A 57,671-nucleotide genomic window follows, 5' to 3' on the forward strand; every position below is an offset into this window, starting at 1 on the left:
AGGCGTAGTCGAAGGACAACAGGTAGAAATTCCTGTACCACCGTAATCCGCTATGAGCGATGGGGTGACGCAGTAGGGTAGTGACGCGGACTGATGGATGTCCGTCTAAGCAGTGAGGCTGATGTGTAGGCAAATCCGCACATCGTGAAGGCTGGGCTGTGATGGGGAGCGAAAATTATAGTAGCGAAGGTCATGATCTCAGACTGCCAAGAAAAGCCTCTAGCCAGGAGAAGGTGCCCGTACCGCAAACCGACACAGGTAGGCGAGAAGAGAATTCTAAGGCGCGCGGAAGAACTCTCGTTAAGGAACTCGGCAAAATGACCCCGTAACTTCGGGAGAAGGGGTGCCTCGGTAGGGTGAATAGCCCGAGGGGGCCGCAGTGAAAAGGCCCAAGCGACTGTTTAGCAAAAACACAGGTCTGTGCGAAGCCGCAAGGCGAAGTATACGGGCTGACGCCTGCCCGGTGCTGGAAGGTTAAGGGGAGTGGTAAGCCTTCGGGCGAAGCTATGAACCGAAGCCCCAGTAAACGGCGGCCGTAACTATAACGGTCCTAAGGTAGCGAAATTCCTTGTCAGGTAAATTCTGACCCGCACGAATGGCGTAACGACTTGGGCGCTGTCTCAACGAGAGATCCGGTGAAATTTTAATACCTGTGAAGATGCAGGTTACCCGCGACAAGACGGAAAGACCCCATGGAGCTTTACTGCAGCTTGATATTGAATTTGGGTACGATCTGTACAGGATAGGTGGGAGCCGTTGAACCTTGAGCGCCAGCTTGAGGGGAGGCATCCTTGGGATACCACCCTGATCGTATCTAGGTTCTAACTTGGTACCGTAATCCGGTACGAGGACAGTGTCAGGTGGGCAGTTTGACTGGGGCGGTCGCCTCCTAAAGAGTAACGGAGGCGCCCCAAGGTTCCCTCAGAATGGTTGGAAATCATTCGAAGAGTGCAAAGGCAGAAGGGAGCTTGACTGCGAGACCTACAAGTCGAGCAGGGACGAAAGTCGGGCTTAGTGATCCGGTGGTACCGCATGGAAGGGCCATCGCTCAACGGATAAAAGCTACCCTGGGGATAACAGGCTTATCTCCCCCAAGAGTCCACATCGACGGGGAGGTTTGGCACCTCGATGTCGGCTCATCGCATCCTGGGGCTGAAGTAGGTCCCAAGGGTTGGGCTGTTCGCCCATTAAAGCGGTACGCGAGCTGGGTTCAGAACGTCGTGAGACAGTTCGGTCCCTATCTGTCGTGGGCGTAGGAAATTTGAGAGGAGCTGTCCTTAGTACGAGAGGACCGGGATGGACGTACCGCTGGTGTACCAGTTGTTCCGCCAGGAGCACCGCTGGGTAGCTATGTACGGAAGGGATAAGCGCTGAAAGCATCTAAGCGTGAAGCCCCCCTCAAGATGAGATTTCCCAGTATGTAAGACCCCTTGAAGACGACGAGGTAGATAGGTTGGGGGTGGAAGTGCAGTAATGCATGGAGCTGACCAATACTAATCGGTCGAGGGCTTATCCTAAAGATAAGACGCAATGAGTTTCGGATCCAGTTTTCAGGGTGTAACCTTGAAAGTATGTAGAAGTACATACGACAAGCGTATGGCGATTCATTCACACAATCTGTGATGAACCGAATAACCTTACGGAAGAATTTACGGTGTAAATTCATGTTTGGTGGCGATAGCGGAGGGGTTCCACACGTACCCATCCCGAACACGACCGTTAAGCCCTCCAGCGCCGATGGTACTTGGACCGCAGGGTCCTGGGAGAGTAGGACGCCGCCAAGCAAGAAAAAAAGGCACATCCCATTAAGGGGTGTGTCTTTCTTTTTGGAATTAAGCCGATCTTAGAAATGCGATTTCATTTACGCACTTTTTTATGAAAAAAACAGTAAGATATTCATGTGCCACTACTCCTGTGCTTACTTAACCATTTACTTCTACTTTTACAGTAAGTGTAGAAGTGTAAACCAGCAATTACATGCGTGCTTTATAAGAAAAACGACCAAGAGAAGTACCTTCCTTGGTCGTTTTTCTATACTTGTTATTTCCTTGTGTTATCAACCATTCTCTGAAGCACACTCTCAAAGATATGAAGATCGTCCTGAGAGATCCCAGCAATGGTGTCTTGCTTAAACTTCTCAGCAATCGGCAGAAGCTTAAGGCAAACCTGCGTACCAAGATCGGATAATTGAATTTGTTTCATTCGTTTGTCTGCATCATCAATACTGCGAAGTAAATATCCTTCGGCTTCTAGTTTTTGTAGCAGCCGCACTACACTTGGCTCCTTAATCGACAATTCTTCTGCGAGTTCCCGTTGAGTCATGGATTTGTGTGTATTGATATAATACATCGCAATCCATTGACTCCTAGTAATGTTATAAGGTCGAAATTCTTTCTCCAAGGCTTCCGAAAAGATTTTTCCACTACGATTGGTAATAAAAGCAAGACAATCCTCTAAGTTAAACATGGCCACACCAACCCATTCAACTGAACTATATTTCTTATACATCAACTTAAGTATAACAGACCTTTGTACTTTTCATCATATCAGATACTAACAACTAAAAAAATTACTTAGCTAACTATTGATTTTCGAAACTAAGAGTGCTACAATTTCCCTGAAGAAAGTTATTTATTTCACAAAGTAAACGGGAGGTTATATTTATGTTAACTACATTTAAAGCTACTGCAAAAAAATTACCTGAAGGGTTGCAAGTGGAAGCTCAATCCAGAGGGTTCAAAATTGTGATGGATGAGCCTGAAGATTTTGGTGGAACCGACAAAGCGATGAATCCGGTTGAAGCACTTCTGTGTGCGCTTGGTGCATGTCAGTCGATCGTTGTTGCTGCTTTTGCCGAAGGCTTTGGTTTCTCATATGAAGAATTCCATGTAGAGCTGGAAGGAGATTTGGACCCGGATGGGTTCATGGGGTTAGCGGATGTTCGATGTGGATTTCAGGAAATACGTTTTGCCATGCACTTTAAAACAACAGAGAGCCAAGAAAAAGCAGAAGCTTTTGCAGCGTTTGTCGAAAAGACCTGTCCGGTTGGGGATTGTTTGGCTAATGGGGTTAAATTGGTACAAGCAGGCGTAGTCAGACATTAAATTTTTCGCTAAAAGGGCTCAAGGAATTCTCTTTTGGTCGTGAAGGAGTTTGAGAATTATGGAAGTTAAAATGTCAATGATCCCTGGAGGAAAAAAAGGGAAAGCTAGCAAAAATCACGTCCAGCTCGGACAGAACGTTTCCTTTGGGGATGTACTTCTTGAGGTTGAGACAGGCAAAGGTGTTCGAGAAATTACAGCAAATGTCGAAGGAAGTATTAGTAAAATCCACTTTGAAGAAGGCGACGAAGTATCCTCTAATCAGGCCTTATTTACAATTGAAGCTGCTACCGAAGAGGGGACGTCTACAGTAGAATCACAGGCTATCAAGGTGGAACAACCTACAGTGGATAAGAACGTGGATTTGCTAATTATTGGAGCCGGACCTGGAGGGTATGTGGCAGCGATTTATGCCGCTAAAAAAGGAATAAAGGTGGCCTTGGTGGAAAAAGAGGAATTGGGTGGCACCTGTCTTAATGTAGGTTGTATTCCAACTAAATCCCTGGTGAAGTCTTCTGAGATTTGTCACCACATCAAGGAATCGTCTTTGTTTGGTATTCATGCGGGAACAGATCTTCAAGTCGATATGAAACAAGTCATTCGTCGTAAAGATGAGATCAAAGGAAAGTTGATTTCGGGTATTGATTATTTAATGGAAAAAAATAATATTGAAATCATTCGCGGTCAAGCTGCCTTTTTATCTGCCACACAAGTAAGCGTCAAAGGACAACGACATTACCAGGTTACAGCAAAAGATATCATTATTGCGACAGGCTCCAAAATTACCAAAGTGAATATTCCCGGCATCAATCTTCCTTTTGTAATGAATAGCAGCGATGCCCTTGCCTCTACTGAACTACCAAAAAGTATTACGATTATTGGCGGTGGTGTGATTGGTATGGAGTTTGCCTTCATTTATCGTAATTTCGGCGTAGAGGTTCACGTGGTAGAATTTATGGATCGTTTGTTGACCATGGTTGACAGTGATATTTCAGAAGAAATTAAACATTCGGCAGAAAATGCTGGGATTCATATCCATACCCAATCCAAGGTATCTAAAATCCAACAAGCGGACGATGGACAGGCTATTGTCACCTATGAAAACAAACAAGGTGAGCATTTGTTAGTTAGCGAGAAAGTGCTTGTTGCAATCGGACGTGAGCCCAATTTGGACGGACTGGATATTGAACAAGCGGGTATCCAGCGCAATGAGCGTGGGAAAGGCATTGCTGTTAACGAATATATGCGTACAAACGTCGAACATATCTATGCGATTGGTGATGTGACGGATATTATGCAGCTTGCCCATGTCGCCTCCCATCAGGGGATCACGGCTATTGATGCCATCATGGGTGGATCGGAAGGTATGCACTATGCTGCCATTCCCAATGTCATCTTCACTTCACCCGAAATCGCAAGTGTTGGTATATTAGAGGATCAATGCAAGCAAGAGGAAATGGATTTCAGTGTAAGCAAAGTTTCGTTCTCCAGCAATGGGAAAGCATTAACGATGAATGAATCGGAAGGCTTTATTAAATTGATAAAGGATAATGTGTCACAAAAAATTGTGGGTGGATCGATCATTGGTCCAGATGCATCATCTTTAATCAGTAGCCTGACATTGGCGATTGCCAATGAGCTGGCGGAGCAGCAAATCATGCAAACCGTTTTTGCTCATCCAACGACAGGAGAAGTGATTCACGAAGCCGCGTTTGGCCTTAGCATTGGAGCGCTTCATCAAGCGTAATATCAAAAATAAAAGGAATACTTCTAGTCTGAGTAAGCGGACAAGGAAGCATTCCTTTTTTATTATTGGATGTTCATGTAAGGTACATATACGAAACTGGTCATCATAATGTTTTTGGGGAGAAAGCGAAGAGGATTGACGAAGGAAGAGAGCTGTACAGATCCATTATTGTAGGAACTGGCCCTGGGGGATGGAGAAAAAGCTTGTAATGATGAAGCACTAAAAACTGGAGGCCGCTGCCCTCAGCTTATCACACTGCCCAGGTATTTTTGACAAAAAAGTGCTGGATGCGATCAGAATAATATATTATAATACTACTTATTAAAAGATTTATAAAAAGTCTCGCTAAGGAGCTCATCGATGACAGGAGAACCCTCCATGAATCCTGGGATAGTTCGTAATATTTTATTTTTGTTATTCGCTTTACCGGGTGTAGCTTTTGCTTCCTGGGTGTCCCGCACGCCTGTCATACGGGATATTTTGCATGTCTCGACTGCCGAAATGGGGATTATTATTTTTGGATTAGCCGCGGGTTCCTTATTGGGATTACTTAGTGCGGGCAATGTTATTTCTCGTATAGGTGGACGGTCGGTCATTCTGGGAAGTGCGCTTTTGATTGTGATTGGTTTTGTCATTGTAGGGTTGGGAACTGCATTTTCGCTCACGAGCATCGTGTTTGTTGGTTTGGTCATCTTTGGTGGTGGCTATGGCACAGCAGAAGTAGCTCTTAACGTCGAAGGTTCTGCGGTAGAAAATCAGTTGAATAAAACGCTCTTGCCCGCCTTTCACGGTTCGTTTAGTTTGGGGACCCTTGTAGGGGCTGTCATCGGTTCTGGAGCAGCTGCACTACACATACCTGTTGTGATTCATTTTGGAGCTATGGCTGCCATGATTGCCACGGTAATTTTGTATTTGTATCGTTATTTGCCCCACGATACAGGTAAAGAAAAGGTTATTTCTACGTACAAGGTTGGATCTAATATCAAGGTTCAGCTTGCTGTCTGGAAAGAAAGGCGAATCCTACTGATTGGTATCATCGTGCTCGGGATGGCGTTTGCAGAAGGGGCCGCGAATGACTGGCTGCCGCTAACGATGGTAGATGGTTATGGCGTGGACTCCTTAACAGGCTCCTATATGTATGGGCTATTTGTGGCAGCGATGACCATTGGACGTTTCACGGGTGGATTTATACTGAATAAATACGGCCGCGTCCCTGTGTTGAAAGGAAGTGCTGTCCTGGCTGCTGTGGGTATTACTCTAGTGATCTGGGGGCAGCATGATCTCTTAGCCGGATTGGGTATCTTGCTGTGGGGGCTTGGAGCTTCACTTGGTTTTCCTGTAGGATTGTCAGCTGCAGGAGATGACCCTCATGGTGCAGCTATCCGGGTAGGAGCCGTAGCCACAATTGGTTATATTGCCTTTCTAGTGGGTCCTCCGGGATTAGGGCTTTTAGGTGAACAGGTGGGTCTCCTGCATGCCTTAATTGTAGTGCTTATTGGCGTTATGGTGGCTGGTTTGATATCGGGTGCTGCCCAGCCTGTGGGGATGAAAGAAAAGAAATGAATTAAAATATAAAGGAGATTGTTACATGTCTATGAAAACGGAAAAACAAAAGATGCTGGATGGGGAGCTGTATGTAGCTGCTGATCCTCAATTAACAAGTGAAAGAGAGTATGCGAGAAGATGTGTACGTCTCTTTAATCAGACGACGGAGGCGGATAGCGATTATCGTGAAAAGTTACTTAAGGAGCTTTTCGGATCAACGGGTGAAAATATAAACATGGAACCCAACATACGCTGTGACTATGGATACAACATCCATGTTGGGGAAAATTTCTATGCCAACTTCGACTGTACTATTTTGGATGTTTGTGAGGTGCGTATTGGAGATAATTGTTTTTTGGCCCCAGGAGTGCATATTTACACAGCGACTCATCCCATTGATCCATTTGAAAGAATCGCTGGGGCAGAGTATGGAAAGCCTGTAACGATTGGTAACAATGTATGGATCGGCGGTAGAGCTGTTATTAATCCCGGTATTACGATAGGCGATAATGTCGTAGTGGCATCAGGAGCAATAGTAACCAAGGATGTTCCAGATAATGTAGTTGTAGCTGGAAATCCAGCACGAATAATTAAGCAAATTGAAATCTCATAAACACTATACAGGTCTAATCATTTAATATTTGTACCGATGATCCTATTAAAAGAGCTCTTTATTTTAATAGGATCATTTAATTTAAGGGCTTTTACATGTATGCTCTTTAAGAATTGAACTATACAGAGTAATAAATGATCATATTCATCCGTACCAGTGTTTCTCCCGAATTATAGTATATATGTGGACGGTCTGCTTTAAAGCGGATCGAATCTCCAGCTTTCACCGTGTACATTTCTTCGCTAACTTTTACCACCATTTCACCCTCAAATACGGTAATAAATTCTTCAGTACCCTCACGGTGTGGGGCAGAACTCAGTTCCCCGCCTGGTTCAATCTCTACGGTATAGACCTCAAAATTTCTATTTCCTTCATAGGGGAAAAACGGATACAAGCGATAGTGATTGCTTTCTTCAAGCACTTGTACTTTGCTTTTAGGAACGACTATGGCATCGGCAGGCGGCTCGCTAATCAGGGCAGTGAATGATATTTTCAGACCGTTCGCAATTTTCCATACCGTTGTAATCGAAGGATTAGATTCTCCGCGTTCAATCTGGCCGAGCATCGTTTTACTGATCCCCGTCAGGTCAGCTAATTTATCTAAACTCAATTTTCTTTCATTTCTTAGATGTTTTAGATTTTTACTTAAAATCAAATTAATATTCTCCATCATTTCTTCGTCCCCTCTTGTGCTGTATAAAGAACATGATGTACAATCATGAAGTACAAATGTGCGTTTCAACGTACATTTTATTCAATTATAACACACTGGAGTTGATTGTTGCATGCCGTTTATTCCATTTTTATCTTATGTACTTGTTACTAGCTTTACGCCAGGCCCCAACAATATTATGTCATTGGACAGTGCCAGGCGGTTAGGTTTGAAGAGAGCTTTTCCATTCTTACTGGGAATAACAGCAGGCTGTTTCGCTATTATGCTGTTAGCCTGCTATTTTAATCTAGCTTTATATCATTTCTTGCCTCGGGTTAAAATCTGGATGAATGTTCTTGGTAGTCTGTACATGCTTTACCTGGCAGTAAAAATAGCAAAGAGCAAATCTACTTCGGAGGATAATGACCACAATGAAGGATATTCCTTCAAATCGGGACTGCTGCTGCAATTTATCAATTTAAAAATCATTTTGTATGGTATTACGGTCATTTCAACGTTTGTAATGCCGTATGATGTGTCATATATGACAATGATAACGATCTCGTTAATCCTGACCTGTATTGGTTTTGTAGCTGTCATGTGCTGGGCGATTTTCGGCGCCATGTTTCAACGCTTTTTGAATAAGTACGAGCGCTCCTTCAATATCATAATGGCCTTATTGCTCCTTTATAGCGCACTATCTATATGGATTTAAATAAATACCGTATTCACGATTTAAAAGATGGGTTCCTGACTTATAAGCAGGAGCCTTTTTCGTGTGAAATAGAGTTTATTGAAAGAGTCATGAAATACAATCGGACAGAATGGATGAGTTTTCTGGTCATTTAGCTGTAAAACGGGTATTACCTTAATACATAAAGTATATTGACAACTTGTATATACATGATTTAATCTTGTATATACAAGAAGTTGAAAGCGTTATATTAAATTCTTTTACGCTACTTCATTTCGTAAGAAAGGAATGAGCATGAATGGAAGCAATGAACAAGGCTTTAATTCCTCAAGATCAAGACTGGTGGCGCAAATCGGTCGTCTATCAGGTTTATCCCAAAAGCTTTAACGATACGACGGGCAAAGGAACCGGTGATATAAGAGGTCTGACACAAAAGCTGGATTATCTGCAAGGACTGGGTGTTGATATTATCTGGTTGCAGCCTGTATATGTCTCGCCACAGCGCGATAACGGGTATGATGTAGCCGATTATTGCCGGATTAATCCTGAATATGGAACAATGCAGGATTTTGAAGAATTGAGCCAGGAAATTCGGGCGCGTGGGATGCACTTGATGATCGACATCGTGGTTAACCATTCTTCCACAGAACATGTCTGGTTTCAGCAGGCGCGGCTTTCTAAGGATAATGAGTACAGGGATTATTATATCTGGCGTGACCCAGCACCCGATGGAGGACCTCCGAACAACTGGATTTCCAAGTTTGGTGGACCAGCTTGGCAGTATGACGAGGCGACAAACCAATACTTCTTGACACTGTTTGATAAGACGCAGGCGGATTTAAACTGGGAAAATCCCAAAGTTCGCCAAGAAGTTGTTAATGTGCTGGAGTTTTGGGCTGAGAAGGGAGTTAGTGGCTTCCGACTTGATGTCATTAATTTGATCTCCAAGGATCGGCAATTCTCGGATGATGATGGAAGCACGGCTCCTGGGGACGGGCGTAAGTATTATACGGATGGTCCGCATGTGCATGAATACCTTCATGAATTACATGAGAAAGTATTCTCAACATATAACAGCGTCACTGTAGGGGAGATGTCCTCCACCTCACTGGATCATTGTATCCGTTATTCCAATCCAGAGAGAAGAGAATTATCTATGACCTTTAATTTTCATCATTTGAAGGTGGATTATCCTAATGGGCAAAAGTGGGAACTCATGCCTTATGATTTTGAAATGCTGAAAAGGCTATTTTCGGATTGGCAGATTGGCATGCAACAGGGTGGCGGCTGGAGTGCATTGTTTTTTAACAATCATGATCAGCCAAGAGCGATCTCTCGCTTTTTGGATGATGGTGAATACCATGTGGAAAGCGCCAAGCTACTCGCCACCACGCTACATGGACTTCAGGGAACACCATATATATTTCAAGGTGAAGAGATTGGAATGCCCAATCCGCAGTGGTCAGATATTGAAGAGTTTCGGGATGTTGAATCGCTGAATATGTATCGTATCTTGCAGGAGCAAGGCAAAAGCGCAGAGGAAGCGTTGGATATCATTCGAGAGCGGTCCCGTGATAATTCGAGGACACCGATGCAGTGGGATAATACTCGCAATGCAGGTTTCACTACAGGCACGCCTTGGATTAAGGTAGATGAACGATATCCACATATCAACGTTCAGTCCCAGTTAGAGGACCCGGACTCGATCTATAATCATTATCGTAAGCTGATTCATCTGCGTAAGACGGTACAGGTCATCACCGATGGGGATTATCAACGCTTGGATGAAGCCCACCCTCAGGTCTATGCCTATCAACGCAGCAATGAACAGGAGACTTTGGTCGTCATCTCTAATTTTAGCGGGCAGGATGTACAGTTCCGTATACCGGATTCATTTTATTCATCATTAGATAATCAAGCAGGGGTTGCGGCTGAGCTTTTAATCGGTAATACCCAGCACGCTCCGCAGCTAAATCAGGTGGTCTCTTTGACTCCGTATGCTTCCTATATGTGGATTGTTCGTTAACCTGAGTGAATAGTATGGAAACATCTAGTAGTACCCCGGTAGTACATTTATTTTTAAGCCGGGGTGCTGCTTTAAAAATGAGCAAACGTCGAGGGAGTGGACTAGATGGCGATTGAAAGAGCACAGGTGGAAGACATTGTAAAAGCCGTTGGTGGTAAAGACAACATAGAGGCCTCTACGCATTGCGTAACTCGTCTGCGATTTGCCCTTTATGATGATAAGCTGGTCGATAAAGAAGCACTCGAACAAAATGATCTGGTCAAAGGCCAATTTTCTTCACAAGGACAGTATCAGGTCGTGATTGGTCCAGGTCTGGTGGATAAGGTATATGACGAAATGATCTCCATTACAGGAGGCAGTCGGGCTTCTAAGGACGATGTTAAAAACGCCGCTAGTAAAAAACAAAACCCGATTCAGCGTGCCATCAAGACGCTGGCAGATATCTTTATTCCGATTTTGCCCGCGATCGTGACTGCAGGTTTATTACTTGGGATCAATAATATTTTGACAGGCAATGGAATCTTTTTCGAAGGAATGTCTCTGGTTCAGGTCTACCCTCAATGGACCGACTTTGCAGCAATCATTAATACCATTGCCAGCACTGCTTTTACATTTCTACCTGCTTTGATTGGATGGTCGGCTGTTGTCCGGTTTGGCGGTAGTCCTTTACTCGGGATTGTACTGGGTTTGATTCTGGTTCATCCAGATCTACTGAGTGCATACAGCTATGCAGATGCCGTGACCAAAGGGACCGTTCCGGTGTGGGATTTGTTTGGCTGGCACGTGAACAAGATTGGTTATCAGGGACAGGTTCTACCCGTTTTGGTATCCGCTTACGTGCTCGTACAAATTGAGAAATTCCTCAATAAGAAGATAGCGGATTCATTTAAGCTGTTGCTCGTAGCTCCGATTACATTGTTAATTACAGGATTTCTTGCTTTTACAGTGATCGGTCCGGTTACTTTTATGATTGGTAATGCAATTACGTCTGGTCTTGTATACGTTTTCGATTTGGCTCCTGCGCTGGGTGGCTTGATTTATGGAGGCTTTTACTCCTTGCTGGTCATTACGGGAATGCACCATACTTTCCTGGCGGTGGACGTGCAATTAATTGGTACGCAGGGTGGCACGTTCCTATGGCCGATGCTGGCACTGTCCAATATCGCTCAGGGGGCCGGAGCACTGGCCATGATGCTGGTATTGAAGGAGCAAAAGGGAAAAGGATTGGCTCTTACCTCTTCTGTGTCTGCGTTTCTGGGTGTGACCGAGCCTGCCATATTCGGGGTGAATATCCGGTATAAATATCCGTTTGTATTCGGAATGATCGGTTCCGGTATCGCAGGTATACTGCTCACCGTAAATCATGTGTTGGCTTCTTCCATTGGTGTAGGAGGGATTCCAGGCTTCCTATCCATTTTCCCAAACAACTGGGGCGTATTCTTCATCGGGATGGCAATTGTATTGATTGTACCGTTCGCTTTAACCTTCATGTATGGGAAACTGCTAAGTAAACGCCGTCAGACTCCTGCTACACCAGCTAACGACTCCGTACAGAAAGATTCGGGCCGTCAAAATTCTGCACTGGATGTGCTTGAAGTAAAGACCCCGGTATTGGGGCATGTGGTGCCATTGGAGCAGGTTCCTGATCAGGCTTTTGCCGAACGGCAGATGGGGCAAGGTATTGCCGTGGAACCGAGGGATGGTCGGATTCTTGCCCCTTTCAGTGGAAAAGTCATTCACATCATGGTGAAAAGCAAGCATGCCTTGATTTTGGAGCATCCGACAGGTGTACAGATACTGGTACATGTAGGAATCAACACGGTGTCATTGAAGGGAGAAGGATTCACCATGCATGTGGAGACAGGTCAAACTGTGGAGCAGGGCCAGCTACTGATGGAATTTGACCGTGAGCTGATTCAGAAATCGGGATATCCCATCATTACACCGGTTATTGTCCCCGATGGGCAGAATATGATTGAATCAGTTGAGGAATTGCCGGGTGAGGCGAATGATTTGCAATATATCTTAATGAGAATTCATTTGAATTCTTCATCAAACAAAACGGATTAAGTCAGATTCATCCTGCTAGCCTATTTTAGTAACCTGGTCAGTGAAAGAATGCTACAATAAACGTGGTGATGAAAATTGACTAAGAATATATTTTTGCAAATTTATCAAGAGTACTCGGGACGAATCCAGACAGGCGAATTGGCTCCTGGTTCGAAAATGCCCTCTGAAAATGAATTGGCCCGGGAGTATGACACTTCTCGTGAGACCGTGCGTAAGGCACTTCACTTGCTTGCACAAAATGGGTATATCCATAAAATAAAGGCTAAAGGATCTTTTGTTCTGGATATAGGACGGATGGATTTTCCCATAGGGGGATTGGTCAGTTTCAAAGAAATGTCTGAGCGGATTGGGCGTAAATCACAAACGATTGTTCATGAAAATCAGTTGATTCCCGTTCCAGATGATATAGCTACTCATCTTGAGATTGACAAAGACAAGTATTTGGTCTGGAAAGTCATTCGTGCACGTGAAATAGAAGGTGAATGTGTCATACTGGATAAAGACTACTTTCGATCAGACATTGTCCCCGTGCTTACCGAGGAAATTAGTCGTGAATCTATCTACGAGTACCTGGAAGGGGAGCTCCATCTTCAAATCAGTTATGCTAAAAAGATCGTTTCTGTAGAAGATGCAGATGAAGAAGATCGTAAGCTGATGGACCTCCAAAACTATACTCATGTGGTTGTAGTCCGTAACTATGTTTATTTGGAAGACACCACATTGTTCCAGTATACCGAATCAAGGCATCGGCTGGATAAATTTCAATTCGTCGATTTTGCCAGACGTTCCCACGGTGAAGAGAGAAATCTGAGTTTTTAAGCTGACCCATTAGAGTTGACCCAAGAACGAGTGATTAATTTGGAATAGTTCAATGTGGTGGAAAGCCCCTCTTCTAAAGAAGAGGGGTTCTTTTTTGACTCGAGGACAAATTTTGAGTAGATGTTGACTATTCGGCTGAGGAACCTAAATCCGTAATGGTTAGCTTAACATCGAAGGTTACGGGGATTTTACTGAACTTATAATCCCAATCATCTTTTACTTTTTTCCAAATCTGAGGTTTTTCAATATGCAAACGTTCACCAAAACCGGCCACATCGACTTTGTATTCGGCTTGTAATTTGTGCATAAGGGACTTAATCCTTTGAGTCACTTGTTTTTCAAATTCTTTCTCTGCCTCTTTTATGTTTGACGTCTCAGTCGGGTTCACTGTCTCATCCCAGTTTTCAATTAGACGTCCTTTGGATTCAATTTTTACATGAAAAGAGATGTCGTTTCCGTTGGTCATCTTGATCGTCATTTTGCTTTTTACCGATTTAATTTCATAGGTTATGGCTTCATTATTCTTATCATACGTTTTGACAGCTCCGCCCTCGACATCACCCTTAACCCATCCGATACTCTCCACGTCTTGTTGTCCCAAAGTACCGATCCAGTGACCGGTATCTCCTTTGATAATGCCAGCACCTGAAAATTCTAATTCCCCATCGGACTCAGTAATGTTTTGCAATATATAGCTTTTTTTGGAATGCATCATCCCATCCAATTCAGACAAATTGACCCCTGTCATGACCTTGCTGGTTCTGAAATGGTTACGAAGCATATATAGAATATGAATGGATGGGACTTCTTCCTTATATTTGGTAACTAAAGTATTAGCTGCTCGTCCTTTGCTTAAGAAGACCAAACAACTCGGACGAATATCATTATCACGAAGCACAAAATCCATCAATTGCTGCATCGTCTGTTGTTTTGCCAGTTCGGTAGAAATCACCATAACCTTTAGGTGGTGGCCAATAACGGGGCGATCCAAACGGAGAGAGAGCTGTCGAAAAATTTCAAGCAAAGAATCTCCTGTGCTGGTTATGTTGTTATAGTTTGGCTCTTGTCCCCCTCCTCCACCTTGCTGGCTTGGGCCACCAGATGATTTTTTGGGAACGATTTGTAAACTGGCCGTAATTTTATTTTTCTTGAAGTACCGGCTTCCTTTCTTCTCCAGATCCTGTTCCAATGGAGTGAGCTCTCCACGGTCCAGAGCCAATCCTGTATATATGCTAAGCTCCTCTACTTCTTTACTGCTCCAGCAGCCGACTTGAGTGACCAGAAGAATGGAGGCAAGCAGTACAGATAAGATAGACCGTCTACACATTTTGCTTCAATCCCTTCTTCCTGATCATCAATACGATGGAGAGAAATACCGGTATCATCAAAAATAATATGATCCCCATGTATCCAATCGCGTCACCGAGACTAAACACTTCCATCATACGAATAGGAGTCATGGTGGAGATAAAGATAAGCGGAATTAAACCGAAAATCGCATAACGATATTTGAGACCAAACACTTGTGAGAGACCTAAAGATGCATTGAAGAAAAAACTGCAGAAATTACAAAACATTTGCATCACCCAGATCACCAGCAGTGGAAACTCCAGACGCTCAAAAAGAAATCCGGGGATCTCAAAACTTCGCATCAAATTAATGGTAGGCCAAGTACTTGTCACCGTAGAATCTACTGATAGCCCGCCGATCACCATAACTACAGTCAAAAAATACAAAACTAAAGGGATACTGATGCCCGCTGCCATGGCCTTAAATGCTTTTTCGGGCTGCTGCATAAAAGCGACCAGTGTCATGACGACTTCACATCCAGCAAAGACAAGAATAGTCGATTTCAGCCCCTTGATGACGGGGAAAATTCCATCACTCAATACGGGACGAAGATGATCAATTTGAAAAATTCTTAAGCTAAAGACAAAACAGAGAAGCAGAAAGAAGAGACTGATCGGAAGTACAATCTGGTACAGCCGCGCGATGGAATTAATGCCTCCAAAAACCAAATAACTCCCTACCCAGATGAATGGAATCACAATCGCCCAGATGGGTGTGCCTTCCAGTAGGAAAAATACGGTTACCTCAGCTAACACACGGATCTCAAATCCGGCTATGATAATAAAGTAAATAATTAATAGCACGCTTAAGAATCCTCCCGGAACAGTGCCTACAATTCTTCTGGAGTATTGATATATGGTGTTTCCAGGAAACTTTTGACTTAACTTCACCATGACCCAGATGACGAATATAACAATACCTCCGCCGATAAGGACAGAAAGCCAGGCATCAGGAGTCTGCACTTGTTCAGTTACACCTCTCGGTAGCGTCAAGATCCCTGCGCCCAATACGGTATTGGTCAAGAATACAGCCGCCTGCTTCGTTGTGATCTTATCATCTGAGTTTCTAAACACAGTAGCTCCTCCTTCGTATTGGGCATCATGATCGTCGTTTGCGTTGCTGTGTTTTCATCATGACAGGTCTTCGTTTCATCAGAGAAATAGGAGCTCGGATGTACAGATCCTTCCAGTCGCTTGGTCGCATGGGGGAAAAGGGAGTTACATATGGTACACCAAAGCTTCTTAACTTCGTCAGATGGATACAAATTAACAGAAAGAACAATATGGTTCCAAACATGCCCAGCATTGCTGCAAAAAACATTCCGACAAAACGCAAAAGGCGCAGGGTTATGCCCGCACTATATGTTGGTATGGAAAACGAAGAAATGGCCGTAACCGCAACCACAATGACCAGGAAGGGACTAACGATGCCCGCATTGACAGCAGCATCACCGATGACCAAGCCTCCTACAATGCCCATCGCAGGACCAATAGGTTTGGGCAAGCGAATACCGGCCTCCCGTAGAATTTCGATAGAGATTTCCAAAATCAGGACCTCAATGACGGATGGGAAAGGGACGCCTTGACGGGTTCCGATAATGCTAATGACCAGCTTGGTCGGAATTAAACCGGGATGAAACGATATAAAAGAAATGTACAAAGCAGGCCCCATAAGCGCTATAAACGCTCCGCTAAAACGAAGCAGACGTAAAAGTGTTCCTGGAATCCATCGCTCATAATAGTCCTCGGGAGATTGAAGCAGCATACTGAAGGTCACCGGCACAATAAGTGCAAAGGGGGTACCATCCAGTAAGATCGCAATTCTTCCTTCCAACAAAGCATTAATGACACGGTCGGGACGCTCTGTGTTATGAGCCTGTTGGAATGGACTTAAATAATTGTCTTCGATAAGTTGTTCCACATATCCGGATTCAGGTAAAAAATCCATGTCTATTTTTGATATTCTGCGGCTTACTTCTTCAAGCAGGTCCGGATTCACAATATCCTTTATATAAGCGATAACGAGATCCTTTTTGATTCTGCTTCCTACTTGGAATTTCTTCATTTCCAGACTCTTATTTAAGCCTTGGCGGCGAAGCATCGAAGTATTTTCACTCAATACTTCCGTAAAACCGATTCTGGGACCCCGAAGCAATGCTTCAGAGGTTGGCTCATTGACGGAGCGAATAGCGCCGTTAGGCGGGCCCACCAGTAGCGCTTCCTTCATTCCTTCAATTAATAAGGCGGTATGACCTAAAAGGATGAACTCGTACAGTTCCTCCATACGGGTAACTTCACTAATTTGCGTAAGTGGCATCAGGCTTTCTTTTATAAAAGAGTTACTTAAACCTTCCGGCTGCTGTTCCTGTTGGTCCTGGCCCTGCTGGCCCTCAAACATCAAGACCTCCAATACCTGCTCGCTCATAAGCTTTTCATCCTGCATACCATCTATGAAGACTAACATGGACCGAGCATGAAATTTCTTCACCATAAACTCACGAAAATGCACATCACTATTTTCGCCTATAGCCTCACGAATTGTCTGTAAGTCGGAATCATAATTTCCTGTAATTTTAGAGCTTGGTTCATGTCTTTGATCAATGGGACCTTTGTTATGCTTAGATTTGGCTCCCTTACTGCCGACAAATGAATAAATCGAGGTGTTTATATAATAAATTCCTAAAGGAATAATCAACGCGAGGCCGGCTTGAAAGAGTGTACTCCAGCTAGGAAGATAAGTAATGATTTTAGACCACATGATGATTACCTCCAAACAATTCAATTCATTTTCCCATAAGATACAAGTTGTTCATAAAGTATTCCTTATAACGGTTGTATTTACGCATGAATTGGAAAGATTCATTCGATGACACGGCTATGATTTCCGGTCCTTACCTTAATCCCTTGAAATAGAATAGGGAAATCCCTAAATATTCATAATTTTAACTATATTGTGATTGAAATCACATATAGACCTATCTACTGTATTAGAATAGAAGCATAAACAATATTCATTAGAAACGTAGAGATGTCGTCGGATAGGAAGTAGCGTCGAATGAATGGAGGAACCGGTATATGATAAACAGTAAAAAGAAGCTTGTGGTTATAGGGAACGGGATGGCTGGTATCAATACGGTCGAACAAATTTTAAAATTAACAGATAAATATGAAATTACAGTCCTGGGAAGTGAGCCGCATCCAAACTATAACAGGATCATGCTCTCTTATGTGTTGGAAGGTAGTAAAACAATAGATGATATTATACTGAACGATTTGCAATGGTATGCGGATCAAGGAATTACTTTATATACAGGAAAAATGGTTAAAAGCATCGACGGTGAGCACAAGAAGATTCGCACCGAAGACGGACTGGAAATTGACTACGACGTGGCTTTGGTAGCTACCGGCTCACAATCGTTTATTCTGCCTATTCCGGGTAAAGAATTACCAGGCGTTATTGGTTTCCGGGATATCGCCGATTGCTCGGCCATGCTGGAGGCGGCAAAGACCTATAAAAAGGCAGCTGTCATTGGCGGAGGTCTATTGGGGCTGGAGGCAGCTAAAGGCTTGGTCAACCTAGGAATGGATGTTACGGTCGTTCACTTAATGGAAGATTTGATGGAACGTCAGCTGGACCGGGAAGCGTCTGCGATGTTGAAAGCAGAACTGGAACGCCAGGGAATCAAGTTTGCTATGCAAATGCAAACTGCGGAGGTGTACGGTCAAGATCGGGTACAAGGACTGCGCTTCTCGGATGGAAGTGAGCTGGAAGCGGATTTGGTCGTAATGGCCGTCGGAATCAAGCCTAATATCCAGGTAGCTGTGGAAAGTGGTATGGAAACGAACCGTGGGATTGTGGTCGATGATTTGATGAGAACCTCCTTGCCGGACGTATATGCCGTAGGGGAATGTGTTGAACACCGTGGGGTCTGCTACGGTCTGGTAGCTCCGCTGTTTGAACAGGGAAGTGTAATTGCCAAACATTTGGCAGGCGCGGATACCGAAGGTTATGCAGGATCGGTGGTTTCCACCAAGCTCAAAATTTCAGGGGTGGATGTTTTCTCAGCTGGTGAATTCATAACCCAGCCTGAACATACGGTGATTGTAGCAAAGGATGAGTGGAAGCGCACATACAAAAAAGTGCTGCTTCGTGACAATAAAATTGTGGGGACTGTACTGTTTGGCGATGTGAGCGAATCTGCTAGTCTTCAAAAGTATGTGCGTCAGCAAACGCCAATGACAGATGAAATATATGGACAGCTTATGGGTACTGGATGCAGCAATCACGGGGCGAAAACATCATCCGCTGAAACGATGGCCGATGACGAAATTGTGTGTGGCTGTAACGGTGTAACTAAAAAGGCGATTGTGGATGCAATTAATGAAAATGGACTAACCACAGTCGACGAAATTAAGGCATGTACCGGAGCTACGCGTTCCTGTGGTGGATGTAAGCCAGTTGTTGAGCAAATTTTGCAATATGTTCTTGGAGATAGCTTCAAGACGTCAGCCAAGCAAGGAATATGTGGTTGTACAACATTGAGCCGGGATGAGATTGTGGAAGCGATCAAAACCAAAGGGCTGACAACTACGCGTGAAGTGATGAATGTACTGGGTTGGCATAATGATGAAGGATGCTCCAAATGCCGTCCGGCGCTGAATTATTATTTAGGGATGATTAACCCAGATACCTATGAAAATGAGGGAGATTCCCGCTTTGTAAATGAGCGATTGCATGCGAACATTCAAAAAGACGGAACGTTTACAGTGGTGCCAAGAATGTACGGCGGTGTAACGACTCCAGAGGATCTGAAGAAAATAGCTGATGTTTCTCTTAAATACAACGTTAAAGTCGTTAAAGTAACTGGGGGACAGCGGCTGGATTTGATTGGTGTCCGTAAAGAAGATCTGCCTAAAGTGTGGGAAGAACTCGATATGCCTTCAGGATATGCCTACGCGAAATCACTTCGTACGGTTAAAACCTGTGTTGGATCGCAATTTTGCCGTTTTGGTACACAGGATTCGATGGGAATGGGAGAAGTGCTGGAACGGAAATTTGAACGACTGGATTTCCCAGCAAAATTCAAATTAGCAGTTAATGGCTGTCCACGCAACTGTGCGGAATCATGTACAAAAGATATCGGAATCGTAGGCAATGACGGGGGCTGGGAGATCTTTATCGGTGGAAACGGCGGTATTAAAGCACGGTTGGCTGATTCACTCTGTAAAGTAAAAACGGACGCTGAACTGATTGATATTGTAGGAGCCGTGATGCAGTTCTATCGGGAAACAGGGCAATATCTAGAACGTACTTCGGAGTGGGTGGAACGGATCGGTTTGGAAGAGATTCAGAAGGTTGTCGTTCACGATACCGCTAATCGACAAGCTTTAGTAGAACGTATTGAATTTGCACTACAACAGGTCGAAGACCCGTGGAAAAAGATCATCAATGATGAGGATACACGTAAAAATCTATTTGAAGTTGTCACTCCATCTATTGTGTAATTGTATCTAAAATGCCTGAGGAAGGGAGCAATCAAGCAAATGATCAAGAATGCCGAATGGCTTGTCGTCGGTCACAGTAAGGATTTTCCGACTAGAATAGGACGTACCATCCACATCAAAGGGACTGAAATTGCTGTTTTCCGCACTTCGGAGAATGAGCTTTATGCTGTTGAAAATACCAACCCTCATCCCAAAGGAGGTCCTCTTACAGAGGCGATAGTATCGGGACATTATATTTATGATCCTTTGTATGACTGGAAAATTGATTTGCGGACGGGTACCGTTCAAGAGCCCGATCACGGGCAAATTAAAACGTTCGCCGTCTGTGAAGAGGGAGAAAAAGTGAAAATATCGCTCGAAACGGTTTAATTTATTTGAAGGAATAAAAATAAAAAGGGCTCGACAGGAATAATCCTGTGGGCCCTTTTTGTTTTGGATTAGGTAATGGTAACGCCTGCACTTGCATAGCCCACCACGGTATTAACGAGAGAAATTCCTGTAGCTGTGGCAGAGAAAACCATAAGCAGACGGGTTTGTGCGGTTACGGGTATAGCCAATCCAGTAGCAATACCACTAGAAGTCGTTCCTAATGCAACGATGTCAGTTAGCGGGGGGGTCAATGTAACGGTAGCTCCGGGAACGGCTATAAAGGTGTTATTAGGTGTCGGGGAACTAAACAACTGGGCAGTAATGCTAACGGATGATCCCAAGAGGGTTAGAGCAGCAGTTGTACTGAAATATCCGGCAATGGATGTGATTACACCACCCCGTGGAACGGAGAAAGCAAAGTTAATGACTGGTCCTACAAGCGTACCTGTGAGATCAATGATACCGCCTACGAGACTAATGCCTGTTGCTGAGCTTCCAAAGCCGATTAAACTTGTGGTTCCAACCAGTCCGCCGGCAATGGTTGTCAAAATTGCTGGTCCACCCGAAGCAAATGGGATGATTGCGCCCGAACCAGTGGCTCCAGTAACGCCTGTAACCCCTGTGGCTCCGGTAGCTCCGCCAACACCTGTTGCGCCCGTGGCTCCGGCGAGTCCGGCCGTGCCCACCGCGCCCGGCAGGCCATCAGCGCCGGTCGGTCCCGTGGCTCCAGCAGGACCGGCCGCGCCAACTGCGCCCGGCAGGCCATCAGCGCCGGTAGGTCCCGTGGCTCCAGCAGGACCGACCGCGCCAACTGCGCCCGGCAGGCCATCAGCGCCAGTCGGTCCCGTGGCTCCAGCAGGACCGACCGCGCCCACCGCGCCCGGCAGCCCATCGGCCCCGGTAGGTCCCGTAGCTCCAGCGGGTCCGACCGCGCCCACCGCGCCCGGCAGACCATCGGCGCCAGTCGCTCCAGTGGCTCCAGCAGGACCGACCGCGCCCACCGCGCCCGGCAGGCCATCAGCGCCAGTCGGTCCCGTGGCTCCAGCAGGACCGACCGCACCCACCGCGCCCGGCAGACCATCAGCGCCGGTCGGTCCCGTAGCGCCTGTTACACCTCCCGGAGGTCCAGCAGGCCCTTCAGGTCCGGCGGCCCCGATGGGCCCTGCGGCTCCGACAGGCCCGGCAGGTCCAGCGGCACCTACAGGTCCAGCAGCTCCCGGAGGCCCAGCAGGTCCAGCAGGTCCTTCAGCTCCGACAGGCCCAGCGGCACCTACAGGTCCTGGAGACCCGGGAGGTCCTGGAGGGCCCGGCACACCTGCTGGACCAGGCGCACCACCAGGCCCCACAGGTCCCGGAGGCCCTTGTGGGCCGGGCTCCCCTGACAAATACGGTTCACTTAGTGCGTTGCTAACCGTCGTTCCCGCAGTTCTGATTGCACGGATTAAACTGTCTTTAAGAGTTGGACTGAGGGATTCCTGTAGAACGATGGATAATAGGGCATCCAGCAGTTGCTGTAATGTAGTACCTACGCTGATCGGAGAGAAAGGCGTGGCTTCTAACGCTACTATAGCAAGCTCCAACGCCGCCAGTAAATCTGCCCTAGCCCCGCCTCTAAGTCTTAAACTTTTCGCCAGAGACAGTAATTGTCTTAAAATCTGTTGCAATAAAGATACATTAGCCGCAGAAGGGTTTGCGAATACAAGTGGGATGATCGAGGTCAATTCATTAATAAGCTTGAGAAGCGTTTCGATACTTCTAATATCTCTTGATGGTTTGCAGTCCTCATCTTTTTTTGAAGCACCACTGAACCTGAACGGTCTTTTATGTTTCATGCTCAAGTATCTCCTCCTCATTCTGCCTACTGTAGAGGTGACAATGGTTAATCGCCCCGTTTTACAGATATTCATAATATATTTATTGAAGTGAAAAGGGTGAATACACAAGCAAAGCTTAATAAAATATTGATAACAAAAGCGCGGTTCCCAAATGCCTGGGACCGCGCTTTAGTGTGTAGTCTATTAGATTATATGTCTTCGGCAGATTTATTTGAAAATTCGTACCAGCAGTTCAGCCATCTCGCCTCTGCTAATGGCGGCTTTCGGTTTGAGCGTTCCATCAGGATACCCGCTGATCCAACCCGAGCCTATGGCTTTCTCGAATGCTGTGGAAGCCCAGGAAGCAATCTGCTGATCATCCTTGTAGGATTGCAGTCCAGTAGGACTGGAAATGGATGTCTGATTCTGTATCGCGTGTGACAGGATCACCATCGCCTGTTCACGGGTAAGGCTCTCATTAGGTCCGAACGTCTGAGCAGTTAGCCCTTGAATCCATCCCTGACGGTAAGCGGCATCCACGGCCGATCCAGCCCAGTGCCCCTTCATATCTGTAAATGAGGTAGACAGGCTCTCGTCTCCAGTAGTTCCTAAAGCCCTGATCAATGTGGCTACAAATTCTGCACGGCTCACCGCACGCTCAGGGCGCATGTTGCCGTCTTTATAGCCCTGCATCCAGCCTTTGGCTGCAAGAGATTGTAGGGACTTCGCTGCCCAGTGACCTTGTAGGTCCGGCCATACCTGAGCTGGTTCTTGTGAATCTGACGAATGGAGTGGGTCATTTTGTACACGGGTCTGATCTACCTGAGACGCGTTCGTAGAGATGGCAGCGGCAAAGGTACCTAATCGAGACGTATTCAGACTCACACCCGACAAAATCCCTTGTGAATTCACCACAGCAGTACCTTTTAGAATCTCACGTTCACCATTTTCATACATCACAAGAATGGAGAATTGAGGTTCAACATTTTGCAATTCACTTGAGGATACGCTATCCAGCGGCAGAACGATGGACGAATTCCCTGTCACGTTAGCTTTAATTTCTACAGCCGGTCCTATCAGCTTCAGGTTGGGTTGCTGCTCGGCCCAATCGCGAAATTGCTGATCTGCCTGCTGGAATGACATGGTGACATCCTGCTGACCTGAGGCGGCCATGCTGGTTAGTGTGTCACTGGATACCATCAGCGTCCCATATTGGGATATCACTGAAGCTCCGAGCTGATCCCATTTATTTAGTACAGAATGAGTGAGGAGAACACGACTCATTTGCTTTTCCTGCTCCAAACGAATGTCAGCGTATGCCTTGCCTTCACGAAGTGCTTGTTGGATCTGTTCATCCAGGAATGCCGCAGGAGGAACAAAGAGGGAGACTGTTTTCCCTTGCTCTAAAAATCCTATCTGTTGTATGCCAGCAGACAGATCCTGATCCTCATTTTTATCTTTATTAGACTTGCCTGTGTCCACACTTACTTTGGCAGGGACGATGACTTCTATGGCCTGCGTCAAAGCATGAGAACCATCACTTACCTTCATGACATTCAGCATGACAGTGACAACGGAAGGGGTGTCTGCTTGAACAATAGTTCCGTCTGTACGCACAATGTCTGGCTGACTACTGCTGCTGATGGTCACACGGAAGCCATTAGGTACGGCAGGCAACCTAAGCAGTGTATCACTTGTTGTAGGGGCAGGTATGCTTGTGATGGAATCCGCGACACGCTGCGCGGTTAATCCTTGCGGATACACTAGCCCTGAGGGAGCGCTCTTCATGCCATTTACGTTCTGCAGCACATAGAAGCTGGCTCCTTCGGGTACAGGTGTAAATGTATATTTTCCCTCACTCGAAGCGATTCCTTCCGCTATAAGCTCCTGCTGGGCATTATACAGCTCAAGCCGTGCGCTCGGTAAAGCGCCTGTGACAATCACAGAGGCAATATCCTCGTCGCCTGCTGCGGCTGCAACAGCACGGGGCAACACGTTTATACGGCGTTCTGCCGGTTCTGCGGTCCAACTTCCATTGTCGCTATAAGCATAGTTCAATACGTATACACCAGGTACATTCGTATCGACATTGCCGATCCCTGAAAGATCGGGGACCAGGATATTGCCGTATACACTGTCCAATACACTGGCTCCCGGATCCGTGAAGCTGTCGCCGGTTTCCAAAACAATTGGATTATTGCCGTTCAGTCGTACATAAGGTGTATTCGGCAATGCTTTCAGCACGGTGATCGTGAATGTTCTTTGGACAGAAGCTATGCCTTTAGAAATCATAGCAATTAACTGTACATTCATATCACCGTCTGTATATTTAGGCCGATTTACCTGACCACTATCACTGAGGATATCCGGTTGATCCGAGGACCAGTCGATCTGGGTATCAAATGCCCCTGTACGAGGCAGGGCGATGGAATCCTTAATCCCTTGCGGGTAATCCAGATTCAGTGTATTTGCCGCCAAATTCACTGCTTCATCAGCGCTTACGGGCAATGCAGGTACGAGCAGACTGAAGGTTTTTCGAAGCTCAACCCCACCTCTTGACACAACCGCCTCCAGCGTGATGGTCTGATCGCCCTGTACATAGGTTGGGAAGGTTACATGTCCAGTATGATCCAGGAACTCAGGTTGACTCGACGACCATGACACCTGAACACCATTCAGCGCATCCTTTGCCAAATATACGTCTCCGGTTACTGTCGTTAGCGGTAGTTCTAGTGCTCTGTATGCTGCGTCCACGGCTTCAGTGTCGCTCATCGGCAGACGGAGTACGTGTGCAGTAAAATCCTTTGTTTTCGTTAAGCCTGCAAGTTGCAGGGTAGCCGTTAGGGTAACGTCCGTATCTCCACTACTATAGGAAGGTCTGGTAAGTGTTCCATCTGCTGCAATGACAAGAGGTTTGGACGAGGACCATTCGATCTGCACTCCACCATAACTGGAGAGAGGGAGAGATACATTTTGTTGTACCGCAGACAAATCACCAAGCGATAGGGCATCTGCTGCTTGATTTAATGTATCTTGAGCAGTCATCTTTGAAACGGTAACTTCGAAAGTTTGGGTATCCGAGGCAGTTCCTTTCGCAATCGTTGCTGTCAGTTTTACTTTTTGGTCACCCAGGTCGTATCGCGGGCGTATTACAGTTCCTTCGTTCGTAATGACGGCAGGAGTATCCGAACTCCAGCTCACCGTCGTATCATTTAACCCAGTGAGTGGCAGTGTCAGCTTTTGGGATACCGACTCTACTGTATCACCAGGTGCTAGACCTAGAGCGAGCGCGGCTTTTGCCTGTGCAACTCTCTCGGCATCGGTAAGTATGGTCACTTTGACCTCTGAGGGAGTGCTCTCCCCTTTAGCATTCACGGCCTGAACCGTGTAAACTGCTTCACCTGGCGGCAATGCTGATGTGTCTATGAACTGGGTTAATTTGCCTGTATAGAGCGTTATACCATCACGCACGACTTTGTAGGAAGTTGCATAAGGAACGGCATCCCAGCTTAACTCCACCGTATTTCCATTTTTAGTACCTGTAAAATGACCCGGAGCCTGTGGAATGGGGAGTCGTTCCCCATAAGCTGCGAATTCCATGATGGAGGCCCATTGATTGTTTCTTGCATTTCCTTGATCAATATATAATCGAAGGTATCGTGTAGTTACAGGAGTAATGCTCTTTTGAAAATTAGAGCTCACATTATTCTGCACAGTATCCACAGTCGCCCAATTAAATCCGTTGCTACTCGTCTGCAATCGGAAACTGTATGGATCACGTTCATCGTTCCATCCATAATGGACACCCATACCTGTAACAACGTATCGATCTACGATATACCAGTCTCTCAGATCTACCTCGATCCATTTTTCACCGTTGCTGGCTTGATACCAGCGGCTTGTCGGTTCGATTGACCCATCCACAGCCTTGGAGGGATCATAGGGCTGGGTGTAGCCACTTGATGTTGTTGGTTTGTTAAGCACTACATTTTCCCAACCGGCAGCATTGGTTTCATTCGTCCCTATGAGCAAAGCCGCACCGCTGATAAATGGCAGCAGTGGAATCAGCACACGGTAGGGTTTTAACTTGTTGCGTGTGAAGTTATTTCCTTCGAGCACGCTATCACCTCTTCTTTATTAAATAGCACACCACTTGAGCGTGTTCATATTATGGGCGGGACGGGTAATCCCCTTCGATTGCGATGTAGTAGTTTACATTCGGCAACGGGGAAGCTCCACGCAAGTCAGGCAATGCAAATGTACGCACTCCATCACCGCCAAAATTAGTGCCCAGCAGACTGTATAATGCTGAATACTGAGCAATGGGCAACAGCTGGCCTTCGCATTTTAGCCAGCCCTTAGGAGCGAACGTGTATGGGTACATCGTAATTTCCCCCATATAAGGCTCATAACCTGCGTGTGCCTGTTTGGGGCTAATCGCTGTTCCTCCTAACAAAATGACCGCCAACAGACTCAATACGGCGGCTTTCTTCCAAAAATGATTCTTCATACCTACAACTCCTTTAGATTCGAATAATGGACCACGAATTCAACAAATTTGTGACATTAGTCATAGAATGAATAGATATTATCATGGATTTCCATTTTTGCAATACAGCTCATCTATCAAATTCACCTTTTTATTCCTTTTATGAGCAAAGAAATTTGTTCCATCTGCCTCAATCCTTCATGCATCTTTTTTCTAATCCAGGTAAATCTATATACAAATCCTATGGAAGTGAAGGAGTGAACAGCGTGTGGCAGGTCATCGGAACTCATGCGCCCAAATGGAATGTGTGGGTGGAAGCCTTCTTTTTGTTCATCATACCTTTGATTATTTTTCTGGCAGTACGACAACTCAAAGCGTTGGATGGTCGAGAGAGCAGACGTATGGAACGATTAAAGCTTATGGAAGAAGAAGATCGTTCGGAGCAGGCAGATCATAATCCATCTGTCAGTGAGGCAGAGAAGGAAAAGGGGACCTTTACCGAAGATTATGAAGCCAATATAGCAAAAATCAGACAAGCAGTTGCAGATATGGCAGACGTAAATGAACGCTCGATTTTTCTGGAAAATCTGAACGCTGTAAGCACTCTTTTTTTTGTAGATGGATTAACGGACAAGGTTGGCATGGATCAGAATATATTAAAACCGCTAATGGATTGGGGTAGCTCCGGGCAAGAGAGGGGAGAGCTTCCGCGAGGAAAAGAGCTTCGGGATATGATTGTTCACCAGGTCATGCTGGTATCGGAGACGGAGTATACGTTAGAGGTGCAGTTCTCCTTGCAAAAGGTGCTGTTTGGTTCAGTCATACTCGTGATTCAGAGCATACCGGGTGCTTTTGTGCTGGGTACACCCAAAGGAAATACACGAGGGGTGGAAGATCCTATATCGGAATCGGTGCTGCGGGGACCGCGTGTCGGTTTTACAGAGACCCTCAGCGACAATACAGCGATGCTGCGCAGGCATGGAGAAAGTACAGAACTGGCCATGTCATCCTTCAAAGTCGGCAAAAGAGTGGAAAAACAGCTGATGGTAGTGTATTTCAGAGATATTGCCGACCCGGAGCTTGTAGATGAGGTGAAGCGGCGGGTCCAAACCATTGATATGGATGAGGTACTGGAGTCGGGCTATGTAGAGCAGCTTATTGAAGATAATTTTCTTAGCCCATTTCTGCAAATTCAAAATACGGAGAGACCGGATCGGGTCATGGCTGCATTGCTGGAGGGACGTGTCGCGATTCTGCTGGACGGTACACCTTTTGCGCTTCTTATGCCTGTAACGTATGGGATGATGCTCCAGTCTCCCGAAGATTATTATGAGCGATGGCTACCGGGGTCGCTGATTCGATTTCTTCGGTTTATGGCAACTTTCATATCGTTATTTGCTCCAGCGCTCTATATCTCCTTTATCTCGTTTCATCCCGGACTGATTCCAACCAAGCTGGTCATTTCCATTATCAGTGCTAGACAGGGAGTGCCGTTTTCGACGTTGATTGAGGCCCTGATTATGGAAATTTCCATTGAAATTTTACGCGAGGCAGGACTTCGGCTCCCCAAACCCATCGGTCCAGCGATGGGTATCGTCGGCGGTTTGATTATTGGACAGGCGGCTGTTGACGCCGGGATTGTAAGCCCGATCCTCGTCATTGTGGTGGCAGTCACGGCGATTTCTTCCTTTTCCGCCCCTGTATACAGCGCTGGCATATCCATGCGCGTTCTGCGCTTTGGAGCCATGTTCACGGCGTCCATCTTTGGCTTGTATGGCGTGATCATGTTTTTTCTGATGCTGAGTATTCATATGGTTAAATTACACAGCTTTGGTGTTCCGTTTCTTAGTCTAACGACCCCCCGTTCGTTCAAAGACTGGAAAGATTACTTCGTACGAGCACCGTTGCAATTTATGAAAAACAGACCCATTCTTTTGAAGCATAAAGACCCTAAGCGACAAGGATGAGCTCAACACAGGAGGGAGCAAGATGGCCCGTGGGAAAAAAGCGGATAAGATTACAACGTTACAGACAACGGCAATTGTGGTTTGCTTTATGCTGGCTGCCGGGTTGCTTACCCTTCCAAGAGTAGCAACTGAAGCTGCAAAAACACCGGATGCGTGGATATCTGTCATTTTAGCAGGGGTGGGCACTTTTCTGTTCGGATGGGTTATAGTCAAACTAAGCTCACGGTTTCCAGAAAGTACCTTTTACCAGTATGTTCAGCAAATAACAGGCAAATTCATTGGCAAAGGGATTGGTATGCTGATTGTTATTTATTTTGTTTGTATAGCCGCATTTGAAATTCGATCTGTGGAGGAAGTCACGTCGTTCTTTCTGCTTGAAGGCACTCCGGCGTGGGCGATTTCAGCACCTTTTATGTGGCTCTCTCTGTACCTATGCATGGGGGGAGTGGGTTCATTAGGAAAGATATGTCAACTGATATTTCCGGTTTCGGCGGCTATCTTTTTGCTGATTTGCTTGCTGAGTTTAAATATTTTTGAATTGAATAACTTGCGTCCAGTCTTGTCGGAGGGGGGAATGCCAGTGCTTAGAACGCTCAAGACTACAATCCTGACATTAACGGGGACAGAGTCCTTGCTGATTATTCTTTGTCGGATGGAAAAACCGGAGAAAGCAACCAAGGCAATCGGATTGGCGATTGGGATCGCGGTCGTTTTTTATACAGCTACGTTGATCCTGTGCATTGGCGCCTTTTCAATGGAAGGGGTCTTGAGCAGAACCTGGCCATTTTTAGATTTGGCCCGCAGCTTTGAAGTGGAGTATCTGTTGTTGGAACGGTTCGAGTCCTTATTGCTGACCATTTGGATCATGCAGATTTTTGCCACATTCAGTATTGCTTTTTATTGTGCTTCGCTCGGAGTATCTCAAATTTTGAATAGCTCTTATTCCAAGATGTTGTTCATTTTGCTTCCGTTTATCTACCTCTTATCCCAAATACCGAAAAACCTGAATGAGCTATTTTCTTTTGGAACGGTTATCGGAAATGTAGCGTTCGCTTTATTCGTGCTACTTCCACTGCCCCTGCTGCTTATTTCTCGCTGGAGAGGGGTGGGGTCATGAAAAGAGTCCAGTCAGGATTACTCGGATTGATGGTTTTCCTGATATGCAGCACACTTTCAGGTTGCTGGAGCAGCTCCCCAGTAGAGGATCTAAATCTGGAGACAGGCATTGCTTTAGATGTAGCGGAAGAATCCTCGCAAGAAAAGGAAATTAATCAGGAAGGGGGAGATTATCCAAAAAAGGAGTTAATTACAGGAACCTTTCAATTTGTCATTCCAGAGGAAAGCGGCGGCTCCAACACCTCCTCTCCACAAGCAAAGAAATTTTTTAATGTTACGGAAACAGGCGATTCCGTTTTTGAAATGATAAGAGAAATTTCATTGCGGACCAATCGACCTCCCATTGGGCAACATTTGAAAACGGTTATTATCAGCTCCAGTCTGCTTCGCAAGATTCCGTTGTATGAGCTGCTGGACTTTTTCTTGGGGGATAATGACATTCGGCCGAGTGTACTGCTGCTGATTAGTACAGAAAAGGCGGGAAATACACTCCAAGAGAAAATCCCTGGTCAGATTCCTGCCTATATTTTAAAGGATATTTTCCAAAACCGGAAACGGAACGCACGGTTGATAAAGCCTATGGCCTTGGTTAAAGTGATCGGACCCATGAAGGGCGGAAGAAGCTTTATATTACCCAATGTCATTACGGCGGAGAATGAAATCAAGCTCGCAGGTGCGGGAATCATTAAAGGAAAGACGCAAACATACGGTGGTTATCTGAATGAGTCAGAGGTTGAGGGTCTTATGTGGATCAAAGGCGAGCTGAAGGGAGGCGTGCTGAAAAGCCGCGATCCGAAAAGCGGTAAAAACATAGCATATGAGATCAAAGCGGGTAAAAGCAAGATCAAGGCCATCGTCCAGGGGGACGACATTTTCTTTCAGGTAAAAATGACCTCAGAGGGACGTGTTTCGGAGGTGCATATAAAGAATGAAGATTTGCGCAACAATAATGTGCTTGGACAAGAAGAGAGTCTCTTTCAGGAGAAAGTGAATTCATTAGCTGAACAAACCGTAGCTAAGATGCAAAAACTGAAGGTTGATGTCGGAGGTTTCGGAGAAGTCTTGAGGATCCAACATCCTAAAGTTTGGCATAAGGTCAAAAAGGATTGGGATACCACTTTTAGCACCATTCCTGTACGGTTCAGCACAGATATTCATATTGAAGATTACGGCTCTTCGATTACGACGGCAGACTAAAAGGAATTTCGTTTGCATCTGTTATAGAAAAACCTTCAATACCACGAACCTAAGTGGAATTGAAGGTTTTTTAGTCTATTTAAACAGAGACAGTGTTTCTTTCAGCCACGTAATATAGCTTTCTTCCCGATTAATGGCACGGCTCAGCACCAAATAATGACCGAATTGACTAGAGCCGGGTACTTGAAAGTTCTCGTCCAGCCGCTGGAGAGAATTTTTACTTTCGTACAGGTATTCCAGCTTTTCTTCACGTTTGGCAATCTGATCCTCGAACAAGCGCTTACTTTCTTCCTTGGGGATGGCTGCTGAGAAATACAGCATGAGCATAAACTCATCCTTTTCTGTTTCCGGTAACTCTTTGGCGCTTAGCAGCCATTCGGTCAGCTCTTGGGTCCCTTTGGGGGTAATACAGTACAGCTTCTTTTCCAGCTTGGCTCCTGTAATGGAGGTGCGATATTCAATGAGTCCCTCTTCGGTCAGTCTTTTGAGCTCGGGATAAATCTGACTGTGCTTAGCACTCCAAAATTGTCCAATTTCCTGCTTGAATTGGCTCGTAATATCGTAGCCGCTCATTTCCTCTTTGTGAACCAGACCCAAAATGGCATATTTTAATGTGCGTTTCAACGTAGCTCTCCTCGCAATGGGGTATTTGACAATAGTATATCACAGCGCTACAATTTATATGTATCTTAAAACATGTTTATATTTACATGTTTGAATGATTATTATTTATTATTTTGGTGTCTTGTTCAATTCATAAACTCATAATAAGGAAAGAAGGATGCAAGATGGACAAGTTTATCGGCAGTCACATGATTTACACCTATGAGAATGGTTGGGAGTACGAAATATATATTAAAAATGAGGATACGATTGATTATCGCATTCATAGTGGTATGGTAGGCGGACGCTGGGTACGTGATCAGAAGGTCAATCTGGTGAAGCTGGTAGAGAATGTGTATAAAGTATCGTGGACCGAACCGACAGGCACAGACGTTTCCCTAAACTTTATGCCTGAGGAAAAACGTATGCATGGCATTATTTTCTTCCCTAAATGGGTTCATGAGCATCCAGAAATCACGGTACGCTACCAAAACGATTTTATTCCGCTGATGGAAGAATCGCGTGAAAAGTATGAAACCTATCCGAAGTATGTAGTTCCTGAATTCGCGGATATTACATTCATTGAAAATGCAGGTGTGAACAACGAACAATTGATTTCTCAGGCACCTTACGCTGGAATGACAGACGACATTCGCGCAGGGAAGTTGCAAGCATAATCGAACATGGTTAATGGAAGTTGTACAGCCTGAGCCTGTGGTAAGCAGTCTCAGGCTTTTTTACGTAAACTGGAGAGTGGATTACCTATGCAGTGGTGGACGATAGCTAGAATGAATAGTAGACCAGTCCATGCTCGATAAGATATGAACGACTAATCCGAGGGTGGAGGGTGGTCGCTGTTGGGGAGAGAATGTACGAGTTCGCATGGGCAGCCAGATCGGATAGGGCAGATAGAGCCAGCTCTGTTTTAACAGATCCCCAGTGATCAGCGCGGTGTTTAATATATTGTTCGGTCTCGGTCAAGGACAGACCTTTGAGCGAGGTAAATACGGAAGCCCAGCGGACGAGATCAAAGGTGCCTTTAATTTCAGGCAGCTTATATTCCGCCAGGCCTTGAGCGCCGTTACACGACATAGTAAGCAAGCCGCAGCAATGGTGTTGATACTGTTCAGGATCAGGAAATTGACGATGGTCGTATTGGATAATTGCTATGGAACCAATGCATAATTGCGTCGTTTGCAGCGTTGAGGGCTGGGCAAGCGTCAGGTTCATACTGGAACGGCCTCCTTCTCGGGATCGTTGTAATAGGGATGGAAGAATCATACGTCACAGCGGATGTAATGTAAATCATGAATATAAGCGTAAAACAAGAATATGTAGCGGAAAACGGATTTTAATGGCAATGGAAACGGATACTTGTATCCGTCTCTTTCATTATCTTGACGATGGTCTGTATATTACAAAAAACAACCCCAGGTCACCCCAGGGTCGTCTTTACAAGAAATATATATCTGCATTGCAAAATGCTTGTTTAGCTGAATCACACGGGTGTTACATCCTGAATGGCTTCTTCTTTTTCCTCTTTCCAGATCACGTTCTCGCGATAGTTAGATCCCCAATCGTACATCGCTCGCAGTACCGGGATCAGGCTTTCGCCATGCTCCGTCAGTGAATATTCCACATGTGGAGGGACGACAGGATAGACTTTACGCAGAATGAGTTGATCTTCTTCCAGCTCGCGCAATTGGTTGGTCAGCATTTTTTGCGTAATGTGGGGGATCAGCTTCTTCAATTCACCGAACCGCTTGGTGCCTTCCATACCAAGATGCCACAAAATAATCAGCTTCCATTTGCCACCGATGACCGCGAGAGTCAATTCTTTATCACAATTAATCAGCTTCAAATCAATCCGGTCTTTTACAGTTGTGATGTTCATCGACCTCCTGTCCGTAGTTATTTCAAGTATACTATGTATAACTACAGTACGCAAAAGGAGATACATCCATTTTGGAAACTATGCATACGATGGGATACGAATAGACTGAAATCACAATCTGATGATGTGCGCCAGGCTGGAAGCTTCCAGAAATCTACGACGTTTAAGAAGGAATAACGATGGTGTTAAAGGACTCCGGCTCCAGCCCTAAACGGTGTGTTATTTCTCCGACAGACAGATTCAGCACGCGAGATTCCTTGAACGGGTTGGCGATGACCAAAGCCCTTTGTCCGTCTGTATTTTGAAAAGCAACCGCATTTCCAGCCCATGAACCTTGAATTCCAATGCGTCTGGCCCCTGGCAATACAAAATGAGAAAAGTGCTTCATAACGTAATATTCCGGGTTCAGCATAGGTTTTCGATCTGCTGGATCAACGGTGATCATCGAATTTTGCTCCCAGCCCCATGTGCTCTTGCCTCGCGGTTCCAAAACCATATTCCAGTAAATATATGCATTTACGCCATTGGTGAAGTAGTGTTGGTACAGGTTATATACATATTTGGCGTAGTCCCATGAGTTTTCTCCGTTTCCGCATTCATTTTCGGTCTGCATATAACGAAGCTCAGGATAGCTGGCTACGGTACGCTGAATGGCATTTTTACCTGCCCACTGATAACCTACACCTTTAATATATTTATAGGCCTCGGGGTCACTCAATACGGTATGGGCATACTCATCGAAGCCAGTTGAAGTTTTCTTCATTAATTCCTCCCACGGATCGGGAGCGTTAATAGTACCCAGCCAAATTTCCGTATCCAGTCCGTGTTCTTCAAAAGCAGGCCCCAAATAGTCGCGAATAAATTCACGTAGTTGTTCTCCGGTCCATACGCAGGAAGGGAATTTCTGATCAGCAATGACTTCATTTTGAACATGAACCTGATGAATCGTAATGCCTGCCTCGCGGTATGCCTGAACAAATTTGACAAAGTACAATGCATACGCTTTCAAGATATCCTTTTCCCAGCGCATCGTTCCGTAATTGTAGGCTTTCGGTGATTTCATCCATGTCGGCGGACTCCAGGGTGAGGCGAACAGCTTCAAGTCTGGATTGAGTTGTAACGCTTCCCGAATAAAAGGAATGAGATATTGCTGATCGCGCTCAATGGAAAAGTGCTTCATCTCTATGTCGCCGTCCGTTTCATTATGGCTGTACCATTCCAGCGCGTAGTCACTCGCTCCAATAGGAAGTCGGCATATCGTGAATTTGTGCTCGCCCTCCGGGTGAAAGAGAGCATGAAGCACCTGATCCCGCTCTTCGCTGTCCAAATGATTCAGGGCCACATAACCCAATTCATTAAAACAGCCGCCAAAGCCTTCTACAAGCTGATATGTTTCTCCTGTAAAGGTTAGGTTGGCACTCTCTTGGGTTTGGGTCAAATGATGAGCTTGGGATTGCCAAGCATTAGCTTTGGAAGTGGAAAACCACTGAATGGTTTGATTGCTCATGTGTACCCCTCCTGTTCAATCTTTTTGTATCTCTACTTATTATAGGGTAGGATCGTAGGGGAAGAGATGGTCTGAGCGAAGACAAATTTGCCCTTATCCAAGGTGAAATTTGCGGATGAGAAGTTTCCGTAAATAAGAAGTGGTGAGAACACATAAAGTACACATCTCTTTGATATGCTGTTGTCCTAGAATGACCGAAAGAGGGAAGTCGATTTGAATAAAAGAGTTCTTCTCGTGGAGGATGAAATACGTATTCGTGAAGTGATTGCGGATTATTTTAAACAAAATAATTGGGAAGTCTATGAAGCAGGCAATGGAAAAGATGCACTCCTCTGGTTTGATTCGGTGCAGCCGGAACTCATTATACTCGATATTATGATGCCTGAACTGGATGGTTGGGAAGTATGCCGTCAGGTACGCAGCCATTCAGGTGTACCGATTATTTTGCTGACGGCCAAATCCGGTGATGATGATAAAATATTGGGCTTTGAGCTGGGGGCAGATGACTACGTGACCAAGCCTTTCAGCCCCAAGGTGCTGATTGCCCGCGCGAACGCGCTGATGAAACGGGTAGAGGGACATGTGCAGCCGGAGTCGCATATTTTGCGGTTCGGCAGTGCTATGCTCAACACGATGGCTCATCGGCTTGAAGTAGATCAGGCGGAAGTTGAGCTGACGCCCAAGGAGTATGAGCTGCTGCGGCTGCTTATACATAACAAAGGCATAGTTGTTTCACGGGAGGCGATACTGAACCGGGTGTGGGGTATCGACTTTGAAGGGGACACACGAGTTGTCGATACGCATATCAAAAAGCTGAGAAGTAAGCTGGGCCGTGAATCACGCCATATCCGCACGGTTTTTGGTACAGGCTACAGGTTTGAGGAGGAAGAATGAACAAACGGGGAGTTACCTTTAAGTTGTTCATTATGACGGTTGTGTTTTTCCTGTGTTTTTACGGAATGGTGATTTTAAGTCAATTGCTGTTTTTTGAAAATTTTTATCAGAAACAGAAGATTGGGCGTGTGGAAAGTCGTTTGCAAAGCTTCGGTCAAAGTTATGTCCAGGAAGCTTGGGGATCAGGCAGGGTTTCGCGTGAGGCAGCTCGTTTTATGCTCCAGAATAAAAACCAGCTGGCGATTGTAACGCTGGACGGCAAAGTAAAGCTGGATGATGCGTTTCATATCAATCTCAGAAAAGCAGATGGTAAAATCGTTAAAATATCGTTGTCTCTGTTTATGAGCGAATACGGAGATGAACTGAGAGCTGCGCGGATTCAGCCTGGTGACACGGTGACCGTTGAAGGTGAGGTGTTGGGAACTGACGGCATCTCCTCTGCCTATTTAATTTATCCATCAGGCATACAGAAGCTTGGTTTCAAAAATATAGGATCAATTTCAGATGAGACAAGCACAGATGACAGTGTAAGACTGTCCGGTACGGTGACAGAGATTGTGCTGCCGGATCTGAAAACATGGAGTCAGCGCCAAGGTCTGCTGTATAGTGCGCTGGAGGAATGGTTTCCTTTATCCCAGGATCATCTGGAGAAACTTAAAAATTTCGATGTGTTGGAGGAAGAGTGGACGGAACCTTGGACAGGTGTACGAAATGCCGTTATCGTCCATCCTGTTCGTCAGAGCACAGGAGAGATCGAACTTTTGTTCACTGTGACATCGTTGCAGGAAATCAGTGAGACGAATGAGGCTCTACGCTGGTTTTATCTGTATCTGGGGATCGGCGGATTTGCACTTATTCTGATTTTGTCCCTGTTCTATTCCCGAATGGTAACCCGTCCGCTTATTACTTTGAATAATACCGCCAAGCGGATGGCCAAGCTCGATTTTACAGCCCATACGCCAATCCGGCAGAATGATGAGCTGGGTAGCCTGTCCTACAGCATGTATACCCTGTCCCAGAACCTGGACACAGCTTTGCGTGAGCTTCAGGAGGCCAATCAGCAATTGGTCGAGGACATGGAACAGAAGCAGAGAATGGAGGCTGTGCAACAAGATTTTTTTGCCAATGCTTCTCATGAGCTGAAAACCCCGCTAAGTATTATCAAAGGGTTTGCAGAAGGACTGCAAGATGGAGTCAGCGCCGGGAAGCAGGACCATTATATGAAAGTCATTGTAGAGGAAGCGGACAAAATGGAGCGATTGGTCAAGGATATGCTGGACCTTGCCAAATTGGAATCTGGAACCCTCAAGCTTCGCAAAACGACCTTTATTTTGAGCGAGCTGGTGGAGGAGGTTGTGGATAAGCTATTCCATCTGTTGAAGGAGAAGCAGCTGGAAGTGGTCATTATTCCTGCCAATGAGCTGCCGATTCATGCCGATATAGGATGGATGGAACAGGTGATTATCAACTTTGTTGTCAACGCCATACGGCATGCTGAGGAAGGAAGCTCGATCACGATTCGTATCGAAGGCTCTGGGGAAGTCAATACGTTTTCCATTGAAAATAAGGGGGAGACCATCCCAGACGATCAGTTGGAGCTGATATGGAATCGTTTTTACCGGGCCGAGCTCTCCCGCAGCCGCCAGACAGGTGGGACAGGACTCGGGCTATCGATCGTTAAACGAATTCTGGATTTACACGAATTCCGCTATATGGCGGAGAATACCAAGGATGGCGTCCGTTTTGTCGTTATATTCGGAGGCTAAGCTATGGCAAAGGAGTTAACAAGTATGAAATGGAATTGGTTGCCCTCACTTTGCACACTTGCAAACCTGGGGGCAGGGGTGTTATCCCTGTACTTCACGATTCATGAGCAATATATGACAGCCTTTACCCTTGTGGTAGTGGCTGCTTTATGGGATGTACTGGACGGTTTGCTGGCAAGGCTGCTGCATTGCTCCAGTGATTTTGGCAAGCAACTTGATTCACTGGCGGATGTGGTCTCATTTGGTGTTGCTCCTGCTTTTCTAATCTTGCAGTACAAGCTGGGAGATACCCACTGGATAGGACCGCTTGTAGCCGTGTTGTTTGTGATATGCGGTGCGGTAAGGTTGGCGAGATTCAACCTGATGGCTTTTAGCAAAGGCTTTGTGGGCATGCCCATTACAGCTGCGGGTGTGGTTTTGTCCTTTATGTTTTTATGGAGTGAGCATTTGAAGCCGGGGTTGTTGCTGGCACTCATGGTAGTGCTGTCGTTCCTGATGGTTAGCCGTATTCCCTTCCCGTCCTTCAAAAAATAATCGGTCAGGAGGTGGCGCCTCTATGGAATGGGCCATCAGCATGATTACACAATACGGATATATTGCTATTTTTGCACTGCTTGCTCTTGGAATTATAGGGCTACCCGTTCCTGATGAAATTATTATGGTGTTTGTCGGCTACCTATCCTCTATCATGGTACTGAATTATTCCGTGTCTATATTAGTCAGTTTCATTGGGGCGATGACAGGGATGATGATCAGCTACACGTTAGGCAAAAAGCTGGGTCAGCCGCTGGTAGATAAGCACGGCAAGTGGGTGGGACTGACACCAAAGCGGTTTGCAAAGGTAAAAGGGTGGTTTGCGCGCTTTGGATTGTGGACCATTTTGTTCGGTTATTTTATTCCAGGAGTCAGACATGCGACAAGCTATTTGTCGGGGATTAGCGCGATGCCTGTACGAAAATATATGCTGGTGGCCAGCGCCGGTTCTCTGGTATGGACACTGATCTTTATCTCCATTGGTTACATTGCCGGGGCCAATATAAACTTTCATTAAGGTAACCGCAAAAGTAATGTAGCATTTTTCACGTATTGCACCGATAATATAAATAAAAGAACCTGTACAACCAGTGAGGGGATCTGTATTGAATGCATTAATGAAGTATATTGAAAAGTTACCTGGTTTTCTGCAAATGATCTTGAATATCTCGCTGTTTCTGGTCGGGCTGATTTTAAGCTTCTTACTTCTAAAAGAAACATGGGCCATATTTTCATATGTGTTCTTGTCTACAGAAGACGACAAAAATTACTATGAATTCACGGAAGAACTGCTTGTATTCTTTTTGTATTTTGAATTCATTGCATTAATCGTTAAGTACTTTAAAACCAATTTTCATTTTCCATTACGTTATTTCATCTATATTGGGATTACGGCCGTCATCAGGCTCATTATTGTGGACCATGATGATGCTAAAAATACATTCTGGTGGTCCATTGCTATCCTAGTCATGGTAGGTTCTCTATTGATTGCTAACAGTAAGTTGTTAAAGAGAGAAAGTTGATGCCGAGGAAGATTGCAAGGGTGACAGTCAAGTGGGAGAGAGGGAATAAAGACGAATGGTAAGAAACTGGATGAATCATGCGGGCGTCAGGCGGGCAGCCGTCCTTGCGATAATCGTTTTACTGCTCTTCATGTTAAGAAGCATGATGAATATTATTTTGTTAACACTGCTGCTTACGATTTTGATTGGCAGCATATATAACGGTGTGAATAAGCTGATCAAGCGGTTCGCCAATGTGCCGCCTATGATTGTGCTGCTACTGGTATACGGGTTGCTGATTCTGATTATCGTGTGGGGAGTTTACCGAATGGTGCCGCTAATCAGCGTACAGGTCAAGCAGGTGTATCTCATGATACAGCAAGCTTACATGTACCCTGATCGTAACCAATGGAACGAAACGATTATTGAATTTATGGACACGCTCAATGTTCAGCGGTTATTTGAGCCTGGCTGGAATGCGGTAATGAAAATTAGCCAGTTGGGAACACAACTGCTGGTATCGATTATTTTGAGCTTGTTCTTCCTGATGGAAAAATCCTATATTACACGCTTTACAGCTACGTTTGTGGATAGTAAGCTGGGTTGGTTCTTCAAGGAAGTGGGCCATTTTGGACGCATGTTTCTGGGGACATTCGGGAAGGTGCTGGAAGCTCAGCTATTGATTTCACTCATCAACTGTATATTGACGACGACGGCTCTTTGGATTATGGGCTTTCCCAATCTGCTCGGCCTCGCGCTCATTATATTCTTGTTGGGGTTGGTGCCAGTGGCGGGTGTATTCATTTCCCTGATCCCGCTCGGTCTGATTGCTTTTAGCGTCGGGGGAATCAATTATGTGATTTACTTGGTTATTCTGATCGTAGTTATTCATGCGATCGAAGCCTATTTCCTGAACCCGAAGCTGATGTCATCCAAAACCAATTTACCGATCTTCTTTACCTTTGTTGTATTGATCTTCTCTGAGCATCTGATTGGGGTGTGGGGCTTGATTGTAGGTATTCCGTTGTTTGTTTTCTTCCTTGACCTGATCGGGGTACAACGCAAGCAAGAGAAGGATACCTAATCTATTTACGACAGATACGAACATAGTAGTGACCATTGATTTTTCATGACGAATGCCTGCGAAGCCGCAGGCATTTTTTGATTTCCTGGCGTTGACTGTAGTACACTGAGCATCAAGATTAGATATTGTTAAAGGAAACGAGATGATATGGGTGGAACAAAAGATTAAGGTATTGGCTATATCGGGGAGCCTTCGTCAAAAGTCTTCCAACACCGCGCTTATGAAGGCTACTATTGGATTGTCTTCTGAAAATATATCATTCATAGTTTATGATGGATTGGGGGATCTGCCCCATTTTAATCCTGACTTGGATGTAGAGGAGGGGCCAGCTTCCGTAAGAGAGCTACGGGAGCAATTGAAACAAGCCGATGGAGTGCTGATCTGTACGCCGGAATATGGGAATGGTGTGCCGGGTGCTTTGAAAAATGCCTTGGACTGGCTCGTATCTTCAGGTGAATTTGTAAACAAGCCTACAGCGGTCATTAGCGCTTCACCGTCCCCTATGGGCGGTAACCTGGCTCATGCTTCGCTGCTGCTCACATTGCAAATGATCAATGCAGAGATTGTGGAAAATGGAAAGGTCATTATTCCGCATATCACATTGAAGCTGAATCAAGAGGGCATCATTACAAACGCTGATACTAGACAGGAGTTGGAAGCATTACTTCAAGGGCTTGAGCAAGCATGCAGAGGACAGGCATAGAAAAATTCAAAGCAGATCCTTCATCATAGAAGGATCTGCTTTTTCGGATGGCCACCTACTACGTATTCAACGGCAGGTATTCATCAGTTATCTAAATGTTAGACGTGTTCAATAAGCTCTCATAGACCTTTAAACGGGCATACACCGTTTCAAGTATCGGATATGAGACATTACTGCCAGAAGCCAATGCCAGAAGTGCACCATGCAGATGGCTTGCTTCAACCGGTAGATTTTTCTGCATATCACGTTGCATGGAAGACATCATCTCAGGCTTTAAGGAATCCATCGTTTTTAGCGTATGAGCTTCCATTTCTGAATGAATAGGCATATCGGCGTTGCGTGCGAGTGTGACGATCTCATGCAGTAGCTTTTCATAGATTGCACGCGATTCGGGTGTGGCGAGTATAGCTCCGACGGAGCTACCCATGAGGGTTGTGATTCCGCTCATGCTGGCAATAAATATATACTTCTGCCAAATTTCACGCTGAATGTCATGACTGTGTGTGACGGTGAAGCCTGCATGATCAAGATGGCTACATAATAGTTGCGTACGCTCTGAATTTGCTCCATCCCATTCCCCAAAAACAATGCGATGGAACGGGCTTGTCTGAACGATAGTGCCTTTGTGATTTAACGTCGTTTCGATATAACAAAGTCCACCCAGCACTTTTTCAGCTCCGAAATATTCGCGCAAAGATTCAAAATGTTCATAACCGTTAAGTAAAGGAAGAATCATGGTATCTTTGCCGATATAAGCCGCAAGGTCGGGCTGCAATAGAGGCAGATGGTACGCTTTGACCGCGAGAATAATACAGTCAAATGGCTCAGCAGCTTCACCGTAGGTAATAGCCTGGATCGGTGTCTGAAAATCTCCGTGCACACTTTGAATCGTCAGACCGTTTTCTGCCAAATGAAGCTTTTTGGAAGGGCGCACGAGAAAGGTTACATCTTCCCCCTTTTGAACCAGGCGTCCCCCAAAATAGCCTCCAATAGCTCCTGCACCCACAACTAGAAACCGCATCCTAGGGTACCTGCCTTTACTTTTTGTTTCATTTCCTTTAGTTGCAAAACATTAAGCGCCTTCGAGTTTGTCATGATACATTCAAATCCTTTCCTACCTTGGTTTTGGAAAAACAAAAAACCTTCCAGCACATTGCTGAAAAGGTCCGAAAGGCAAAAAAAGAGTCAATTTGCGACCGTTCTTTTGTCTCGGTCCTTTCGGATCAGAGCAAAATCCAACGAGTTCACCTCCATAGGCTCACGCTTATACTTATTAAATTACACCTTACCAGAGTACCGTTCGAATATATTGATACAGCCTCTCAGGGAAGTATACCAGAATATCAGGTTCCTGTCCCATATAAAGCCAATCCGAACAGTGTGTGACGGTATCCATAATGATTTACCTTTAGCACAGTTCCCCTAAATGTAGCACGGACTTAGTGTATATGTAGCGTAATGAAGGTGATATAATAGGGCGCAAATAGGTAGGTTCATAGAACAAAAACTGGAGCAGAGGAGAGAAGGCTGGTGTTTGAGCAAATTGTAGCGTATGGTCTGAGCCAAAAAGAGGCCGTTAAGGATTATCCATTTGGAGCTGATCCCCTGGTACTAAAGGTAGGGGGCAAGATGTTTGCTCTCCTGACTGAAAAAGGTGGCATTAGCCACGTATCCCTGAAATGTGATCCGGTCATTGCGGAAAACCTGCGTCAGCAGAACAAGGCAATTAAGCCAGGCTATCATTTGAACAAAAAGCATTGGAATACGATAGAGGTTGATAATAGCTTTCCGTTGGAGGATTTGTACAGCATGATCGATCATTCGTATGAGCTGGTCTTCAAAAGCTTAACCAAAGCGCAACGCGAAGCGATTACGATGAGGATACGGGCTACGGATCTGTAAAGGGCTGGTGAAGCCCTTAGTAACACTTTTATAGTTTTACTTGACAGAAAACCACTAAAGATATATTTTTAATTTAAAGATAATTTATTTGAAAATAATATCAAGGAGTGGACCTGAATATGAGCGAACTGGTGAATGTTATTCAAGAGAGAAGATCGGCTTCTAAATTTATTCCTGATGTTACTATAGATGCAAAAGAACTGGAAGAGATATTTCAGCTGGTGAAGTTTGCTCCATCGGCTTTTAATTTACAGCATGCGCGTTATATCGTAGTGCAGGATGCAGAGATCAAACAAAGGCTGCATGATGAGGCAAGTAAGCAGTATAAAATATTAACCGCTTCGGCTACCATTGTAGTGCTGGGTGATACAGAGGCTTATACCAAGGTAGCTGACCTCAACGAAGGGTTCCTGAATTTGGGTGTTCTGAGCAAGCAGGAATATGATAGCACCGTAGAATCGGTAACTCAGTTTTATCGCGAGCGGGGACCTGTCTTCCAGAGGGAAGAAGCAATTCGTAATGCCAGCCTGTCGGCTATGCAATTTATGTTGATTGCCAAGGACAAAGGCTGGGATACTTGCCCGATGATCGGTTTTGACCCGGCGAAGGTGCAGGAAGTATTGAATATCCCCGAGCAATTTGTGCCTGTGATGATGATCACCTTGGGGAAAGAGGACGAATCGGGGCAACGGGCAAGAGGATATCGCAAGCCGGTTGGACAGTTTGTTAGCTACAATGGATTTTGAAATTTGTAAATCATCATGTTCATTAAGGAGTGATTGAGATGTCTTTGAAAACCGCTGGAATTCACCATATTACGTCCTTTGCAGGCGATCCGCAGGGCAATGTTGATTTTTACGCAGGTGTGCTTGGTTTGAGATTGATCAAAAAGACAATTAACTTTGACGCTCCAGAAGTATATCACTTGTATTTTGGGAATGAAAAAGGCAGCCCGGGCACGATCATTACCTTTTTTCCGGCTCCGGGTACACGCAAGGGTAAAATTGGAGGCGGACAGGTCGGGATTACGACGTATGTTGTGCCGCCGGGCTCAATGGATTACTGGGAAAACCGTCTGCACAGCTTAAAGGTATCCTTCACGAAGGCTACTCGTTTTGGCGAGTCATTCATCCAGTTCCGAGACAATGAGGGCTTGCATCTGGAACTGGTGGAGCGCGAGGAAGGCCCGGTGAATACGTGGACAGCCGGAGGCGTGCCTACAGATAAAGCGATCAAGGGCTTTGGAGGAGCAGTGCTCTACAGTGCGGATTCCAAGCACACCCAAGGCGTGCTGGAGAATGTTCTGGGCATGACTCCCATCGGAGAAGACGCAGATGCAGGCTATATCCGTTATCAGACGACTGGAGATTTGGGCAACCTGATCGACATTCCGGTCAAAGATGTACCATGGGGGAACGGCGGCGCCGGTACGGTTCACCATATTGCGTGGCGCGCGCAGGACGATACCGAACATCAGGAGTGGGACGAGTGGGTTCGTCAGCATGGTTTTGGGACCAGTGGCATTGTAGATCGCCAATACTTCAATGCCGTATACTTCCGCGAGCAAGGCGGTATTCTATTCGAGATCGCAACCGATCCGCCCGGATTTACCGTGGATGAGGAATTGAATGAGTTGGGGCACAAGCTGATGCTGCCTGAATGGTATGAGCCTCAGCGCGCCGAGATTGAGTCTAATCTGGTTCCCATCGAACCTAGAGTACTCCAACAGGATGAATCGGTTTAAGCTGGACAATCACATACGGAACACCAAAAGGTCCAATGCGGGAAGATTTCCATCCTCATTGGACCTTTTGGTATCTGAATGTCATTAGTGTAAAAATAAGCGTGGAAGAGCTGTTTAGATCATGAGCAGCTCACGAATTTCCAGTTCGGTCAGTGCTGAAAGGCTTTCTTGCCCCGGCTGAATGACCTGGTCGATCAGATTTTTCTTTTTTTGCTGTAGCTCATACATTTTGTCCTCTACCGTACCTTGGGCGACGAGCCGAATAACCTGCACCACTTTTTTCTGGCCCATTCGGTGTGCGCGGTTGGTAGCCTGCTCCTCTACAGTGGGATTCCACCACAGGTCATACAGAATGACGGTATCTGCACCAGTGAGGTTCAGACCCGTACCTCCTGCCTTGAGGGAAATCAGGAACAGCTCGCGTTCTCCTTCGTTGAAGCGACTGCACAGCTCGACTCGTTCGGGGGCGGGAGTCTGCCCATCCAGGTAAAAGTAGGGGACCCCCTCACGAGAAAGCTCACGTCCGACCATTTGAAGCATCGTGGTGAACTGTGAAAAAATGAGCATCCGCTTCCCGGAGCTGAGACATTCCGTAATAATCTCCAGCAGTTGTTCAAATTTTGCCGAGCTTCCCGTATATCCTTCGATGAATAAGCCCGGATGACAGCAGAGCTGCCGAAGTCGGGTCAGACCTGCGAGAATTTTGATCCGGTTTTTCTGAAATCCTTCTTCGTTAAGATGCTTCAACGTTTCATGCTGGAGCTTGGCCAGATAAGCCGTGTACAGCTTTTTTTGCTCTGGCAGGAGGCGTGATACCTGCACGGATTCAATTTTCTCCGGCAGTTCCTTAAGAACATCGCTCTTCAGACGGCGCAGCAGGAACGGACGAACCCGCTTGGCAATCACATTTCGAGGCAGGTTGTGAAACGCTCTTTTTCCGCCGGGAAATAGCTCAGGAAATACAACGTCGAAGATGGACCAAAGTTCTTCCAATGTATTCTCGATTGGCGTTCCTGTCAGGGCAAAACGGTAACGGGCTTGTACATCCTTAACGGCCTGTGCCGTCTGGGTAGCATGATTCTTGAACGCCTGCGCTTCGTCCAAAATGAGCGTATGAAACGATGGCTTGCTGTACACATCCGCATCGCGTCGCAGCAGCGGATAGGAAGTAATAATAACGTCATAGCTGGCAGCATCCCGTATAATTCGACTCCGTTCCTCCGGGCTGCCATCAGCAATAATGACGCGGATATGCGGGGCGAATTTCTCCAGTTCATTCCGCCAATTGTACACCAGTGATGCAGGGGACACGATCATGGCTGGAAGCTGCTGACTACGAATTTCCGGCAATACTGACACGAGGAAGGCAATGCTTTGCAGTGTTTTGCCCAGCCCCATATCATCTGCCAAAATGCCTCCAAAACGGTAATGTGCTAAGGTCTTAAGCCATTGAAAACCATAGACCTGATAATCTCTCAAGATTGGAGCAAGCGTGACGGGTACTGGAAAGTCGAGATGGTCAGGATTGCGTATATTTTCTAGCAGCTGGCGAAAGGTTTTACCCAAGGTCAGGCTTTTCACATGATCGTGAGGATCAATTAAATACAGACCCTGCGTGACCGGGATTCGAATCTGCGCTGCATCCAGATCGCTTTTGCGGATACCTGTTTCGTTCATGAACCGAATTAATTCCTTGTACTCCTCTGTTTCCAGTGGCAGCAGGGCACCATTCGGCAGACGGTGATATTTCTGTTTTTCTTCCAACGATTGGAGCAGCTTGCGAATTTCCGATTCCGGTATACCCTCAATATCAAATTTAAATTCAAGCCAATCCGTACGTTCATCCCATTCCGCCCGTATTCTTGGGACAGGCAGCGTATTATTGATTTTCGATTTGACTGCACCTGTGGCATAGACGTCCAGCAACTTTTCCAGTTGTGGAACCGTATGGTACAAAAAGTCATACTCCGCATCTTCATCTTCCATAAAATATCCGCTGTCTGTTCTGGCAAAGGAGCTATGCTCCATCAGTTCCAAAATCCGTTGCTCCTGTTCCCCATCACGTATCAGAATCCGGTCGTTACCTGGCGTTCGTGCATCTGTTTCCAATGGGTTGATGATGATGTCTCCATATTGGAATTCCAATCCTGCCAGTAGTTTGTCTCTTACCCGGTCCAGATACAGCTTGGCCTTCAACGGATGCTGGGCGACCCGCTCTGAGACAGAACGGGTCATATGGACACGTCCGAGCTTCATTAACCCGGGCACGACCTTATCCATAAAAGCTTCCATCTGTTCTGGTGCGATCTGGACTGCTCGTCTGTGATGTACCTCGACCATTCGTTTTAGCTCGGACAAACGCCGTAAGGAATCATCCTTCTGCTTGACAAGCTTGCCATTGGCAAAGACGACACCGTAGTCCTCCATGATGGTCAAGTCATCTAATCCTTGAATGCTTAACTGGTAGCCTTCGCTTGTGGATTCGGCCTCATCAAATTCAAATTGCAGCGGAAGCATCAGGTCGGACTGAGGAATACCTTCGCTCATGTTACCGTGAATTTCAAAATAGACGCCCTGTGCTGCTGTCAGCAAGGGGAACAGCCTATCCCAAGCGGCAGGCGGGATGAGAAGCATTCGCTCGCCACTCATATGACTGCCGGAGGCTGAATACGTGCCAGAGGTTTCCCGAATCATGCGCTCCTGATGGCATACCTGGGATAATTGCTGTAGGATCGCATCATGTTCAGCTCGGAAGCGGTACAGCTCAGGCTCGTAAGAGAAGCTCTTCGTGAACATGTAGCTATTCCCACGGTCGATACTGTCCAGAAACGGACGAATTTTCTGAACGATGTATAATCGTTTGGGTCCAGCCTTCATTTCCAATCCAAACATATATTTTTGGTAACCGTAGGCAAAAGGCCGGATGACGAATTGAAAATCCAAGATCGCACGAGTATCCAGCAGCGTAGGAGTGCTGCGAAGCGGTCTCTTGCGGCCGAATAGTTTTAACATACTGTCGGTCAACTGGAGATCCCCTTGTGTGATGCCAGAGGATCGTGAAATTCTAGCAGTGTGTTCATTGGGGGCATCTGTAGATGTGTACATCCCGTCTGAACCCATGCTCCCCGCTGGATCTGGGGCAGTGCCGGGATGAAGTCTGGAGACATAGGAGCGTACGGATAGACTTTTTCCACGTCGCATATCATAGGCGTTAAGGAGAACAGCAGCAATATGTTTGCAATAACGTCCGGTGGTCTGAAATGAGCTACAGGTGCATTCCGCGCGAATACTGCCGTTGGGCCGGATCATCGCAGCAACGGCATAAAAGCCGTTTCCTTTGACTGTAGCTTCATACACACCTTCATTATGATCTATTTGTGTAAAGGCCACCTTTTTGGCCCGATAATAGGCATCCCCGTCGTCATAAGCAGATTGACTGCATAGTTGTCTGATCGCTCGCCGGGTAAGTTCAAAACTCATGGTTCGTAATCCTTTCCTGAGTTATTCCGTTTTCTACATGATAACAGAACAGACTGGGTGAAGGACACTGGAGTGCGGAACGTAACTTTAGGAAAAAGAAGAGAAGAAAAAAAGCAGGTCTTGGTCCGTCATTGAACCAAAGCCTGCCAGGTGGCTATAGCTATATTATATGTCGGGCAACCCTTCTCCTTGCTTATGAACTCCCAGCGCATTACGTGCCATATCCATATACTCTTCCACACCAGACTTAAGGGCGAATTCGGCGATAAGCACAGGGTAAGCTGAAGTTAATTCGACGATATGATCGCTCATACGCGGCCATACACGTCCGCCTACTGTCTCATAAAGCTTCAATAAACGAGCAAGCTCTACTTCTCCGAATAAAGTATAGTAACTCGTAAAATCAATTGCCGGATCAGCTACTTCGGCCTCGGTCCAGTCTAGTATTCCAGTAACCTCTGTATTCGAAGAGACTAGAATATGACCTGGGTGCAGATCGCCGTGCACAAATGCGGAATATGCCGGCCAGTAGCTATCGTCAGCTAGCCACGCCTGCCATCGTTGCCACAGCTCCTCAGATACACCAAAGACGCGCCGTGTTTCTTCCATTCGCTGAGCCATTAATTGCCGAACTTCGTCGTGCTGCTTTACGCGAACACCGAAATCAGCTGCCCGTTGGTAATCTATCCGGTGCAACGCGGCTAAGGCCTTAGCGAGTGAAGCAACGAATCTATCCGTCAGAGCGTCAGGGTTGATGAACCATACATAGCTTTTTGTTTCCATATCAATAGTAGCAGCGGGAGTTCCCCCCAACTGAGGATAGGCGATGAGCTTTGGACTATATATTTGCCAATCAGGTACCGCTATAGGAAGAGTATCACGAATCATCCGAAGCACCTTATGCTCGTAAGCGGCAGATTGAATCACATCTGCTCGTCGCGGTGTACGTAGAACCCAAGGGGTATCGTGGATGTCTTTGGCGAATACGGCTCGGAAATCCAGCCCGGATTCATTGAGTTCCAATCCTTCATGTTGTATGTGAAGCCCATTGTTTTGGGCAAGGGCCAATATATCGCTAACGTCATTCGGGTTAGTCAAGGGACGCTTTTCAGTCATATGAAACACACCTCATTGTTCAGATTTGGTCTTAAAAAAGGTAACTTAAACAAGCTTCAACCCTTCATGTGAAAAACGGGTTGAGCTTCATTGAGAAGCCTAGCCTTTTATCTGAGACGCATGTAGTGAGTACACATGAATGAGCAAACCTCCTTTTACAAAATAGGGTATCTAACCCAGCCCTAATATACCATCCGACATTCGAGGATGTCTACAATATACGGGATAATGTACATAGCTTCCCCAGTTCGCTTATCTGTGGACTAGAGAAGTTTTTACAAGCTGCACATTGCAGGATACAATGGAAGTATTAGAGAAAGGAGACGGATACGTTTGCAAAAAGAAGACAATAAGACCGATTCCAAATCCGGCTCATCCAAATGGTATCTTGGTAGTGCAGCAGCATTGCTCCTGCTGAAAGGCAAATCGTTACTTGCCCTTTTAAAATTCAGTAAATTTGGCGGTGCGCTGATATCTATGGCGTTTACGATTGGCACGTATGCGATTATATACCCGTGGGGATTTGCGGTTGGGTTCGTGTTGTTGTTATTCGTGCATGAGCTGGGGCATGTATTGGCTGCCAAACGCAAGGGGCTTCCGGTGTCGACACCGTTATTTATTCCATTTCTCGGTGCGTTAATCACCATGAAACGACAGCCTTTGGATGCCCAGACAGAGGCTTACGTGGCCATGGGCGGCCCGTTATTGGGGACAGTTGGGGCTATGGCCGTATACGCAGGAGCGTATGCAACAGACAGTCCACTTTTGTATGCACTAGCATATATCGGTTTTTTCCTGAACCTGATCAATTTGCTGCCGATTCATCCGCTTGATGGAGGACGAATTTCTACAGCAGTGACACGCTGGTTATGGCTGGTGGGTCTACTGGGTGGGATTGTAGTGATCGTGTATTTGAAATCCATTTTATTTTTCTTTATTTGGGCACTATTTGCCTATGATTTATACAAAAAATATGTCAAACGCAATAAAGAAGGCGTCAAAGTTCAGTCGTTATTACAGAAGCCGCTGGTTAACGTACAGCATTTATATAAGCAAGGATATCCGCTGCCTGGACCGGAGCATACGCGCAGATTATCCTTTAATACCTACTCAGATCTGGAAGGGCAGCAATATGTAACGGTATATATGGAGAGTCTGGATGTGGAGCATACGCTTCTGCTGCCACAGCAGTGTCTTGTCCAGCATGTATGGCTGAACGGTGTAGAACATATACCTACCCCAGATGCGTATCAGCTCAGATTGCTATGTGGGATTGACTACATTCCATTTGAAAATGATAAATATTACGAAGTACCCGCATCATCACGCTGGAAATTCGGTATCGGTTATATGGGCTTGGCCTTATTCCTGATAGGGATGATGTATGTTGTACACCAGCACATAGGAGATATCAGGCTATGATTCGCAGGATAGGAACTTCACCATCAATTTAGATTATTAAGGCAATGAAACTCATTAGAAAATAAAATAGAAAGAGCGCGACGGCCGAATATACGGTGTCGCGCTCTTTTTCATATGATTAACGCAGTGGAGCCATTGCTATCCTTCCTTATTCTAGCTCCTCTGCTCATCAGTAATCGGTTTTAACGTCTGGCGGTACTTAAGCGGGCTGGTACCTGTCCAGCGCTTGAACTGTCTGCTGAAATGAGCCAGACTGGAGTATCCCAGTAGGGAAGCTACCTTGTTTAGCGGTAGATTGGGCTGCTGGATCAGCACCTTAGCCTCATGTAGCTTGGTTTCCGATAGATAGTGACGTGGTGAATAGCCGTAAACCTTGCGGAACACTTCCTGGGCATAGCCTGGACTGATTCCAAGGGAAGCCGCCACATCTTCAAGCCGGAACGTCTGCTCGCCAGATTCATCCTCTCGATAAGGTTTGAACCTCGATTGAATAGCTTCCATAATGGCCTTGGCATATTGAACGGATGAAGGTGCAATTCTCGGCTCCAATCCCGTAGAAATCATTTGCGAGAATATCCCGAATAGCTCAAACAAAGCAATCTGCATGCGAAAGCGGTCCGCTGTCGTATATTCTCCGTTCTCCCGCACCATGCTGATCCAGCTATGGACAACTTTCTGCAGCTTGGTATTGGTTTCAGTGCCTGCCGGGAAAAAGAGCTGATTGCTTTTAATCATCTCTTGACGGAACAATGGATCATCGACATTAAAATGGGTGCTAAAATAATACATTCCATCAGGGGATACACACTGGCTCACATGCTTGAACCCCGGCGGAATAATTAAAATATCGCCTTCCCCCACCGAGTATACGTTATTCTCCATCATCGTTTCCTGACGACCTTCTAGAATGAGTGCAATTTCAAAACCGATATGGGACTCCTCAGGCATGCACCAATCCGCTTTGACCCGATGAATATGGGCACCAAAAAACTTCACATTCCAATCAATAATAGGTAGCCATTGGCAATCGTGGAATAGAGCTGGATCAACATCAGGATTTAATATCATCAGATCACCTTCGATTAGGGCAAATTTTACACCGCTTAGACAATCTCATTGTACCTAACATTTATCTATAATAAAAGAGCGCTTACAAGTGTTCTAGTATAAGCCTTTACATAAAAAAATCGCTTATATGTAGTGATTTTGAAAGCGATGCCATATTGTAATTAGGAGGAGCTATGGAAACAACATCGAAAGAACGTGTGTCATATTACGTTTACTTTTTGGGGAGTAACGCAATTCTCTGTCTGGTTGCCTCTTTTGCAATGCTATTTTATACGGATTATGTTGGCATATCTGTTTCTATTATTGGTACTTTATTCGTACTAGCCCGTATATGGGATGCGCTTAGTGCTCCGATCTTCGGTGTGATCATAGACCGGGCCAACCTAAGGGGTGGCTTGTTCAAACCCTGGACGAATCTGGCTTCTATTATTTTGCCAATACTTACTGTACTTATTTTTCTCGTTCCGAGTGACGCGTCACTCACCGTCAAGGTGATATATATTGCTGTCACGTATCTGGTATGGGAAATGTGTTACACGATCAGCGATGCGCCTGGGTTTGGCTTGGCTACACTGATGACGAAAAATACGCATGAACGTGATCTATTAATGTCCAGAGGCCGAACGATGGTTTTCTTGGCATTTATGGTCATCTCCTCCTCTTCGGTAGCCGTAGCCAATCAGATCTCCTGGCCAATTTTGGCACTAATCGTTGCCGTAGCAGGCCTGGTCTTAATGAACTTTACTCGCTTTAATGTCAAAGAGCGTTATTCCAACAAGACAGAGAAGGTTACGCTCAAGCAGATTATGACGTATCCCATGCAAAACAAGCAGCTTTTATTCTACCTGATGTCGTTTATGACACTGTCCATGACCAATCTGCAAGGGATTGTCGTCAGCTATTTTGCCTTATATAACTTGAAAAATCCTATCTATATTTCAATTCTCATGTTCATTTCCTTGGGTGTGCAACTGCTCACCGCATTAATTTTACCGCCGATTATTAAAAGATTTGGCAAGTGGAAAGTGAATGTCATCAGCTTGCTTGGATTGTTTACTACAGGCCTATCCTTATTTGCAATCGGTTACAGCAACCCAATTATTGTGTGTGTATTCGCAGTTCTTTTTGGCCTGTTCAGCTCTGCACCGCAGCTCATGGTGCCGATGTTTACCGCCGATTGCGTGGAATATGGCGCATTCAAAAAAGGGGTGCGTGCCAGCGGAACCGCCTTTGCTACCCAAACGTTTGCAGGAAAACTGGGGGGAGCAGCAGCCAGTGGAATTGTGGCCTATGCGCTTGCCTTTGCCGGCTACATTCCGAATGTACCGCAGACCGGACAGGTGCTTACGTGGATATTTGCGCTTTATGCGGTAGTGCCTGGTGTGGGGGCCTTAATTACGGCAGGCCTGTTCGCATGGCTGTACAAGATTAAGGAAAAAGACGTAGAGGGCTGGCTGGCAAGTGCGAAAAAAAATCAACAGCAGACGGATCTCACGAAGCAGGAAGTTGCTGGTAATACGATATCTGTTCCATCCCTGAAAAAGCCGCATAACAGCCACGGTATTTGAAACAAAGCTATATAAGTTGAACACGAAAAAAATCCCATGGAAAACGGAGTAGGCGAAATGGGATATGACAATTACCATGAACTTATAGGAGGACGACTCGATGAAAAAGCTGCTGTACGGTGTTGCCTATTATGATGAATATATGCCTTATGACCGTTTGGACCAGGATATCCAAATGATGAAGGATGCGGGAATTAACGTGGTGCGGATAGCCGAATCTACTTGGAGTACACATGAACCGCAAAATGGCGTGTTTGATTTCACCTCCGTGGATCGGGTGCTGGACGCTATGCATAAAGCCGGTATTGAGGTGATTGTGGGCACGCCGACCTATGCTGTGCCCACATGGCTGGTGAAGGAGCATCCCGATGTATTGGCGACAACGCCTCAGGGGCCGGGCAAATACGGAGCTCGCCAGATTATGGACATTACGAATCCGGTGTACCTGTTCCATGCTGAGCGAATCATACGCAAGCTGATTGGACGGGTGAGTCAGCATCCGGCGGTCATCGGCTTTCAGACAGACAATGAGACGAAGCATTACCATACGAGCGGTCCCAATGTGCAATTACAATTTGTGAAGTATTTGCGGGAGCGGTTTGAATCACTGGATGAGCTGAACCGCAAATTTGGCTTGGATTACTGGAGCAATCGCATCAATAGCTGGGAGGACTTCCCTTCGGTGGTCGGAACGATTAATGGAAGCTTGGGCGCAGCCTTTTCCCAATTCCAGCGCAAGCTGGTAACGGATTTCCTGTCCTGGCAGGTTGCGCTTGTCAATGAATATAAGCGGGAAGACCAATTCGTTACGCAAAATTTTGATTTTGAGTGGAGAGGTCATTCCTTTGGGATTCAGCCGGATGTGGATCACTTTGCTGCATCTCAAGCGTTTGATGTGACAGGTGTAGATATTTACCATCCATCCCAGGATGATCTGACTGGAATTGAGATTTCCTTTGGTGGTGATGTGGCACGTTCAACAAAACAGAATAATTACCTGGTGCTGGAAACGGAGGCGCAGGCGTTTACACACTGGGTTCCTTATCCGGGACAATTGCGACTGCAAGCGTTCAGCCATCTGGCTTCCGGGGCCAATATGGTAGCTTACTGGCACTGGCATTCCATTCATAATTCCTTCGAAACCTACTGGAAAGGTCTGCTCAGCCATGATTTTGAACCGAATCCTGTGTATGAGGAAGCACAGACGATAGGGAAGGATTTTACGAGATTATCCCCACATCTGGTCAATTTGAAAAAGAAAAATAAAACAGCCATCCTGGTCAGCAACGAAGCGTTGACATCAATGAACTGGTTCAAGTTTAATATGAACAGTCCATTGAATTACAATGATATCGTACGCCGTTTGTATGACGAGCTGTACAAGCTGAATATCGGGACGGATATCGTCCATCCGGGTACGGAATCGTTTGATGACTACGATCTCTTGATCGTCCCGAGCCTCTATTCTGCGCCAGATACACTGCTGGAGAAGCTGAACCGCTATGTCGAACAAGGCGGTCATGTAGTTTACACATCCCGAAGCGGATTTACGAATGAGCATGTGCAGGTAAGAACTTCCCAGCAGCCGGGTGTGATTAGCGAAGCCTGCGGCATTCATTACAGCTTGTTTGTGGAGCCAAAGAACGTGACGCTTAAGGATAATCCTTTTAAAGTGGCAGCAGAGGACAATCAGGTAGATACGTGGATGGAGCTGATTACCCCAACGACTGCGGAAGTATTGGCTTATTATAATCACCCGCATTGGGGCAAATATGCCGCGATTACGCAAAATCGCTATGGTCAGGGCACGGCGACCTACATCGGCTGTATCGTCAGTTCGGCGGTCATCCGCGAATTATTAAGCTCTGTAGCCAAAAAGGCAGGCGTATGGGGACTAGATCAGGAAGCTTCTTATCCGATCATTGTCAAATCCGGTACGAATGATTTGGGGCGAACGATCCGGTACTACTTTAACTATTCCGAACAAGCAGGCTCGGTGATATATCCGCACGGAGACGGCAAGGAGCTGATCGGAGAGCAGAGGGTTACCCAAGGACAAATGCTCCAGTTGGAGCCTTGGGGTGTTATAATTATCGAAGAAGCGTAAATGATGAATAGTGAGCTGAAACCGACGTACGAATCATTTTATATAGTATCGGCCGGGAGTATCCGGCAAGTGAAGCGCCCCTGCGAATTGCGGGGCGTTTTCGCATATGGCTGAATAGAGGAGTGCATCGCTATGCCAACCCGAGCAATCCGCTGGTTTCGGGCGCTGATGGCCCCGTATCGACGTAGCATTCAGCTCAAGCTAGTCTTGACGATGATTGTTCTATCTGTGCTGCCGGTCATTGCTGTCACGGTGCTGGCTGCGGAGAAAAGCAGATCGTCTATGGAAACCGAAGTGGTCGAGACGAACATGTCCAATATGAAATGGACGGGCATTTATATCAGCGACCAGTTAGATCGTCTGAATCATCTGATTTACAGCATTCAGATCAGCCCTGATCTAAGCGATTATTTAAATGAACGAGAACCCGACAATCTTTCAAGCCAATTTAATGCCCAGCGAAAAATGCTGAATACGCTGGCGAATGTGTATTATTCAGCCGGGAGTCATGTCATCGGTATTCAGCTATATTTGAAGCAATCGCAAACCGTGTTCACCTTCAATAGTATGCAAAATGAAATTACGACAGTGAGCGGTATTCCCTCACAGTATGCCGAGATGTGGCAAGCGAATAAGGATTATTCGATTCGACCAAGCTCCGCTGACCCGGAACGCTTTACACTGACACGCAGTATTCGGCGTTTTGAAGACCAGAAGCAGACGGGGGCTATTTCATTGGAGGTGCTGTGGTCACAATTCGATCAGACGCTGGGTCTGCTGGGACGAGGGGATCAGCATCAAGTGTTGATTACAGATAGGGATGGCAGAGTTATGTATCCAGTGCAGGCTCGGCAATCGCCTCCTCCTGCAGGAGTGCTGGCTGCTCTTCGTGACGTTAAGCCGGGTCCCGGGATGCTTCAAACTGCCGAGCATTATGTGTTCTACAATGATCTGGATGTGGTTGGACTGAAACTGGTCAAAATCATACCGACTTCCTCCATTAACCACAGTGCCTTTTCAACCATGCTGTATGGTATTGTCGTAGGCGTAATTTCAATCCTGGTTTCCATTTGCATCGCCGTTTTCATCGCATGGCGGACCGCACGCCCGATTGTCCGTTTGGCGCGTTCGGTGCAGGAACTGGATATGATCAAGGGACCGGTTGGAGAACCAAGTATACGACCGGATGAGATTGGGTTGCTGGAAAGAAGTTTGCATGGGATGGCAGGCCGAATACGCGAACATATCCAGACAGAATACAGTATCAATTTGCAAAAAAAGACGGCTGAATTGAAAGCGCTCCAGGCGCAGATTCATCCTCATTTTCTGCAAAATACGCTGCAAATGATCGGAAGTATGGTGTTTTCGCAAAAGCCGGAGGATACCTATGAAGTCATTCGTTCGCTGAGTGAGATGTTCCGTTACGTGGTACGGGAGCCTCAGGATATGGCCTCTCTGCGCGCAGAGCTCGATCATGTGGGACATTATATGCGCATCCAGCAGCGTCGTTTTCCGCAAAGATTGGTATTTCAGGTGGAGACAGAAGAGCAGGCAATGGATATTCGTTTGCCGAAGCTATCGCTTCAACCATTGTTGGAAAACGCATTTCAGCATGGTCTTGATCGCAAGGCAGGGGCGTGGAAAATGGCAATCCGCGTGGAGATTATGAAAGAAGATGTGTGCATTACGGTCAGCGATAATGGTAACGGTATGCCCCCCGACAAGCTGGAAAAAGTTCGAGCTAGGCTGGAAAACGCATCGGAGGAACCAATTTGGGCGCAGGGCAGTCATATTGGATTAAGCAATGTGTCTTCACGTATAAGGATGAATTTTGGAGTGCATTACGGAGTGACGATAGATAGTGAGCAAGGAGTCGGTACATGTGTCACTATTCGTATTCCATTCACCTCAGCAGAGGAGGGCAAAGTATGATCAAGGTATTAATCGTTGACGATGAGCCGTGGAACCGCGATATTTTGAAGACGTTTGGCACATGGGAAAAGCTTGGAATGGTGGTGGTGGGCGAGGCAGAGGACGGAGATGAAGCATTCAGGCTGGTCGGGGAGTTAGCTCCCCATATTGTGATTACGGACATGCACATGCCAGGTGCGGACGGAGTGGAGCTGCTGCAAGCGCTAAATAACCAATGTCCTGATGTGAAAATCATTGTCGTGAGCGGATATGATGACTTCGCGTATGCCAAAC

Annotated in this window: 45 protein-coding genes and 2 rRNA genes (2 of these 47 cut by a window edge); 31 read left to right on the forward strand and 16 right to left on the reverse strand. The window is 45.9% G+C overall.

All coding sequences use genetic code 11. From position 1 onward, the window contains the following. Together MKX36_RS03165 and rrf are read left to right on the forward strand one after the other, a co-directional pair. Nucleotides 1–1,517, forward strand: a 23S ribosomal RNA gene (locus MKX36_RS03165); it begins 1,410 nt to the left of the window's first position. A 150-nt stretch (nucleotides 1,518–1,667) separates the two neighbouring features. Continuing rightward, a 5S ribosomal RNA gene (gene rrf, locus MKX36_RS03170) occupies nucleotides 1,668–1,784 on the forward strand. 256 nt (nucleotides 1,785–2,040) lie between these two features. Here rrf and MKX36_RS03175 read toward each other — a convergent pair. Further along, nucleotides 2,041–2,508, reverse strand: coding sequence for a MarR family winged helix-turn-helix transcriptional regulator (locus MKX36_RS03175; protein ID WP_230877829.1), 468 nt, complete (start codon nucleotides 2,506–2,508; stop codon nucleotides 2,041–2,043). Between the two features lie 155 nt (nucleotides 2,509–2,663). Between MKX36_RS03175 and MKX36_RS03180 the strand changes: the two genes are divergently transcribed. The 4 genes from MKX36_RS03180 (at nucleotide 2,664) to MKX36_RS03195 (ending at nucleotide 7,006) form a co-directional block, all read left to right on the forward strand. After that, complete coding sequence (locus MKX36_RS03180; protein WP_016818391.1) at nucleotides 2,664–3,104, forward strand: OsmC family protein; 441 nt, start codon at nucleotides 2,664–2,666, stop codon at nucleotides 3,102–3,104. 58 nt (nucleotides 3,105–3,162) lie between these two features. Next, the gene (gene lpdA / locus MKX36_RS03185; protein ID WP_340864199.1) at nucleotides 3,163–4,848 is read left to right on the forward strand and encodes a dihydrolipoyl dehydrogenase; all 1,686 of its coding nucleotides are present in this window, start codon (nucleotides 3,163–3,165) and stop codon (nucleotides 4,846–4,848) included. A 378-nt stretch (nucleotides 4,849–5,226) separates the two neighbouring features. Further along, nucleotides 5,227–6,411 (forward strand): MFS transporter, encoded by a 1,185-nt coding sequence (locus MKX36_RS03190; protein ID WP_340864200.1) that lies wholly within the window; start codon nucleotides 5,227–5,229, stop codon nucleotides 6,409–6,411. Nucleotides 6,412–6,436: 25 nt separating this feature from the next. Further along, nucleotides 6,437–7,006 carry a maltose acetyltransferase domain-containing protein gene (locus MKX36_RS03195; RefSeq protein WP_016818394.1) on the forward strand — a complete coding sequence of 190 codons (570 nt, stop codon included), beginning with the start codon at nucleotides 6,437–6,439 and terminating at the stop codon, nucleotides 7,004–7,006. 118 nt (nucleotides 7,007–7,124) lie between these two features. Here the strand turns inward: MKX36_RS03195 and MKX36_RS03200 are convergent, their stop codons facing one another. Then, nucleotides 7,125–7,679, reverse strand: coding sequence for a helix-turn-helix domain-containing protein (locus tag MKX36_RS03200; protein ID WP_017428683.1), 555 nt, complete (start codon nucleotides 7,677–7,679; stop codon nucleotides 7,125–7,127). 112 nt (nucleotides 7,680–7,791) lie between these two features. On the opposite strand from MKX36_RS03200, the gene MKX36_RS03205 reads away from it, so the two are divergent. The 4 genes from MKX36_RS03205 (at nucleotide 7,792) to treR (ending at nucleotide 13,267) form a co-directional block, all read left to right on the forward strand. Then, on the forward strand, nucleotides 7,792–8,373 hold the full coding sequence (locus tag MKX36_RS03205; protein ID WP_016818396.1) for a LysE family transporter: 582 nt from the start codon (nucleotides 7,792–7,794) through the stop codon (nucleotides 8,371–8,373). 277 nt (nucleotides 8,374–8,650) lie between these two features. Then, nucleotides 8,651–10,378, forward strand: a complete 1,728-nt coding sequence (treC, locus tag MKX36_RS03210) for an alpha,alpha-phosphotrehalase (protein WP_340864201.1) — start codon at nucleotides 8,651–8,653, stop codon at nucleotides 10,376–10,378. Between the two features lie 105 nt (nucleotides 10,379–10,483). Beyond that, nucleotides 10,484–12,448: a PTS system trehalose-specific EIIBC component gene (gene treP, locus MKX36_RS03215; protein ID WP_340864202.1), complete on the forward strand. Its 1,965-nt coding sequence runs from the start codon at nucleotides 10,484–10,486 to the stop codon at nucleotides 12,446–12,448. 75 nt (nucleotides 12,449–12,523) lie between these two features. After that, nucleotides 12,524–13,267 (forward strand): trehalose operon repressor, encoded by a 744-nt coding sequence (treR, locus tag MKX36_RS03220; RefSeq protein ID WP_340864203.1) that lies wholly within the window; start codon nucleotides 12,524–12,526, stop codon nucleotides 13,265–13,267. 127 nt (nucleotides 13,268–13,394) lie between these two features. On the opposite strand, the gene MKX36_RS03225 is transcribed toward treR, so the two are convergent. The 3 genes from MKX36_RS03225 to MKX36_RS03235 are packed head-to-tail and all read right to left on the reverse strand — an operon-like array spanning nucleotide 13,395 to nucleotide 17,374. After that, nucleotides 13,395–14,594 carry a Ger(x)C family spore germination protein gene (locus MKX36_RS03225; protein WP_340864204.1) on the reverse strand — a complete coding sequence of 400 codons (1,200 nt, stop codon included), beginning with the start codon at nucleotides 14,592–14,594 and terminating at the stop codon, nucleotides 13,395–13,397. Beyond that, entirely contained in the window at nucleotides 14,587–15,690 is a 1,104-nt protein-coding gene (locus MKX36_RS03230) for a GerAB/ArcD/ProY family transporter (RefSeq protein WP_340864205.1), read from the reverse strand. The genes MKX36_RS03225 and MKX36_RS03230 overlap by 8 nt, the downstream gene beginning before the upstream one ends. A gap of 25 nt (nucleotides 15,691–15,715) precedes the next feature. Then, nucleotides 15,716–17,374, reverse strand: a complete 1,659-nt coding sequence (locus MKX36_RS03235) for a spore germination protein (RefSeq protein ID WP_340864206.1) — start codon at nucleotides 17,372–17,374, stop codon at nucleotides 15,716–15,718. A 317-nt stretch (nucleotides 17,375–17,691) separates the two neighbouring features. Between MKX36_RS03235 and nirB the strand changes: the two genes are divergently transcribed. Continuing rightward, on the forward strand, nucleotides 17,692–20,121 hold the full coding sequence (gene nirB / locus MKX36_RS03240) for a nitrite reductase large subunit NirB (protein WP_039276742.1): 2,430 nt from the start codon (nucleotides 17,692–17,694) through the stop codon (nucleotides 20,119–20,121). Between the two features lie 39 nt (nucleotides 20,122–20,160). Further along, nucleotides 20,161–20,490: a nitrite reductase small subunit NirD gene (gene nirD, locus MKX36_RS03245; protein ID WP_340864207.1), complete on the forward strand. Its 330-nt coding sequence runs from the start codon at nucleotides 20,161–20,163 to the stop codon at nucleotides 20,488–20,490. Between the two features lie 68 nt (nucleotides 20,491–20,558). On the opposite strand, the gene MKX36_RS03250 is transcribed toward nirD, so the two are convergent. The 3 genes from MKX36_RS03250 to MKX36_RS03260 all read right to left on the reverse strand — a co-directional run bounded on the left by MKX36_RS03250 (nucleotide 20,559) and on the right by MKX36_RS03260 (nucleotide 26,814). Then, a complete protein-coding gene (locus tag MKX36_RS03250) occupies nucleotides 20,559–22,322 on the reverse strand; it encodes an exosporium glycoprotein BclB-related protein (protein ID WP_340864208.1) in 1,764 nt (587 codons plus the stop codon). A 210-nt stretch (nucleotides 22,323–22,532) separates the two neighbouring features. Continuing rightward, the gene (locus tag MKX36_RS03255) at nucleotides 22,533–26,423 is read right to left on the reverse strand and encodes an immunoglobulin-like domain-containing protein (protein ID WP_340864209.1); all 3,891 of its coding nucleotides are present in this window, start codon (nucleotides 26,421–26,423) and stop codon (nucleotides 22,533–22,535) included. Between the two features lie 49 nt (nucleotides 26,424–26,472). Continuing rightward, on the reverse strand, nucleotides 26,473–26,814 hold the full coding sequence (locus MKX36_RS03260; RefSeq protein WP_016819423.1) for a phage tail protein: 342 nt from the start codon (nucleotides 26,812–26,814) through the stop codon (nucleotides 26,473–26,475). Nucleotides 26,815–27,059: 245 nt separating this feature from the next. On the opposite strand from MKX36_RS03260, the gene MKX36_RS03265 reads away from it, so the two are divergent. From MKX36_RS03265 to MKX36_RS03275, 3 genes are read left to right on the forward strand one after another with little or no spacing between them, the layout of a single operon-like run. Continuing rightward, nucleotides 27,060–28,760, forward strand: a complete 1,701-nt coding sequence (locus tag MKX36_RS03265) for a spore germination protein (protein WP_340866061.1) — start codon at nucleotides 27,060–27,062, stop codon at nucleotides 28,758–28,760. 22 nt (nucleotides 28,761–28,782) lie between these two features. Then, entirely contained in the window at nucleotides 28,783–29,877 is a 1,095-nt protein-coding gene (locus MKX36_RS03270; protein WP_103042159.1) for a GerAB/ArcD/ProY family transporter, read from the forward strand. Beyond that, the gene (locus MKX36_RS03275; RefSeq protein ID WP_340864210.1) at nucleotides 29,874–31,073 is read left to right on the forward strand and encodes a Ger(x)C family spore germination protein; all 1,200 of its coding nucleotides are present in this window, start codon (nucleotides 29,874–29,876) and stop codon (nucleotides 31,071–31,073) included. Before MKX36_RS03270 ends, MKX36_RS03275 begins: the two co-directional genes overlap by 4 nt. A 75-nt stretch (nucleotides 31,074–31,148) precedes the next feature. Here MKX36_RS03275 and MKX36_RS03280 read toward each other — a convergent pair whose 3' ends face one another. Next, nucleotides 31,149–31,697 (reverse strand): PadR family transcriptional regulator, encoded by a 549-nt coding sequence (locus MKX36_RS03280; protein WP_016819419.1) that lies wholly within the window; start codon nucleotides 31,695–31,697, stop codon nucleotides 31,149–31,151. Between the two features lie 164 nt (nucleotides 31,698–31,861). Here MKX36_RS03280 and MKX36_RS03285 point away from each other — a divergent pair, with 164 nt between their 5' ends. Continuing rightward, nucleotides 31,862–32,353, forward strand: a complete 492-nt coding sequence (locus MKX36_RS03285; protein ID WP_016819418.1) for a phenolic acid decarboxylase — start codon at nucleotides 31,862–31,864, stop codon at nucleotides 32,351–32,353. A gap of 106 nt (nucleotides 32,354–32,459) precedes the next feature. Here MKX36_RS03285 and MKX36_RS03290 read toward each other — a convergent pair whose 3' ends face one another. The 3 genes from MKX36_RS03290 to MKX36_RS03300 form a co-directional block, all read right to left on the reverse strand. Then, nucleotides 32,460–32,906, reverse strand: a complete 447-nt coding sequence (locus tag MKX36_RS03290; protein WP_340864211.1) for a hypothetical protein — start codon at nucleotides 32,904–32,906, stop codon at nucleotides 32,460–32,462. 268 nt (nucleotides 32,907–33,174) lie between these two features. Next, nucleotides 33,175–33,570 (reverse strand): winged helix-turn-helix transcriptional regulator, encoded by a 396-nt coding sequence (locus tag MKX36_RS03295; RefSeq protein WP_016819416.1) that lies wholly within the window; start codon nucleotides 33,568–33,570, stop codon nucleotides 33,175–33,177. Between the two features lie 163 nt (nucleotides 33,571–33,733). Continuing rightward, nucleotides 33,734–35,077, reverse strand: coding sequence for a glycoside hydrolase family 30 protein (locus MKX36_RS03300; protein WP_340864212.1), 1,344 nt, complete (start codon nucleotides 35,075–35,077; stop codon nucleotides 33,734–33,736). A gap of 213 nt (nucleotides 35,078–35,290) precedes the next feature. On the opposite strand from MKX36_RS03300, the gene MKX36_RS03305 reads away from it, so the two are divergent. From MKX36_RS03305 to MKX36_RS03335, 7 genes are all read left to right on the forward strand, one after another. Beyond that, complete coding sequence (locus MKX36_RS03305; RefSeq protein ID WP_016819414.1) at nucleotides 35,291–35,971, forward strand: response regulator transcription factor; 681 nt, start codon at nucleotides 35,291–35,293, stop codon at nucleotides 35,969–35,971. Next, on the forward strand, nucleotides 35,968–37,737 hold the full coding sequence (locus tag MKX36_RS03310) for a sensor histidine kinase (RefSeq protein ID WP_340864213.1): 1,770 nt from the start codon (nucleotides 35,968–35,970) through the stop codon (nucleotides 37,735–37,737). The genes MKX36_RS03305 and MKX36_RS03310 overlap by 4 nt, the downstream gene beginning before the upstream one ends. Nucleotides 37,738–37,761: 24 nt before the next feature. Beyond that, entirely contained in the window at nucleotides 37,762–38,271 is a 510-nt protein-coding gene (pssA, locus tag MKX36_RS03315; RefSeq protein WP_025363970.1) for a CDP-diacylglycerol--serine O-phosphatidyltransferase, read from the forward strand. 22 nt (nucleotides 38,272–38,293) lie between these two features. Continuing rightward, the gene (locus MKX36_RS03320) at nucleotides 38,294–38,788 is read left to right on the forward strand and encodes a DedA family protein (RefSeq protein WP_016819411.1); all 495 of its coding nucleotides are present in this window, start codon (nucleotides 38,294–38,296) and stop codon (nucleotides 38,786–38,788) included. Between the two features lie 88 nt (nucleotides 38,789–38,876). Continuing rightward, on the forward strand, nucleotides 38,877–39,293 hold the full coding sequence (gene psiE / locus MKX36_RS03325; protein WP_016819410.1) for a phosphate-starvation-inducible protein PsiE: 417 nt from the start codon (nucleotides 38,877–38,879) through the stop codon (nucleotides 39,291–39,293). 55 nt (nucleotides 39,294–39,348) lie between these two features. After that, nucleotides 39,349–40,356 (forward strand): AI-2E family transporter, encoded by a 1,008-nt coding sequence (locus MKX36_RS03330; RefSeq protein WP_013369319.1) that lies wholly within the window; start codon nucleotides 39,349–39,351, stop codon nucleotides 40,354–40,356. Between the two features lie 142 nt (nucleotides 40,357–40,498). After that, nucleotides 40,499–41,059, forward strand: a complete 561-nt coding sequence (locus MKX36_RS03335; RefSeq protein ID WP_340864214.1) for an NADPH-dependent FMN reductase — start codon at nucleotides 40,499–40,501, stop codon at nucleotides 41,057–41,059. 91 nt (nucleotides 41,060–41,150) lie between these two features. Here MKX36_RS03335 and MKX36_RS03340 read toward each other — a convergent pair whose 3' ends face one another. Next, nucleotides 41,151–42,080 (reverse strand): ketopantoate reductase family protein, encoded by a 930-nt coding sequence (locus MKX36_RS03340; protein ID WP_103042165.1) that lies wholly within the window; start codon nucleotides 42,078–42,080, stop codon nucleotides 41,151–41,153. A gap of 509 nt (nucleotides 42,081–42,589) precedes the next feature. Between MKX36_RS03340 and MKX36_RS03345 the strand changes: the two genes are divergently transcribed. The 3 genes from MKX36_RS03345 (at nucleotide 42,590) to MKX36_RS03355 (ending at nucleotide 44,705) form a co-directional block, all read left to right on the forward strand. Continuing rightward, entirely contained in the window at nucleotides 42,590–42,961 is a 372-nt protein-coding gene (locus MKX36_RS03345; RefSeq protein ID WP_340864215.1) for an MmcQ/YjbR family DNA-binding protein, read from the forward strand. A 119-nt stretch (nucleotides 42,962–43,080) separates the two neighbouring features. After that, the gene (locus tag MKX36_RS03350; RefSeq protein WP_019686089.1) at nucleotides 43,081–43,707 is read left to right on the forward strand and encodes a nitroreductase family protein; all 627 of its coding nucleotides are present in this window, start codon (nucleotides 43,081–43,083) and stop codon (nucleotides 43,705–43,707) included. Between the two features lie 38 nt (nucleotides 43,708–43,745). Further along, nucleotides 43,746–44,705, forward strand: coding sequence for a ring-cleaving dioxygenase (locus MKX36_RS03355; protein ID WP_340864216.1), 960 nt, complete (start codon nucleotides 43,746–43,748; stop codon nucleotides 44,703–44,705). Between the two features lie 114 nt (nucleotides 44,706–44,819). Here the strand turns inward: MKX36_RS03355 and MKX36_RS03360 are convergent, their stop codons facing one another. Continuing rightward, nucleotides 44,820–48,185: a DEAD/DEAH box helicase gene (locus MKX36_RS03360; protein ID WP_340864217.1), complete on the reverse strand. Its 3,366-nt coding sequence runs from the start codon at nucleotides 48,183–48,185 to the stop codon at nucleotides 44,820–44,822. A gap of 165 nt (nucleotides 48,186–48,350) precedes the next feature. Continuing rightward, nucleotides 48,351–49,301 carry a macrolide 2'-phosphotransferase gene (locus MKX36_RS03365; RefSeq protein ID WP_340864218.1) on the reverse strand — a complete coding sequence of 317 codons (951 nt, stop codon included), beginning with the start codon at nucleotides 49,299–49,301 and terminating at the stop codon, nucleotides 48,351–48,353. Nucleotides 49,302–49,634: 333 nt separating this feature from the next. Here MKX36_RS03365 and MKX36_RS03370 point away from each other — a divergent pair, with 333 nt between their 5' ends. After that, the gene (locus MKX36_RS03370) at nucleotides 49,635–50,723 is read left to right on the forward strand and encodes a site-2 protease family protein (protein ID WP_340864219.1); all 1,089 of its coding nucleotides are present in this window, start codon (nucleotides 49,635–49,637) and stop codon (nucleotides 50,721–50,723) included. A 153-nt stretch (nucleotides 50,724–50,876) separates the two neighbouring features. On the opposite strand, the gene MKX36_RS03375 is transcribed toward MKX36_RS03370, so the two are convergent. Beyond that, a complete protein-coding gene (locus MKX36_RS03375) occupies nucleotides 50,877–51,791 on the reverse strand; it encodes an AraC family transcriptional regulator (protein ID WP_016819399.1) in 915 nt (304 codons plus the stop codon). A 173-nt stretch (nucleotides 51,792–51,964) separates the two neighbouring features. Here MKX36_RS03375 and MKX36_RS03380 point away from each other — a divergent pair, with 173 nt between their 5' ends. From MKX36_RS03380 to MKX36_RS03395, 4 genes are all read left to right on the forward strand, one after another. Next, nucleotides 51,965–53,359: an MFS transporter gene (locus MKX36_RS03380; protein WP_025363981.1), complete on the forward strand. Its 1,395-nt coding sequence runs from the start codon at nucleotides 51,965–51,967 to the stop codon at nucleotides 53,357–53,359. A 100-nt stretch (nucleotides 53,360–53,459) separates the two neighbouring features. After that, complete coding sequence (locus MKX36_RS03385) at nucleotides 53,460–55,466, forward strand: beta-galactosidase (protein ID WP_025363982.1); 2,007 nt, start codon at nucleotides 53,460–53,462, stop codon at nucleotides 55,464–55,466. Between the two features lie 132 nt (nucleotides 55,467–55,598). Next, nucleotides 55,599–57,398: a sensor histidine kinase gene (locus tag MKX36_RS03390; RefSeq protein ID WP_340864220.1), complete on the forward strand. Its 1,800-nt coding sequence runs from the start codon at nucleotides 55,599–55,601 to the stop codon at nucleotides 57,396–57,398. Then, nucleotides 57,395–57,671 carry the start of a response regulator transcription factor gene (locus MKX36_RS03395; protein ID WP_025363984.1) on the forward strand. It continues 791 nt past the right edge of the window, so 277 of the gene's 1,068 nt are visible here — the first part of the coding sequence; its start codon is at nucleotides 57,395–57,397; its stop codon lies off the right edge, out of view. Before MKX36_RS03390 ends, MKX36_RS03395 begins: the two co-directional genes overlap by 4 nt.

Source organism: Paenibacillus sp. FSL W8-0439, from assembly GCF_038008995.1.
GTDB classification, from domain to species: domain Bacteria; phylum Bacillota; class Bacilli; order Paenibacillales; family Paenibacillaceae; genus Paenibacillus; species Paenibacillus polymyxa.

Bases quoted from the DNA above. Each gene is read 5' to 3' on its own strand.
- MKX36_RS03175 (WP_230877829.1), bottom strand. From the start codon at position 2,508: ATGTATAAGAAATATAGTTCAGTTGAATGGGTTGGTGTGGCCATGTTT.
- MKX36_RS03180 (WP_016818391.1), top strand. From the start codon at position 2,664: ATGTTAACTACATTTAAAGCTACTGCAAAAAAATTACCTGAAGGGTTG.
- lpdA (WP_340864199.1), top strand. From the start codon at position 3,163: ATGGAAGTTAAAATGTCAATGATCCCTGGAGGAAAAAAAGGGAAAGCT.
- MKX36_RS03190 (WP_340864200.1), top strand. From the start codon at position 5,227: ATGAATCCTGGGATAGTTCGTAATATTTTATTTTTGTTATTCGCTTTA.
- MKX36_RS03195 (WP_016818394.1), top strand. From the start codon at position 6,437: ATGTCTATGAAAACGGAAAAACAAAAGATGCTGGATGGGGAGCTGTAT.
- MKX36_RS03200 (WP_017428683.1), bottom strand. From the start codon at position 7,679: ATGATGGAGAATATTAATTTGATTTTAAGTAAAAATCTAAAACATCTA.
- MKX36_RS03205 (WP_016818396.1), top strand. From the start codon at position 7,792: ATGCCGTTTATTCCATTTTTATCTTATGTACTTGTTACTAGCTTTACG.
- treC (WP_340864201.1), top strand. From the start codon at position 8,651: ATGGAAGCAATGAACAAGGCTTTAATTCCTCAAGATCAAGACTGGTGG.
- treP (WP_340864202.1), top strand. From the start codon at position 10,484: ATGGCGATTGAAAGAGCACAGGTGGAAGACATTGTAAAAGCCGTTGGT.
- MKX36_RS03225 (WP_340864204.1), bottom strand. From the start codon at position 14,594: ATGTGTAGACGGTCTATCTTATCTGTACTGCTTGCCTCCATTCTTCTG.
- MKX36_RS03235 (WP_340864206.1), bottom strand. From the start codon at position 17,374: ATGTGGTCTAAAATCATTACTTATCTTCCTAGCTGGAGTACACTCTTT.
- nirB (WP_039276742.1), top strand. From the start codon at position 17,692: ATGATAAACAGTAAAAAGAAGCTTGTGGTTATAGGGAACGGGATGGCT.
- nirD (WP_340864207.1), top strand. From the start codon at position 20,161: ATGATCAAGAATGCCGAATGGCTTGTCGTCGGTCACAGTAAGGATTTT.
- MKX36_RS03250 (WP_340864208.1), bottom strand. From the start codon at position 22,322: ATGAAACATAAAAGACCGTTCAGGTTCAGTGGTGCTTCAAAAAAAGAT.
- MKX36_RS03260 (WP_016819423.1), bottom strand. From the start codon at position 26,814: ATGAAGAATCATTTTTGGAAGAAAGCCGCCGTATTGAGTCTGTTGGCG.
- MKX36_RS03270 (WP_103042159.1), top strand. From the start codon at position 28,783: ATGGCCCGTGGGAAAAAAGCGGATAAGATTACAACGTTACAGACAACG.
- MKX36_RS03275 (WP_340864210.1), top strand. From the start codon at position 29,874: ATGAAAAGAGTCCAGTCAGGATTACTCGGATTGATGGTTTTCCTGATA.
- MKX36_RS03285 (WP_016819418.1), top strand. From the start codon at position 31,862: ATGGACAAGTTTATCGGCAGTCACATGATTTACACCTATGAGAATGGT.
- MKX36_RS03290 (WP_340864211.1), bottom strand. From the start codon at position 32,906: ATGAACCTGACGCTTGCCCAGCCCTCAACGCTGCAAACGACGCAATTA.
- MKX36_RS03295 (WP_016819416.1), bottom strand. From the start codon at position 33,570: ATGAACATCACAACTGTAAAAGACCGGATTGATTTGAAGCTGATTAAT.
- MKX36_RS03300 (WP_340864212.1), bottom strand. From the start codon at position 35,077: ATGAGCAATCAAACCATTCAGTGGTTTTCCACTTCCAAAGCTAATGCT.
- MKX36_RS03310 (WP_340864213.1), top strand. From the start codon at position 35,968: ATGAACAAACGGGGAGTTACCTTTAAGTTGTTCATTATGACGGTTGTG.
- pssA (WP_025363970.1), top strand. From the start codon at position 37,762: ATGAAATGGAATTGGTTGCCCTCACTTTGCACACTTGCAAACCTGGGG.
- MKX36_RS03320 (WP_016819411.1), top strand. From the start codon at position 38,294: ATGGAATGGGCCATCAGCATGATTACACAATACGGATATATTGCTATT.
- MKX36_RS03330 (WP_013369319.1), top strand. From the start codon at position 39,349: ATGGTAAGAAACTGGATGAATCATGCGGGCGTCAGGCGGGCAGCCGTC.
- MKX36_RS03335 (WP_340864214.1), top strand. From the start codon at position 40,499: ATGATATGGGTGGAACAAAAGATTAAGGTATTGGCTATATCGGGGAGC.
- MKX36_RS03340 (WP_103042165.1), bottom strand. From the start codon at position 42,080: ATGCGGTTTCTAGTTGTGGGTGCAGGAGCTATTGGAGGCTATTTTGGG.
- MKX36_RS03350 (WP_019686089.1), top strand. From the start codon at position 43,081: ATGAGCGAACTGGTGAATGTTATTCAAGAGAGAAGATCGGCTTCTAAA.
- MKX36_RS03355 (WP_340864216.1), top strand. From the start codon at position 43,746: ATGTCTTTGAAAACCGCTGGAATTCACCATATTACGTCCTTTGCAGGC.
- MKX36_RS03360 (WP_340864217.1), bottom strand. From the start codon at position 48,185: ATGAGTTTTGAACTTACCCGGCGAGCGATCAGACAACTATGCAGTCAA.
- MKX36_RS03365 (WP_340864218.1), bottom strand. From the start codon at position 49,301: ATGACTGAAAAGCGTCCCTTGACTAACCCGAATGACGTTAGCGATATA.
- MKX36_RS03375 (WP_016819399.1), bottom strand. From the start codon at position 51,791: ATGATATTAAATCCTGATGTTGATCCAGCTCTATTCCACGATTGCCAA.
- MKX36_RS03380 (WP_025363981.1), top strand. From the start codon at position 51,965: ATGGAAACAACATCGAAAGAACGTGTGTCATATTACGTTTACTTTTTG.
- MKX36_RS03385 (WP_025363982.1), top strand. From the start codon at position 53,460: ATGAAAAAGCTGCTGTACGGTGTTGCCTATTATGATGAATATATGCCT.
- MKX36_RS03390 (WP_340864220.1), top strand. From the start codon at position 55,599: ATGCCAACCCGAGCAATCCGCTGGTTTCGGGCGCTGATGGCCCCGTAT.